The organism is Sphingobium bisphenolivorans (assembly GCF_000412635.1).
GTDB lineage: Bacteria > Pseudomonadota > Alphaproteobacteria > Sphingomonadales > Sphingomonadaceae > Sphingobium > Sphingobium bisphenolivorans.
Window position 1 is genome coordinate 1 of sequence record NZ_ASTG01000028.1, and the last position, 52,522, is coordinate 52,522.

The window sequence follows — 52,522 nt, forward strand, 5'->3', positions numbered from 1 at the left end:
CGCAGCTTCGGGCCGACTGGGCCTGCTTGGCATGCTTGGCCGTCTCGGCCGCAACGTGTGCCTGGGCGACCGGATTCGTATTCGTGCGAACCTGCGCGTTCGCGGTCGAACCGATTGAGAGCAAGCTCATGGCCACAATCGAGAGAAACTTCGTCATACTCGACTCCTTGGAAGAATGTTGAATATTGCCGCTCGATTCTCGAGGGGAAGATCTGGTCTTCGTCGTCAGGACTATGGTCCTTGGTCCAAGCTCGATATACGTAGTGTGCGCAGCCATTAGGCTCGTCGGCGCGGATCTCTCTACACCTGAATCGGAGCTCGGCGAATTCCACAATGAGGTCAGGGGTTCGCGACCTCATATACCAGAAACACGTCCTCGACGTCGGCCGCGCAAACCAAACGGTCGCCCTGACATTAGAAAAAGGCCGTCAATGTGCGACCGGCGAAATTTTGGAGCAGATGTGAGGGCTCCGTCTTCCTGGTGCGTATACCCAGGAGATGTGTACGAGCATGGCAATCACGCGCAGGGACCGGGCTGAGGTTTGGAGGACGGTGACTTGAGAAAGCAATCGATCGCGGCGCTCACTGCAATGTTCATCGCGAACGCAGCGACCGCTGCGGCGCCCATTCTGGTGCACCGTGACCCCGGATGCGGATGCTGCCAGAAATGGACTGAGCAGGTCCGCGCGCAGTTCCGGCGCCCTGTAACCATCGTGGATGATCGCTCACGCGCAGCCTTCCAGCGCGCGCGGGGCGTCCCGCAACAGCTGTCCTCCTGCCACACCGCGGTGATCGATGGTCTGGTCTTCGAGGGCCATGTGCCGATCGCCGACATGAAGCGGCTCCTGGCGCAGCGTCCCCGCGGCGTAAGTGGCCTTGCGGTTTCAGGGATGCCGATCGGCTCGCCCGGCATGGAAGTGACTGGTCAGCGGGCGCAGCCTTATGTCGTGGTTGCGTTCGGACCTTCGGGCCAACGCGTATTCGCTCGCCATTAACGCTAATCTTCATTTGGTTCCCTAAGGGGCTTTTGCTAGAAACAATCTTCGTGAAACGCTTTTTCGCCTCGCTGCTCCTTGTCGGAGCACTGTTGGGTCTCTTCGGAGGCCAGATGGCGGCTGCGCGAAGCGTTCCGATGGCGATGAGCGCGCCCAAGGCGATGGCGATGGATTCGGACTGCATGGCCATGATGGCCAAGCAGCAGCCCGCGCCCGAGAAAAAGCCGTGCAAGGGCCTTACACTCGACTGCATTGCCGCCATGGGGTGCGTTGTTCCATTGGCCGCCGCTGATCTTGCGGGCGATATTGCCACGCCGCGTATTCATGGCGCCCTCGGCTTCTGGCCGACCAACGCCGTCCTGGCCGGGAAGTCCTTCGGTCCTGATCCGGATCCTCCCACGAACCTTGGCTGATTGAACCATTGCTTACGCGCGCTTTCCCGCGCGGCGCCGTGACCTCTTTCAATTCAGACAAGGATATTCGTGATGAACAAGAAGATGATTCTGGCTGCTATGGCGGCCGCCCTGAGCGTCGCCGCCCCTGCTTGGGCGGATGCCTCGCATAGCTCGACCCAAGGCCATTATGAATGGCGATCGGTGCCGCAATACGGCCCGCGTGCGACCGGCCCGGTCCGGCAGCGCGTCTGGGTCGCGGATCATGCCCAGATGGCGAACTGCGACTGCGACATGATGAAGATGAGCGCGGATGAATGCATGGGCATGATGCATCACGGCCGCGACAAGCCTACAGCCGGCTAAGCTCGGGTCCCGGCCGTCAGATCAGAAAAGCAGAGCCAGGCGCGCGGCGCCGGCGCGGGACATCAAGCCCCCGCGTCGGCGCCGTGTTGGCAGCCTTGTGATCCGCGCCGGGAACCCCCGAACGGGAGATGTTCATGCGCACCCTTTTCCTCGCCGTGCCGCTATTGGCGCTACCGACTCCAGCCCTCGCCGGGCCGCTCCGCTTCGAGGAGGCGCTTGCGCGAGCGGAGGCGCAAGCTCCGTCGCTCCGTGCCAAGGGGTTGGAGGTCGATGCGCGCCGCTCCGCACTGCCGGCGGCAGGGCAGCTCCCCGATCCCAAGCTCGGGCTCGGTATCGACAATTTCCCCGTATCGGGCCCGCCAGCTGGGAGCTTCGTCGAAGACAGCATGACGATGGCGCGAGTGGGTATCTCTCAGGATGTTCCCAACGCCGCCAAGCGCCATGCTCGGACGAGCCGGGCGCGAACCGATGTCGAAGCTGCCGAGGCGACACTTTTGTCCGAACGCCGCCGCGTCGAGGTCGCAACCGCGCTGGCATGGATCGATCTCGCCTATGCGGAACGGCGTCTTGCCGCTCTCGACGGCATACTTTCCAAGCTCGCCCCCCTTCCCTCCGCGGCAAAGAGCGGCGTCGCCTCCGGCACCGCGCGCCCCGCACAGACGCTGCAGGTGCGGCAAGCACTCGCGGTGCTGGAAGACCGCCGGAGCGAGCTCGCCGCCGCAGTGGCGCGCCAACGCGCGATCCTCTCGCGCTGGACCGGCGAGCCCGCGCCTGAGGTGGTCGGTAATATCCCTGCGCTTACTATCGACGCCGCAGCCCTGCGCGCCGCCATAACCACCCACCCCGATCTCGGCGCCGCCGGTGCCCGGGTCGCCCAGGCCGAGGCGGACGTCGGGATCGCCCGGGCCGACAAGCGCCCCGACTGGGGCTTCGACGTCGCCTATCAGCGCCGGGCGGATCGCTATGGTGACATGGTTTCGGCCGGCGTCACTGTCAGCCTGCCGCTTTTTGCCAAACGGCGGCAGGACCCGATGATCGCCGCCAGCGCGGCGACCGCCGCTGCGGCGCTTGCCGAGCAGGAAGACATGCGCCGGTCCCTTCTCGCCGATCTCGAAGCCGGCCTTGCCGACCATGCCATGCACCATGAGCAGTGGATGCGCGCCCGCGACACGCTGCTGCCGCTCGCGCGTAGCCGCGCGAACCTCGAGACCGCGAGCTATGCCGCCGGACGCGCCGGGCTGCTCGACGTGATCGAGGCCCAGACCATGCTCGCCGACAGCGAGCTGCAATTGCTCGACAGGGAGGCCGAATTCGCGCGCGATGCCGTGCGGCTCGTCCTCACCTTTGGGGGGAACAGCGAATGAAATTCGACATGACCTCGCGCGCGCAGCTTGGCACGGCGGCCGCGGCGCTCGCACTGGCGGCGGGAGCCCTCGGCTATGGCCTGGCGACTTGGCGCCATGAAGATCCACCGGCCGCAACGGCGCAGGGCGGGCGCAAGATCCTCTACTGGTACGACCCGATGGTCCCGAGCCAGCATTTCGACAAGCCGGGCAAGTCGCCGTTCATGGATATGGAGCTTGTACCCAAATATGCCGACGAGGCAGCGAGTGGCGAGACCGGCGTGGCGATCGATCCGGCGCGCACCCAATCGCTTGGCCTGCGCATCGCGGAAGCGCGGACCGGGACACTGGGATCGAGCCTCACGGCGACCGGTACGATCGAGTTCAACGAGCGCGACGTCGCCATCGTCCAGGCGCGAACCGGTGGCTTCGTCCAACGGGTCTACGCGCGCGCGCCCGGCGATGTGATCGGGGCAGGCGCACCGCTCGCCGATATCCTGGTGCCGGAATGGGCGGGCGCGCAGGCGGAATATCTGGCCGTGCGAAGGATCGGCGATGCAGGCCTCGCTCACGCGGCCCGTCAGCGCCTCCTGCTGCTCGGCATGCCTGCGGGTACGGTCGCAGCAGTCGAGCGGAGCGGGCGACCGCATAATGTGGTGACGATCTCGGCGCCAACCGGCGGCACCATCAAGACGCTCGGCGTCCGGGCCGGGATGACGGTCGCGAGCGGCCAGACACTCGCAGAGGTGAACGGGCTGGGTACGGTGTGGCTGAATGCCGCAGTGCCGGAGGCGATGGCCGGGAGGCTCCGGCCGGGGCAGAGCGCGACCGCGACCCTCGCCGCCTATCCCGGCGAACGCTTCATGGGCCGGATTGCCGCGATTCTCCCAAGCGTCGCCGCCGAAAGCCGGACGCTCACCGTGCGGATCGAACTTCCCAATCGAGCCGGGCGCCTGCGCCCCGGCATGTTCGCCTCGGTCGATCTCGGCCGCGCTGCCCGCTCGGCGCTGCTCGTGCCCTCGGAAGCCATCATCCGCACCGGCAAGCGCGCGCTCGTCATGCTGGCGCTGCCGCAAGGGCGCTACCGCCCTGCCGAGGTGCAGACCGGTGCAGAAGCAGGAGGCCAGACCGAAATCCTTGCCGGCCTTGCCGAGGGGGAGAAGATTGTCGCTTCCGGCCAGTTCCTGATCGATTCCGAGGCCAACCTCTCCGGCATCGAAGCGCGCCCGATCAGTGGGCCAGCCGCCACGCCGCGAGCAGAAGCACCTTCGACCGGCGCCTATCGTACGAACGGGCGGATCGAGAGCATCGCGGGCGACCGGATTACCCTCAGTCACGCTCCTGTCCCCGCCCTCAAATGGCCGGCGATGACGATGACGTTCAAGCTGGGGAGCCCGGCGCACGCGCGGGGGTTCAAAAAGGGCGACCGCGTCGTCTTCGGCTTCGACCAAGCGGCGGAAGGCCCCATCGTTCGCACGCTCAGCCGCGAGGCGGCGCGATGATCGGCCGTCTCATCGACTGGTCGGCGAACAACCGCCTGTTCGTAGTGCTCGGCGCCCTGGCGCTCGTCCTCGGCGGACTCCTTGCCTTGCGCAGCACGCCGATCGACGCCCTGCCCGACCTCTCGGACACGCAGGTCATCATCCGCACGAGCTATCCGGGCCAAGCCCCCCAGATCGTCGAAAATCAGATCACCTACCCGCTCGCGACGACGATGCTGTCGGTGCCCGGGGCGAAGACCGTGCGCGGCTATTCCTTCTTCGGCGACAGCTTCGTCTATGTCATTTTCGCCGATGGGACCGACCTTTATTGGGCGCGCTCGCGCGTCCTTGAATATCTCAACCAGGTCCAGGGCCGCTTGCCTGACACCGCGCGCAGCGCGATCGGCCCCGACGCCACCGGGGTGGGGTGGGTCTATCAATATGCGCTGGTCGATCGGACCGGCGGACACGACCTCGCGCAGCTGCGGTCGCTCCAGGACTGGTTCCTCCGCTACGAGCTCAAGAGCCTGCCGGGGGTGGCCGAAGTCGCCAGCATCGGCGGCATGGTCAAGCAATATCAGGTCGTGCTCGATCCGGTGAAGCTTGCCGGTTACGGCATCACCCACGCGCAGGCCGTCGCGGCGATCGGGCAGGCCAACCAGGAAACCGGAGGCTCGGTCCTCGAGCTGGGCGAGGCCGAATATATGGTGCGCGCTTCGGGCTATCTGCAGTCGCTCGACGACTTCCGCGCCATACCGCTGCGCACTGCGGCCGGCGGCGTGCCGGTAACGCTCGGCGACGTCGCGACCATCCAGCTTGGCCCCGAAATGCGCCGCGGTATCGCCGAGCTCGACGGCGACGGCGAAGTGGCGGGCGGAGTCGTCATCCTGCGTTCGGGATCAGACGCACGTGCCACTATCCAGGCGGTGCAGGACAAGCTCGAGCTCTTAAAGAAGAGCCTGCCGCACGGCGTCGCGATCGTGCCCACCTATGACCGCTCCCACCTCATCGATGCCGCCATTGAGAACCTCACGCACAAACTTGCCGAAGAGTTCGTGGTTGTGGCGATCGTCTGCGCGCTGTTCCTCTGGCACGTGCGCTCGGCACTTGTCGCCATCGTCACGCTGCCGCTTGGCGTCCTCGCCGCCTTCATCGTGATGCATTTCCAGGGCGTCAACGCCAACATCATGTCCTTGGGCGGGATCGCGATCGCGATCGGCGCCATGGTCGACGCCGCGATCGTGATGATCGAGAACGCCCACAAGCGGATCGAGCAATGGGAGCATGACCATCCCGGTGAAGAGCTGGCCGGGGCGGCGCGCTGGACCGTGATCACCGACGCGGCGCGCGAGGTGGGTCCCGCGCTCTTCTTCTCGCTCCTCATCATCACCCTGTCCTTCGTGCCCGTCTTCACTTTGGAAGCACAGGAAGGGCGTCTCTTCGCGCCGCTCGCGTTCACCAAGACCTACACCATGGCGGCCGCGGCGATCCTGTCCGTGACGCTGGTTCCGGTGCTGATGGGCTGGCTCATCCGGGGCAAGATTCCTTCCGAGCAGGCCAATCCGGTCAACCGCGCGCTGACGCGGGCCTATCGTCCCGCCATCGACTGGGTGTTGAAGAAACCCAAGGCGACCCTCGTCCTCGCGGGGCTGGTCTTCCTGACGACCGCTTGGCCGCTGTCCCGGCTCGGCGGCGAATTCCTGCCGGCGATGAACGAGGGCGATCTTCTCTACATGCCCTCGGCCCTGCCGGGGCTCTCTGCCGCCAAGGCCTCGGAGCTGCTCCAGCAGACCGATCGCATGATCAAGTCGATGCCTGAAGTCCAGAGCGTGTTCGGGAAAGCGGGGCGCGCGGAGAGCGCGACCGACCCCGCCCCGCTCGAAATGTTCGAGACGACGATCCGCTTCAAGCCGCGCGAGCAATGGCGGCCCGGCATGACCCCGGAGAAGCTGGTCGAAGAGCTCGACCGCACCGTGAAAGTACCCGGCCTCGCCAACATCTGGGTGCCGCCCATCCGCAACCGGATCGACATGCTGGCGACCGGCATCAAGAGCCCGATCGGGGTCAAGGTCTCTGGGTCGGATCTTGCCGCCATCGACCATATCGCGCGCGAGGTGGAACGGGTCGCGAAGGGAGTGCCCGGAGTAAGCTCCGCACTCGCCGAGCGGCTGACCGGCGGGCGTTATGTCGATGTGCAGATCGATCGGATCGCCGCCGCGCGATATGGCCTCAACATCTCCGATGTCCAGGCGATCGTCGCGGGCGCGATCGGCGGCGAGAATGTCGGCCAAACCGTCGAGGGGCTGGCGCGCTATCCCATCAATGTCCGCTACCCGCGCGAGTTGCGCGACAGTCCGGACGCACTGCGCGCTCTTCCGGTGCTCACGCCATCGGGCCAGCAAATCACGCTGGGCAGCGTCGCGCAGATCGCGATCAGCGACGGACCGCCGATGCTGAAGACCGAGAACGGACGGCCATCGACCTGGGTCTATGTCGACGTCCGGGGACGCGATCTCGCCTCCGTGGTCGATGATCTGCAGAATGCGGTGGCCCGCGAGGTCAAGCTCTCGTCGGGTGTCAGCCTCGCCTATTCGGGCCAATTCGAATATCTCGCGCGCGCGATCGACCGGCTGAAGATCGTCGTGCCGGCGACGCTCGCGATCATCTTCCTGCTGCTGTACCTCATCTTCCGGCGGCTCGACGAGGCAGTGCTCATCATGGGCACGCTCCCCTTCGCGCTCACCGGCGGTTTCTGGATCCTCTACCTGCTCGGCTATCACCAGTCGGTCGCGACTGGCGTCGGGTTCATTGCGCTTGCCGGCGTGGCCGCCGAGTTCGGCGTCGTGATGCTGATCTATCTCAGGGATGCCCTTGAGGCGCGGGGCGAGAGGCCGTCGCACGAAGATATTGCAGAAGCGGTGCGCGAAGGCGCGCTGCTCAGGGTCCGGCCCAAGGCGATGACCGTCGCCGTCATTATCGCGGGGCTTTTGCCGATCCTTGTTGGTTCTGGCGCCGGCTCGGAAGTCATGAGTCGGATCGCCGCGCCCATGGTCGGCGGCATGCTGACCGCGCCGCTTCTCTCCATGTTCGTCATCCCCGCCGCCTATCTGCTTCTGAGGCGGCGGTCTTCTCAACCCTCTATCCCAATGAAGCACCACGAAAGGAACCTGCAATGAAAGTTCACGCTCTGTCCGTCCTGGCCCTGACCGCTACCCTTGCTGCCTGTGGCTCGAAGACCGAGACCAATGAGGCGGCAGCGACGAATACGGCGGCACCGGCGGCTACCGAAACCAACGCGATGGCTGGCGACATGGGCAATATGGCGATGTCCCCCACAGCCAAGATGGCCAAGGGCACCGGCAAAGTGACGGCCGTCGACAAGGCCGCCGGAACGATCACGCTCGACCATGGCCCGATCGCCGAGGCCAACTGGCCGGCGATGACGATGGCGTTCAAGGCCGCGCCGGCGCTCATCGACAGCGTGAAAGCGGGCGATGAGGTGAATTTCGAACTGAAGCTCGACGGCAATGCCGGCGAGGTGACCGCGATCGCAAAGCAGTAATCGGTTCCAGACCTGCTCCGGGCGGGTCGCCGGAATGCCGGCGGCCCGCCATGGCCAACGATTGTCAGGTGCAGCAGGAGGCGTCCGGCCCGGCGAGTTGAATCGGTGGGCACGGCACGGTCCCGTAGGAGCAGAATACGCAGCAATCGCCGGACTTCGGCCGCAAGACTGCTCCGCAACCGGTGCAATCATAGAAAAACTGGCAGGCGTTCGTCGGCATCGTCTCCGTCTTCGTCGTGCCGCACAGCGGACAGGTGAGGACCGATTGAGGAACGAAAACACCCTCAGACATAGGAATAGCCAAGCCAGAGGAGCGTCACGCCCAGCAGCAAGCCGATGAGAAGGACCGCGCGCACGGCAGGCGGTGTGCAGACGCCCCCGGGTCCGCAGGTCATCGCCATGCGCTGCTGCCGCCAGAGCATGATCGCGCCGCCGATCAGGAAGAGCGCGCTCAAGCACAGCAGGAGCGTCCGATACGGGCTGGCCGCCAAGGCAATGCCGCCGAGCCATCCGGCGCCCAGGCCGGCGGTGGTGAGCAATATCGGCAGCGCACAGCAGGACGCCACGCCGAAGGCCGCCGCGATTCCACCGACCGTGAGAAGAGCAGCACCCTCCGCTCCCAAAGAACGGCGCAGCTCAGGCGGTTCGGACATGATGGGCGACTCCTTGTGATCAACGGAATCGCATCCTACCGTCTGTAGCCACTACAGACTCAACCCCCAATTTCGAGCAGCAAATGGCGACATCGGAGACTATCGCAATCGGGGAACTGTCGCGGCGCACGCGCTGCAATATCGAGACGATCCGCTATTATGAGCGGATCGGGCTCCTGCCCGAGGCGGCGCGGCGGGGCCGGTATCGGAGCTTCGGCCCTGCGGACGTGGCGCGGTTGCATTTCGTTCGGCGCGCGCGGGAGCTGGGCTTCACGCTCGACGAGATTCGCGCGCTGCTCGGCATTGCCACCGCCGATGATGTCTCATGCGACGATGCCCGCGAAATCGCGACCTTGCATCTGACGCAGATTCGCGCGCGGATCGCGGATTTGAAGCGCATGGAGCGGGTCCTTGCCGACACCGTGCGGGCCTGCAATTCCGGCGACCATTTCGGGTGCCCGCTGATCACTACATTATCTGCGGCTCGCTAAATTCCGCCTGGGCGACGCCTTCTGTACGCCGAACTCCATACTCTTCGGGTCCGGCCCCCGCGTGGAGGTCATGAGCGGCATCGCTGCGACCATGATCGACAGCCTGAAAGTCGGCGATCAGGTGAATTTCGAGCTGAAGCTCGACGGCAATGCCGGCGAGGTCACCAGCATCAGCAACAAATAATTCGATGAGGCGTCGGGAGGCACTGTGGAAGCGCCTCCCGAAGAGTTCCGACAGTTGGGACAGGCAAATGTTTCGTCAGATCCATGATCGATGGCGAGGGCAAGTTAGCCCCTCGCCATCACTTCACGGCCTCAGCAGACATCGCTCCCGTCGACCCAAACGCGGACCGGTCCCTGCAACGGCGCGCGCGGACCATATTGCGGCCGCATCCGCCACACATAGCGACCGGTCTTGCCGGTATAGGCCGGATCGCATTCCGGTCCGCCTTTGCCAGTCCACTGGTCGCGTTGGTCGCCAACCTTCTTGCAGACCCTCGCACTCAACGGTGCACGCGGACCAGGAGCTTGGGGTTGCCACTCGCATTTGACGGTGGCCGGTTTCTCGACATCAGCCTGCGCCAATGCCGGAACCGGGGTGGCGACGAGCACTGTGAATGCGGCCGCGGCGGCGGTGAATATCAAGGTCTTCATGATTTCTCTCCTCGGACTGAAGGTGCCGTGGGCAAACTGGCTCCGAGGGGCTGGGCAGCCTATGGCCGTCCAGCGCTTGGGAGGGTTCGCCTGGCGAGTTGTCAGGCCAAGGTGTCGGGTGGATGCTGTTCCGGCGGGGCCGACCGTCCGTGTAGCGCCGGATAACATGGAAAGACAACAAGCACATCCGCGCTCACTATTTCAGCCGCGAGGGGTCCCCGGCTCTCGAGCGCATATAAGGGGAGACACCCCATACCTGCCAGGCAAGCGAGCGTCATCCCCTGGCAGAGGAGTGGTTTCTCGCCATCGTCCTGCGTCATCCCGACACAGTCCATGGGCATCGTTGCTGCCGCGTTCTCGCTTATGGCGGTTGCCACAGCGGGACTTGCGGCAACTGTGGCTATCTGTCCAAACAGGCCGAGAAGGACGCCTAAGATCAGCGCAAATTTGTGCGCTTGTCTCATGTCCGCATTCTCTGCCTGATGCCGAATTGAGTCAAGTTTCCCAAGACCATAATTGGGCCGCAGCTCAGCCAACGACGTAAGCGCACATCATGCCGAGCCACGATCATGCGCGACGCAGCTACCCCTTACCAGTTCCAGCTTTTTTGCCCTTGCCGGATGCCCCGTCATGGAACCTCGAGCTTCATTGCGCGCGCCGTCGGATCACGCTCATGAACGACCAAGCATGCCGGGGTGTTGGACGCGCTGCCGCGCCCGTTGATACCACTTGACCCTCTAGCTACTACAGGGTGCAAGTTGCGAACAATTCTTATCAGAGACTCGCAAATGTATCCTCGATCGCCTGCCGCCATTTTCGCCGCTCTTGCCCTCAACTGGCGCCGGGCAGCGCATCTTTTTGCATTCGCACTGGCCCTGGTGATGGTCTCGCTCCCAGGACGAGCATTGGCGAGCGATGCGGACGTTCAGACCAGCTGGCGGCTGCTCGATTATATCGGGGTGGATTACGCCGGGGCTGTCGCTGACGGGAAAGTGATAAGCTCGGCCGAATATGGGGAAATGACCGAGTTCGCGGCACAGGTCGAGACACGGCTCAAGGCCCTGCCAGCAAAGCCGGCGAAGGCAGACCTTCTCCGCCGATCGGCCACGCTGCGAAGCGCGATCGCCGCGAAATCAGCACCCGCGGTCGTCGCCGAGCAATCGCATCTTCTCGCCTCGGCACTCCTGGCGGCCTATCCGGTGCCGCTAGCACCGGGCACTCCCCCCGATCTAAACCGGGCCGCTAAGCTGTACGCCGAAAATTGCGCGAGCTGTCATGGCGTGAACGGCGACGGGCGCGGGCGGGATGCGGCCAAGCTCGATCCGCCACCCATCGCCTTCACCGACAAGGAACGTGCCGACCAGCGCAGCCTCTTCGGTCTCTACCAAGTCATCAGCCAGGGTCTGGACGGCACCGCCATGCAGAGCTTCGAGGCGCTACCGGAAGCAGACCGCTGGGCCCTGGCATTCTATGCCGGCCATTTCGCCTATCCTGACGCTGCCGCCAGCGAAGGCGAGCGTCTTTGGCGGGAGCGCGCCGACATACGTTCAAAATATCCCAATCTTGCGGCTCTGGTCGGGACGACACCGGCCGCCTTGGCCCGCGACCTCGGCCCCAAAAACGCTGCGATGCTCACGGCCTTTCTGCGCCGACATCCGGATGCCGTCACCGCTCGTCCCGACGGCTCGCTTGCGCTTACGCGCGAACGCCTCGCCGAAAGCTTGACCGCCTATCGGGCCGGCGATCGCAAAGCCGCGGCCGAATTGGCTCTTTCGGCCTATCTCGACGGCTTCGAGCCGGTTGAGCCGGTGCTGTCCGCACGCGACGCTGCGCTCATGGCGCGGATCGAGACAGGGATGGCGCAGCTTCGCGCGGCCATCGGGCAAGGGCGCCCTACGGCCGAGGTGGAAGCGGCGAACCGTTCCCTCGCCAATCTTTTTGCGGAGGCCGAGGCCGTACTGGCGCCGGAACGAGCAAGTGGAGCATCCAGCTTCCTGGGGGCGTTCGGCGTATTGTTGCGCGAGGGGCTCGAAGCGCTTCTGATCGTCGTTGCGATGATCGCCTTTCTGAAGAAAACTGATCGACCGGACGTCCTCGGCTATGTTCACGGCGGATGGGTGGTCGCCCTCGCAGCCGGTGTCGCGACCTGGTTCGCGGCAACCTACTTCATTACCGTGAGCGGCGCATCGCGGGAACTGACCGAGGGCTTCGGTTCCCTCTTCGCTGCGATAATCCTGCTCAGCGTCGGCATCTGGATGCATGGCAAGAGCAATGCCGAAGCATGGCAACGCTATGTGAAGGCGAAGGTCAGCGCCGCCCTCTCCCGCCGCTCGGGTTGGTTCTTGTTCCTGCTATCGTTCGTCGTCGTCTACCGGGAGGTCTTCGAAACGATCCTGTTCTACGCGGCTCTCTGGGCCGAAGGGAATGGCGCAGCGATGCTCGCAGGCGCAGGCGCCGCAGCGGGTCTGCTCGCCCTCGTCGCGTGGATGATGTTGCGTTACAGCGCTCGCCTGCCGATCACCCAGTTCTTCTCCTGGAGCTCGGTCCTGATCGCGATCCTTGCCGTCGTACTCGCCGGCAAGGGCATCGCCGGTTTGCAGGAGGCCGGTATCCTCGGCGTGAGGCCGCTGGTGGACGTGCCACGTATCGAGATACTGGGTCTCTTTCCGACCAGGGAGAGCGTGCTCGCGCAGGTCACCGCCATCGTAGTGCTTGCCGCCGGCTTCTGGTTCAGCGGCCGCAGTTCGGCGGCGGCCGGATCGCGAGCATCACCCGCCAAATAGCCGAGCGGCGATCAACACCGCAGCGACCGAATAGCAGGTGACCGTAGCCAGCGCGGTCGTCGCCATCCCGAAGGCGCGGGCGCCAGCGCCCCTGGAATAACAGCGATAGAAACTCACGCGGCCGATGACGAAAAGCACAGGCGAGGCAATCAACAGTCCCAGCCATCGGCCCTGCGCGATCGAACCAAGGAGCAAATGGGCGCCGACCCCCAGAAAGGACTGCTCGAGCGTATTTTGCAGGAAGGCGACCTTGATCGCTAGCGCCGGGCTGGGCGTGCTTTTGGCCGCACCGCCAATGTCGGCCTCCGAACGATAGCGTCCGCTCGAAACAAGCCGCACCGCCACCAGCACGAGCAGGAAATGGATGCTGCTGGCTTGGATTGCGAAGGCGAGACGCTCGGCAAGCGCTTCCGGAAAGGACACAACCTCTGGAAGAAGCAGCACACTCCCGGCCGAAACCGCCCCGCAAAGCAGGAGCGCCAGCGCCGATCGTTTCCGGATTTGCCGCTGTTCTCCTGCCAGATCCATCACCCTCGCCTCGATCTCAGTCAGGCCGGCTCGCCACGATAAGGCCGATCGTGCCGGTGACGGTGTCGAAGCGTGCGACGTCGCGCACCTTGCGAAAGCCCGCAGCTTTGACCAATTCGGGCAGGATCCCATCCGCATTGGGCTGGGTATCGGCGACACCGTCGAGCCGCTGAATAGTCAGGCGGAACAGCACCCGCATCAACCCTTTTTGCCGGCCATAATCGGCAATAACGATCCGTCCGCCGGGTCGCACTGCCGCAAACATTGCGCTCAGGCCGGCCCGCTTCTCCGTCATCGGGACTTGGTGGAACATCAGGCTCGACACGATCGCATCGGCGCTTCTGACGCCGAGATCGCGGGCGAAGCCCTGCTCCCACTCAACGTTCAGGCCCGCAACATCCGCCTTTGCGCGCGCAATGGTCAGCGCCTCTTCATCGGGATCGATACCGATCACGCGCACAGCGGGCTGGGAAGCCTTGAGCTTGACAGCGAAACTGCCAGTACCGCAGCCGACGTCGAGAATTGTTTCGCCCGGCCGGGCTGCCAATTCCTCAAGCATAGCCCGGCGCCAGAGCGTCTCGCGCGTCCAGAGCCGGATCGCGCGGTCGTAATCGGCAGTTCTGCCCTTTCCAAGCGGCGGGGTGTAAGCACGCGCGTTCACTGCACGACCCGCCTGCCATGCTCCGTCATCTCCTTACGGGCATCGCGGATGATGTCATAGGCGGAGTGCAAGAAGAGCAGTGCGATAACTCCCGCGACGAGCAGATCGGGCCATGCCTGCCCGGTCCACGCCACTAACGCCGCCGCCGCGATGACCGCAACATTGGCCAGTGCATCATTGCGCGAGAACAGCCAGATTGCCCGCGAGGTGGCATCGCCCTGATCGCGGAAACGGGCGAGGATCAGCGCGGCAGACACGTTGACGATGAGCGCAATAATGCCAAGCCCGCCCATCAGATCGGCTTCGGGCGGCACGGCGTTGAATATGCGCCAAAGCGCCGACGCGATCACGCCGAGCCCAAGTGTGGCGAGGAACAGGCCCTGAATAAGTGCGGTCCGACTCCTGGCCACGGCAGACCAACCAAGCGCGACAAGGCCCACCAGGGTGATCGATCCGTCGCCGATGAAGTCCAGCGAATCCGCCTTGAGAGCTTGAGAGCCTGCGACAAAGCCGCCCACAAGCTCGCAGATTCCAAATCCCAGATTGAGGATTACAACAATCCACAAGGCACGCTTGTAGCCGGGATCTGTTCCGGCGCGGGCGGTGTCCGTTTCACATCCACAGTCGCTCATCGATTGTCTCCGCAGCGAGTCGCAGCGGAATTCTGCACCCTCTAGTCGCTACAGGGTCAATGCCCGTTCTGGGCCGAAGGACCGAGCGCTTCGATAATCCGGCAATCGGAAATCGCACCCTGGCTGCATTGGCCGATCAATTCGTCGAGCTCCCGGCGTAGCGCACGAAGATCGGCGATCTTTTGGTCGATCTGCGCAAGGTGGGCCCGGGCAACCGTGTCGACTGCGCTACACGACCGACTACGATCGTCGGACAAAGTGAGCAGCTCGCGCACCTGGTCCAGCGTGAATCCGAGGTCGCGGGCCCTTCGAATGAAGGAAAGCCGTGCGAGGTGCGCCGCTCCATAGTCGCGGTAATTTCCAGAGGTACGGCCCGGCTCCGGAAGAAGCCCGATTTTTTCATAGAAGCGGATAGTCTCGACCTTCGTCGCGGTAGTTCGGGCCAGTTCACCAATCTGCATCAGAAATCCTCTTGACCCTGTAGTTGCTATAGGGTGCATATAGAGGGCCGTCCTAAGAATGCGAGAGCCCGACCGATGGCATGTTCCAGCTGCGCAGCTGACAAAGGCGGCCCCACAAACAGCCCCGCCTGGCGGCGCGCGCTGTGGATCGCGCTCGCCGTCAATGCTCTGATGTTCGCAGCAGAACTGGCCGCCGGCATATTGGGGGGCTCCAAGGCGTTGCAGGCAGATGCGCTCGACTTCCTCGGCGATGCCGCGAACTATGCGATCAGCCTTGGCGTGGCCGGGCTCGCGCTTGGCTGGCGAGCCCGTGCCGCGCTGGTCAAAGGCGCGACGATCTTCGGCTTTGGATTGTACGTGTTGCTGAGCGCGCTTTGGGCCGTCTCACAGGGCACCGTGCCTCATGCCGAGGTGATGGGTATCGTCGGTTTCGTTGCTCTTCTGGCCAACGGCGGCGTCGCCCTCATGCTGTATCGCTTCCGCAGCGGAGATGCGAACATGCGCTCGGTCTGGATTTGTTCGCGCAATGATGCCATCGGCAATGTCGCCGTACTGTTCGCGGCGCTAGGCGTTTTTGGTACGGGATCGGCATTTCCCGATATCATCGTCGCAGGGATCATGGCGACCTTGGGATTATGGGGGGGTGCGCAAATCATCCGTCAGGCGAGCCTGGAACTGCGAAGCTCGAAGCCATCAATCGGAAATTCGATGCCAACCGCCGAGCAGTCGATCTGATCTTACGCGCCGCATTCAGTTTCCTTCAGTCGCGGCACTGCGACGACCCCGACCACGCCGCCAATAAACTTGGCGTCGCGCTTGGTCTAAGAAAGAACCCTGGGCGGTAGCCGGCTGAGGATAGATCTTCCCTCAGCCATATGTTGCTTGGCTGTTGAAGCCGGTCCGCGGATCGGCCGACAGTGTCGCGCCGCTCCCATCACTATCAGGAAATTGCTGTATCCGGTCAACAACCTCCATCTAGCCTACGAGATCGCGTCTGCGCGGTCGCGGTAGGCAAGCAGCCGGAGGGCATTGAACACGACGAGCAATGTCGAACCCTCGTGCATCGCGACCGCGGGACCAATGCCAAGTCCGAAGATAGTCGCGGGGACGAGGAAGGCGACCACGCCAAGGCTCACAAAGACGTTTTGACGGATGACCCAGCGTGTGCGCCGGCTGAGCCCGACAGCGAAAGGCAAATGAGAAAGATCATCCGCCATAAGGGCAACGTCAGCCGTTTCCAATGCGACGTCCGACCCGGCAGCACCCATGGCGATACCGACCGTCGCCGTCGCCATGGCAGGTGCGTCGTTGACACCGTCGCCCACCATGGCGACCTTGGTTTCGGCACGGAGTTTCTTGATCGCGTCTACCTTGTCTTCAGGCATAAGATCACCCCATGCCTCATCAATTCCGACTTTTCTGGCGATCGCATCGGCTGCGCGCTGGTGATCACCGGAAATCATAATCATTCGCTTGATGCCGATCGCGCGCAGCTCATCGAGCGCTGTCCGTGCCGCTTCGCGCGGCGTGTCGAGCAGGCCGATCGCGCCGATGTCCTTGTCGTCGCGGCGCACGACCATGCTCGTTTGCCCGCCTTCGCGGAGCCTCTCGATCGCGGCCGTCATTTCGGCCGACAGCGGCGCGATGCCGTCGGCGCCGAACATCTCCGCCTTGCCGATCAGGACTTCCTCCTGGCCGACGAGAGCCGAAACGCCGCGACCTGTCAGGCTCTTGAGGTTGTCGGCCTGCGGTATCGGCTTATCGCCAATATGCTCGCGGCCGTCGCGCGCGATCGCCTGCGCGAGAGGATGATCGCTCAGGCTCTCGACAGCTACGGCGACCGCCATGAGGTCTTCCTTGGTCACCCCTGGGGCGGTGATGATCTCTTGTATCCGGGGCTCGCCCTTGGTGAGCGTGCCGGTCTTATCAAACGCGATCGCGTCCAGCGAGCCGAGCAGTTCGAGCGGTGCGCCCCCCTTGATGAGGACACCGCCACGCGCAGCGCGTGCGACCCCCGATAGAACGGCGCTGGGTGTCGCGATGGCGAGCGCGCAGGGGCTCGCCGCTACCAGCACCGCCATGGCGCGGTAGAAGCTGTCGCGGAAAGGTTCGTCCACCACTACCCAAGCGAACAGCAACACAAAGGCGAGCACCAGCACCGCCGGCACGAAGAAGCGCTCGAAACGGTCAGTGAAGCGTTGTGTCGGCGATTTCTGAGTTTCGGCTTCGCTGACCAGCTTCACCACCTTGGCAAGTGTGCTTTCGTTGGACAGGCGGGTGACTTCGATTTCAACAAGCCCGCTGCCATTGATAGTGCCGACGAAAACGCGGCTTGCCGCGTCCACGCTATCGGGATTTTGGCGGGCGGCCGCATCGTCTTGTACGGGGCGTTTATCGACCGGCATGCTCTCGCCGGTGACGGGGGCCTGGTTGATCGCGGTTATGCCCTTAACGATGAAGCCGTCGGCGGCGACCCGCTCATCGGGCTTCACGATGACAATATCGCCAAGCTTCAGGTTCTCGACTGGAACCTCGCTCGTGGCGCCGTCGGGACGCCGCACCATCGCGGTGCGCGGCGCCAGCTCCGCCAGCGCTTCGATCGCGCGCTTGGCGCGGCCCATGGCATAATGTTCGAGCGCATGGCCAAGGCTGAACAGGAACAGCAGCAGCGCCCCTTCCGCCCATGCCCCCAGCGCCGCCGCACCGGCGGCGGCCACCAGCATCAGCGTGTCGATCTCGAATCGTTTCAGGCGAAGGCTTTCGATCGCCTCGCGCAGCGTGTAGAAACCGCCAAACGCGTAGGCGGCAACGTAGAGCACGAACGGCAGCCAGTCTGGTGCGCCGGCGACCAGCTTTTCGAGTGCAAAGCCGATGCCCAGCGCCGCGCCGCAGGCGAGCGCGAAGATCAGTTCAGTATTCGGCCCGAGCAGACCGCCATGACCGTGATCATGGTCATGCTTTTTCCCCGGAGGATGGTCATGATCCTTTGCATAATCGCGCTCTGGCGCGGTCGACACGAGCTTGGCAGCCTTCTCGTAGGTCGGTCGAGCGCCAGCGTCGCGCAGCGCCTTCAAAATCGACTCTTGCGATGTTGCCGACCGATCGAACTCCACCCGCACCAGACCCGACACATTGGCCTCTGCCTCAAGGACGCCGGGGAGGCCGCGCAGCCGATCGCCCAGCGTGCGAGCGCGGCGTTGATGGGTCATGCCGTCGACCTGCCAGATCGCATGTCCGAAGCGATCACCAATTTCTGCGCCCGAAGCGTGCGCTAGCTCACGGATGCGCGAGAGCGACACCACTTCGGGATCAAAGTGGATGCAGAGCATTGCGGGAGCGTCCGCTTCGGGCGCTACCACATGGGCCTGTTCGACACCGGGACGTCCTTCCAACGAGCCGACGAGCCTTTTGACACAGGCGTCGGCTGCGTTCGTAACGTCGGGGAGGAGGACAGGAATATCGAGCCGAAGTTTTTCGATCATGATGTTCTCCTTCGCGGAGCGCGATTTTGTGGTGAAGCGAAGAGGCCCGCCATTTTTGTGCGGCCACCGATAACTTTGGCGCTCATCGGGTTTCTTCCTTGGCCTGACGCGCTTCCTTTCGCGTGTCGCGCAGGATCTCGATGCCGCCCTTCACGGCGATAATCGCGGTGAGGAAGCCAACCAGCAGATCGGGCCAGTTGGAACCCAGCCACCAAACGAGTAGTCCGGCGACCAGAATCCCGCCGTTCGAGATGAAATCGTTGAAGCTGAATGTGGTCGCCGCGCGCAGATTGACGTCGGGCTTGCGCAGCCGTTGCAGCAGCCGGAGGCAGATATAGTTCACGACTGCCGCGACCGCCGACATCGCCATCATGGTGCCGCCGATCGGCTCGCTTCCCTGAAGGTATCGCCGCCCCACATCGAGCAGGATGCCGCCGGCGAAGATCAGGAGCATGACGCCCGACACACCTGCGGCGCGGGTCTTCCATTTCGTGCCCCGGCTGAGCGCGATCAGGCTCAGCGCATAGACGGCGGCGTCCGACAGGTTGTCGAGGCCATTGGCGAGCAGCGCGCTGGAATCGCCGCTGACGCCGGCGATTAGAAAGGCAAGCGCGATCGCCGCGTTGAGGACCAGCACAATCCAGAGCGTGCGGCGCTCCGCGTCCGTGATCGAGGAAGCAAAGTCAGTCATTGGGTCGTCTTTCGCGCGAGCTGCGTCTTGCGAAACAGGCGGCGATGGCGATTCACGCTGAGGCCGTTGCCGCGCACCTCCTTGGTGAGATAGCGGATTAATGCCGCATCTTGAGCCTGCATGGTTTTGCGCAGGCCGCGCCGCGCCAAATAGCCAAGCGGGCTAAGCACCCCTTCCACAGCGATCGTATGGCGCACCTGTGTCTGCGCGCCGGCTCCGGCGAATGCATATTCCTCGCGAAGGGCAAATATCCCACCAAAGCCGGTCTGCCAGGCGAGCCGGTGAGCCCGTTCGTAGGCAATGATCTTAGCTTCGGCTGTCAGCGGCAGCTCTCCCTTGAGCAGGGAGAAAGTAAGGCTGACGTCGGCATCCGGCGCGGCGATTCCTCGAAAGCGATAACTTGGATGCCACAGCGCGAACGTGGGTAGGTCCACGATATGGGTCCAAGCCCGGATCGGGGTGATGGTCAGCGCGAAAGAGGTTGTTTCCTTCATGCCCGGATAGACCTTCCGCTGGTGTCCAGTGCGGCGGACGGCAAAGCCGCCCGCCGCTGAACACCGTGCATCCCCATTGTGGGGATGCGACGGCCGCCGAGGCTCACAGCGGAGCCTCGGCGAGATCAGGCGTCGGTGCATCGGGCCGCTTGTCGGGCGCTGGAATGTCCATCTCCCTGCGCCCATACCGGGCGTAAAGCGTCGGCAGTAGGAACAGGGTCAGCAGGGTCGCCGAGATGAGGCCCCCGATGACAACCGTCGCCAGTGGCTTTTGCACTTCCGCGCCCGCACCCGATGCGATCGCCATGGGTACGAAGCCGAGCGACGCGACCAGTGCCGTCATGACCACGGGGCGTAACCGCATCATCGCGCCTTCATAGGCTGCTTCCGATCGGTCCATACCTCGGGCCATCAGTTCCTGGATCGACGTTACCATGACGAGCCCGTTCAGGACGGCGATGCCGGACAACGCGATGAACCCGACCGCCGCCGAGATCGAGAAGGGCATGCCTCGCAGGAACAGGGCGAGCACGCCCCCCACCAGCGCCAGCGGCACGCCGGTGAACACGATCGCGGCGTCGCGCACGCTGCCGAGTGCCCCGTAAAGCAAGAGCATGATCAGCACGAAACAGCCCGGCACCACCAGCATCAGCCGCTCGGTCGCTGATTGCAGGTTCTCGAACTGGCCGCCCCAATCGAGATACTGCCCGGCAGGCAGACGCACCTCGCTCGCAATTGCGGCCTGCGCATCGGCAACCACGCCAGCTACGTCACGGCCACGCACGTTCGCCTGCACCACGACACGCCGCTTGCCGTTCTCGCGGCTGATCTGGTTGGGACCATCGGTGACGCCGATGTCGGCCACGCTTTGAAGCGGCACGAACCCGCCGTTCGGCAGCGGTACCGGGACCTGACCGAGCGTTTGCAGATTGGCGCGTGCCACATCCGACAGGCGGATGGTGACGGCGAACCGCCGATCGCCCTCGAAGATCATACCAGCATCTCGGCCACCGATCGCAGCCGAGATCGTGTCCTGCACAGTCTGCGCGGTGATACCGAGCCTCGACATGATGTCGCGGCGCGGCTGAATGTCGAGCATGGGCAGGCCCTCGGTCTGCTCCACCCGAACGTCAACGGCGCCTTCCGTCTTGCGCAACACGGCCGCAATGGCATTGGCTGTCGAATTCATGGCGTCGGTGTCGTCGCCGAACACCTTCACCGCGAGGTCGCCGCGCACGCCGGCGATTAGCTCGTTGAAGCGCATCTGAATGGGCTGGGTGATCTCGAACGCACCGCCCGGTAGACTTTCAAGCGTCTTCTCGACCTTCGCCACCAAGTCAGTCTTGCTGAGCCCCGAGTCCGGCCATTCGTCGCGTGGCTTCATGATGATGAAGGTGTCCGAAATGTTAGGGGGCATGGGGTCGGCGGCGAGTTCCGCCGTGCCCGTTTTTGAGAAAACGAACCGCACTTCGGGCAGCTTGCCGATCTCGCGCTCGATCCGCGACTGCATCGCCTGACTCTGATCGATTGACGTCCCCGGCACGCGGAGCACTTGGGCGGTCAAATCGCCCTCGTCGAGCTGGGGCAGAAACTCCTGGCCTAGGAACGAGAAGGTGAGGATGGCGGCAAGAAACGCGCCGACACCGACGCCCATGGTGAGCGTCGGCCGCTTCATCGCGCGGTCAAGTCCCGGCTCATATTTGCGCTTGAGCCACGTCATGATCCGGCCTTCCTTTTCCTCGACGGGCTTCGACAGCCAGATGGCGAGCATGGCCGGCACGAAGGTCAGTGAGAGGATGAAGGCGAAGACGAGTGCGATGATGACTGTCATCGCCATCGGCGTGAAGGTCTTGCCCTCAACACCTGTGAGCGTGAGCAGCGGCACATAGACGAGGATGATGATTGCCTGCCCGAACACGGAAGGGCGGATCATCTCGCGCGCGGCCTGAGCAACGACGGACAGCCGTTCCTCGAGCGCAAGCGTGCGGCCATAGTGATGTTGTCGTTCGGCGATCCGCCGCAGCGCGTTTTCAACGATGATGACCGCGCCATCGACAATAAGACCGAAGTCCAACGCGCCAAGGCTCATCAGATTGGCAGAGACACCGCCTTGCAACATGCCGAAGCTGGTCATGGCCATAGTGATCGGAATGACTAGCGCCGCGATCAGCGCCGCCCGGAAATTGCCGAGCAGGACGAACAGCACGACGATGACGAGCAGCGCGCCTTCGGATAGATTCTTCGCCACCGTCTTGATCGTTGAATTGACCAGCGCAGTGCGATCGAGCACCGGTTGTATGACCACATCAGTCGGCAGCGAGGCGTTGATTTCGCCGATCCGTTCCGCGACCGCAGAGGCGACCGTGCGGCTGTTCTCGCCGATCCGCATGATGGCGGTCCCGACCACGACCTCCTTGCCGTTCTCAGACGCGGAGCCGTAGCGGATCGCTTGGCCGAGACGCACTTGCGCCACCTGGTCGAGCCGGATCGGCGTGCCTTCGCGGGTCGCGATGACGGTCCCGGCCAGCTCGCTGACATTGCGGATGCGCGCATCGGAGCGGACGGCCAGGCCCTCCCCACCACGATCGACCACGCCGGCACCGACGCCGACATTATTCTCTTCAAGTGCGCGGGCGAGGTCGGTCAGGTTCAGCCCCAAGGCGGCAAGCCGCTGGACATCGGGAATGACCTGAAACTGCTTCACATAGCCGCCGATCGAGTCGACGCCGGCAAGGCCCGGTGTGTTCTTGAGCAGCGGCGCGACGATCCAATCCTGCGTGGTGCGCAGATAGGTCGCCTGATCGGCCTCGCTGACGAGACGGTCGCCCTCCGGCGTGATGTAGCTGCCATCGGGTTGCATGCCGGGCTCGCCCGGCTTGTGCTTGTCCTCCTTCCGATGCATGAAATGGACCGTCCACATATAGACTTCGCCCAGGCCTGTCGCGATCGGCCCCATGGTTGGAACCGCACCTTCGGGTAGGCTTTCCTCGGCGACGCGCAGCCGCTCGGACACTTGCTGGCGGGCGAAGTAGATGTCGGTCGAATCCGTGAATACGGCCGTGACCTGGGCAAAGCCGTTGCGGCTAAGCGAGCGGGTATATTCAAGACCGGGAACACCGGCGAGCGCGGTTTCGATCGGAAAGGCGATTTGCTTCTCGACCAGCTCGGGTGAAAGGGCCGGCGCGCTGATGTTTACCTGCACCTGATTGTTGGTGATGTCGGGAACAGCGTCGATCGGCAGGCGAGAAAGCGCCCAGCCTCCGATGGCCGCGGCGATGAGCGTCATGAGCAGGACGAACCAGCGACGCTCGACGGAAAATGTGACGATGCGATCGATCATGATCAATGCCCATGCTCCGCTTCGCCCTTCCCGAGCTCAGCCTTGAGGGTGAAGCTGTTGGGGCCGGCGAGCTGTTCGTCGCCCTTGAGCCCCGACGTCACGACCACATTGTCGCCGCTTGGGTTTCCGAGCGTGATGGGGGTGGCCCTAAAGCCATGATCGGTGCGCACGAACACGGTGGACCGGCCTTCGACCGTCTGCACCGCGCTTTGCGGCACAAGCAGCGCCGCCGGGCCGCCGCCGGGAAGCTGGATCGACGCCGTGACCGGCTCGCCCACACGCCATTGGCCCGCGCGGTTGTCGATGACCGCGATCACGCTGGCGAGCCGCGTGGTTTCGTCCAAGATGGGCGAGACGAAATCGACCCGTGCCACCGATCGGCGATCGCCCGAGACGATTTCGATCTGCGAACCAGGTCGCACCTTGCCGGCGTCTGTCGGCGACAGGGCCAGCGTGACCGCGACACGCCCAAGATTGGCGACACGGAACAGTTCCGCATCGGCCGCGACTGTCTGACCCAGCGTCACGCTGCGCGCGACGACCTGCCCCGAGAGGGGCGCGCTGATCGCGATGCGATTGAGCGCGCCTCCGCCGCCGCCCGCCGCCGACACCTGCTGCTGCGCGAGACGTAGCGCGATACGCGCTTCGGTGGCTGCCGTGCGTGCCGCGATCAGATCCTGTTCGGGCGACACGCACTCGTTGAACAGGCGCTGCTCACGACGAAGGTTGCTTTCGGCCAGCGCCAGCCTCGCGCGCGCCGCCTCGATCTCGGCGTTGAGTGATGCCGCCTCGCGGCTTTCGATGATAGCGAGCGTCTGCCCGCGTCCGACTGACTGGCCCAGGTTGCGGGTGAGCGAGACGACACGACCGCCGATGGCGGCGGAAACGACCTGCATCCCTTGTGGGTCGCCTTCGATCGTTGCCGGGAGGGTCAACGCGCCGCCGCCGCTGCGGATGACGCGCACTGTCTCAATGCCAGCCTTGCGAATCTGATCGGCGCTAAGGTCGATTTCGCCTTCTTCATCGGCATGACCTTCTTCTGCGGCCGAGGCAGCATTCTGCGCATCATCAGCCGTCTTCTCGCCGCCAGAGCATCCGGCCATCAGCAATGCGGCCAACGTAAGCGGCAACGCCGCTATGGTACGGGTTTTCATTATCATTCCCCCTGTGTGGTCGGCGCGCGGGCGGTAAGCCGCTCAAGCTGCGCCTGGGCGATGTGGTAGGAGAGCAGCGCGTCGATAGCCGCCGCCCGCGTCGCGGCGAGCGTCCGTTCGGCATCGAGCAAATCGAGCTGGCCGAACTTCCCCTCCCGATAGCCGATGCGGGCTATGCGGGCGGCTTCTTCGGCCGCCGCGAGTGCGGGACCGCTGGCCGCTGCCGCGCTGGTGGCTGCGTTGGCGGCATCGGCTTGAGCGCGCGCGATGGCCTGATCGACATCGAGCGCTGTGAGACGCCGCTGCGCATCGGCACGCTGCCGTTCAGCAGTTGCTTGGTTCAAGGCCGCGCGCCCGTTGTTGAACAACGGGATCGGGATCGACATGCTGAAGATAGCCGCTGTGTCGTTGGTCTGCTCTAACCGGCGAGCGCCGGCCCCAAGAGTCAGATCCGGCACGCGCTGCGAGCGGGCGAGCCGCACACCCGCATCGGCGATGGTGAAATCGGCATTGGCTGCCGCCATCACGAGCGTGCCCGCGCTCTCTATCGGCCGTAACGGGCCATAGGTCGCCGGGATTCGGGAGAACCAGTCTGCATCGAGTGGTCCCGAAATTGGCTGGCCGATAATGCGTGACAGGGTGAACCGTGCGACTGCGACGGCCCGTTCCTCACGCAACAGCGCAGCGTCGGCGTTGACCCTCGCCACGTTCGCTCTCTCGGCTTCAAGTGGCGAAGCACGACCCGCTTGCACACGCACACGGGCGGCTCTTAGTGCTTCATCAGCAATCCGGGCCTGATCCTCGGCTGTGACAAGTCGGCGCTCCGCCGAGGCGGCCTCCGCATAGGCGCGCACGACACTGAGCCGGAGATCGGCTTGCGCGATCGCCGCCTGTATCGTCGCCCGGTTCGTCCGGGCGTCGGCGACGGCGATCCGCGCCGATCGCTTGCCGCCCAGTTCGATCGGCAACGTAAGCGATGTCGTCGCTTCAAGGCTCTGTGTTCCGCGATACTGGCCGGAGCCGGCGACATTTTCAGCCTCGACCGTGACGCTCGGATTGGGACGTAGGCCCGCAACTTGGCGTCCGGCTTCCGCCGCGCGGATGTCCGCCGAGGCTGCCTCAAGCGCTGGCGATACGGCGCCCGCGAGTTCGAGAGCACGGTCAACAGTAAAAGCCGACCCCGTCAGTGCGGGCGACCTGCTTTGTTGCTGCGCCGGCCTGGCCTCAGCCAGCGGCCCGGTTTGAGCTTGCGCGATGCTCGCGCAAGCGGTCGCGGCTAGCAAAGCCGCGAGTGATCGGTGCATGATCGAAAGACTCCTGACAATTCCGAAGAAGCCCCCAGAGGGAGCAGGTTAGAATTGTCAGGCTTTCGGAGGGCGGTGCGCGGGAGCTGTCAGAGTGGAAACCAGATTCGTCGCGTTCCCAAGCACAGGCGACGCGGTCCGCAGATGTACTACGGGTACGAAGCCGTCCTTCACAGGCTCGCCAATCTGGTGGCCATGGCAACCGCCGTGATGGTGCGGCGTCGCCTTGCCGTCGTCAGATGGGACCTCATCCCGATCGCCATCGGCATGACCGAGACCTGCCGCGACATTCGAATCGAGGCAACCGATGGGTTCGGCAGCATGCGCAATCGCGCCCACCATCAACGATAGTGAGACGAGGCACATGAGTATGAGGGCTAGGAAGCGTCCCATCGAACGGGCTATAGCATAATGATCAAGTCAGAAAAGGCTTCCTTTCGTGAGCTCGGCTTTGGTGTACCGTTATATCATGCATTTTGTGTGTTCGATGAAGTGACCGTGGCTAAATCCTGACCGTCGACTTGGCGCATGATCAGAACGGTTTCACGGGCATAACATTCCGACAGAATAGGCTGACTGCAGGCATCAAAACTATTGCTCAGCGCATCTGAAAACCTAAACTCACCTCAGAATGGAAGTAGCGCTGATCTGACACTTGCAGTTAGCCTAGCTTCGCCATCAGCCGCCCGGCCGCACCCTGCTCAGCGGCAAGGTTGCGATTATAGGCGAGCGGCATGCGCGGACTTTTCCAGCGCAACGCGTCCATGATGCCAGTGAGGCCCTCGCCGCTGGCGAACAGGTCCTGGTTGAGTCCCACCCGCGTCGAGTGGGCGCTGATCCCCTTGAGCAGCCGCACCAGATCATCAGCGGTCAAGTCGCCGAGCGCCCCGCGATCGAACGCCCGCTGGATGATCCGTCGCCAGATCGGGCCGATCGATCCCGGGTGTAGTGCGGCCTCGCCGACATCGTACTCCACCCGCGCCGCCATCGCGCGTTTGGGCAGCGTCTTGCGCAGGTCCCAGGCCTCACGCCCCGAGATGCTGGCGATCGGCCGGCCCGGATCCGCCAGCCTCGCTTTATAGCGCCGCACCTGCACGCGCCGAAACAGCGGGCCCGCGGCGATCCCCGAGGCCGCGCGCCACGCCGCAATAGCCCGTACCGAGCGAGGCGATATAAATGCGGTCGCCCCCTCCCCCTCCTGATCCGCCTTGCTGCGCGGGATTTCGAGCAGCCGTGCCTCCGGATCGAGAGCGTCCACGATATGCTCCACCGCAACCGCCACTAGTTCGGAGGCGCGCAGGCCCGTGTCATAAGCCGCCGACAGCAACGCGCGATCGCGCAGCCCCGGCAGATCGTCGCCGCAGGCCTCCAGCAGCGCGCGAATGTTGAGCCCGCGAGCCTGGTCCCGCTCGACATCCTTGACTGGCCCCTTGAATCGCAGCGGCCTCGCCTGCTTTTGCGCCGTGCCAGTTCTCCGACGGATCGCCGCCAGACGCAGCTTCACCAATGGCGCCTGGGTCGGATCCTTAAGTTCGAGCAGTTGATGGACCTTGGCGATCGACGCTTTGTAGCGACCGAGCGAGGCGGGTTTGGCACCCTCCCCCGCGCGCGCATCGAGATAGTCGGCGACCATCTCAGGCGTCGCCGGGAGTGCAATTCGCTGTGTGCGGCGACACCACGCATCGAACGCCTCAATATCGGATCTCAGCGCGCGGACGCTGTGGGGCGACGATGCGGCCTGATAGGCGGCGATCAGCGCCTCGTTCACGACGATCGGCTCGACAGCCCTCATCTGCACGATCGCCCATGGAAGGTCGCCGAACGGCGCAATGGGCGTCAGCGCAGTCTCAGCGGCCGCTACAACGGATTCTCGCTCTTCTCGGGCGGTATCGGTGCCCATGACGTGCCACGCTCCTCAGGCGGGCTTGTACGCCACCTAATAAAGAGAGGTCAATTCCGGATATGTGATAACTGCAATTATCACATGTTCATTTACGGACCCTCCGAGCAGTTGTGCAGTGTTTTGGCATTCACTACACATTCGGCATGGAGCGCTTCCATCCCCTCGCCGCCGACACCGACGCTCCGCCCGAGGCGCTTGGCCAGGCGCAGGCGGAATGCGCGCTCGCGCTCGGCCGCCTCGACGGGCTCCTCACCGGCCTCACCGATACCGAAAAGCGGCTGTTCTGCGTAGGGCTGCTGCGCGAGGTGCTCCTCTCGGCCTTGGCGCAGGCGGGATTTGCTGACGCCGAACACCGGTTCAACGCCTGGTTCGCCGGGCTCGATCGCGCCCCCCAAGAGACGCCCCTCACCGCCTGCTCCGCCTATGCCGTGGTCCGCGCCCTGCTGGGCGAACTCAGCCATCATCCGTGGGAACCGCTTGCCGACGCCGCGCAGACCATCGCTCTGGCCGCTCGCTTCGGGGCCGACCGCCCGATGCAAGCCGAAGATGCGCTGGCGGAGGAGGCGATCGGCAGAGCGCTCACGCTGGTGAAACAGGCCGGCGCGGATGACGAGATTCCCCTGCCCTTCGCGGGTCTGGCGCGCCTCCACGCGCTGCTGCACGCCGATCCGCTGTTCGCGCCGCTGGAGCGCGCGGTGCAAATCCGTTCGCTTGGGAACCGCGCGGTGGCGATCGATCAGGCCGCCCCGCGCACGCCGCTCTGGGCGGTCGATGCCTCGCTGGGGCGGCTGCTGGCCGCGTGCGGCGCGTGGCAGCTTGCCCTCCCCTGCCCCGGCGCGGTGACCGCCGAAACGCTTCAGCCGCAGCTCTGGCCTGGCGAACGCGCCATTGTCTCAGCGCGAACTCTCCACGCCAGCGCTACCCGGCTTGCAGAGCTGGTCGCGAAAGCGCGACGGCGCGCGGCGCTGATGCGCGAGCAGCTGGGGCACCTGCGCTCGAGCGCGCGGGCACCGCAGGTGTGGATCCTGCTCGCTGGTTTTGCGCCGCTCGGGCTCGATCAGATGACCTCGGCGTTCGGGATCAGCCGGCGCGGCACCTATGCGATCGGCGACGCGCTAGTCACAGCGGGCCTCGCGCGGCGCGCGAGCATCAAGGGCAAGGTTCTGCTGGTCGCCGAAGCGCCGCGAAGGGATCGGTTGTCGGCACCCCTGGACCACGCTCTCGCGCTCCCCCATCCGGCGCTCACCGAGTTCGACGCGGCGATGGGCGAGATCGACCGGCTGCTCGCCGGCAGTTCTGGCCATCCCTGACGCGGCCTCGCGCGCATTAGGCGTGTATGAAAACTGATCTCCTCTTGACGTTATGTACAGATATCATACATAGACAGAGAAAGAAGGAGATGGCCAATGGCCACAGCTGCCCATTCCGGCGTCCCCGCCAAAGCGCCTAGCCGCAAGGACCTGAGCGGTCCGGCGCTGCGCACCTTTTTCCGCATTGCCGACGCCTGGGGCCTTAAGGAAGCCGAGCAGATGAAGCTTCTCGGGCTCGACAGCCGCTCGACCTTCCAGACCTGGAAGCGCGGCGCCGTCGCGGCGATTCCCAAGGATGCGCTGGAGCGCATCTCCTATGTCATGGGGATCTACAAGGGGCTGAAGATGCTCCTGCCCCGTACCGCCAACGAATGGGTACGCAAACCCAATGAGGCGCCGCTGTTCGCCGGACGCCCGGCGATCGAGCGGATGGCCTCGGGCAATGTCGCCGATCTCTACGTGGTGCGCCAATATATCGACGCGCAGCGCGGCTGATGGATGCTATTGCGACGACGCAAGTGCGGTGGCAACCGTGCTATCGGATCGTCGCAAGCCGGTTCCCGCCCATATCGCTGTTTGAAGACGTCGCGGATCCGGCCGATTTAGAAGCGGTCTATGCGATCGAGGCGATGACCAACGACCGGCTTCGCGACGAGGTCGGGGACCTCGCGCTCGTCCCATCGGAGGACCGCGTATCGGGACCCGGGACATCGGCAATCATGGCAGCGTTCACCCACCTCAATCCAGATGGCAGCCGATTCTGTGACGGCAGTTTCGGGTTGTTCTATGCTTCCAACACCATCGAGACTGCGGTTGCCGAGACGAGCCATCACCGAACCCGCTTCATGGCGTACACCCACGAACCGGCGCAGGAACTCGACATGCGCGTCTACGCGGTCGACTTGGACGCCATGCTCCACGATATTCGCGGCCTGCGCGATGAACGCCCTGCCCTCTACGCCCCGGACAGTTATGCCGCCGGCCAGGCGCTTGGCCGACACCTGCGTGAGCAAGGTTCGGATGGCATCGTATACCAAAGCGTGCGCGACACCGACGGCGAGTGCGCCGCGGTGTTCCGCCCTCGCCTACTCGCAAACTGCCGACAGGAGCGGCACCTGTGCTACGTTTGGGATGGCCGGGCGATTGTCACCGTCTACGAGAAGAAGACATTCACCTAAAGGTCCTGCGGACAAGCTAGCCTTTCGGCATCGAGTGACGCCTGTCAGGAATAGACCCCGGCAGCCATACGATCGAGATCTTCCATGACGATATCGATATCGCCATTCGCAACCAATTCCGCAGCCGTTTTCCCAACTCCAGAAAGGGGTTGATGCTTGAACCAGATAACCGCCTTGCCTTCTTCGCCTGCGAGCTCTGCCGCTCGCGTTATAACTCGGGCTATTTCCTCCAGTTTAATCTGCACGGTCGGGGCGGAGGGATACAGAGTCATGGCCTTACGATCCAGGCGAGCAACGCGAGCCAAATGCGCCATGGAGAAGCGCAGGCGCTCCGCCAGACGACGGGGCGCGATGATCTCATTCTCGCGAATGCCATCCTGGAAGGCTGCAGTCATTGGGCAGTCCATATTCAACATGTGAAGACAAAACTCTCACATCTCAGAACCGCTGAAGATTGTCCTAGCTCCAATGCTGATCGAGCAGGGCTTTCAACGCGGCCTCCGCTTCAGCCCGCGTACCACCGGCATGCGGAAGCAGGGTGAGCTTGAGACCCTTACGATCCACCGCCTCCACTTTCAGCAATGGTTTCCCCCCTTCGGACACGATCGTTTCTGGCTTTCCTGACTTCTTGGGGGATCCTGACCTCTTGGGGGGATCGGCGGCCAGAGCGAGAGCGCGTATGATATCGGGAACCGGCATCGGTGCTGCGCGGTCGGACTGCACCTGAGCGAGACGCCCCGCCTCGGCGAACACACGCTGCCGCCGGTCCTCCGGTTTCAAGAGAGGCTTGATCGCGGTGACATGCTTGATCCTGAGATCCTGTGGGATGGCAAAGGCCGCCATCAGTTCTGCCGGCAGTCGGGCAAGGTCGAGATAGCGGCTGAGCCAGCTTTCCGTGACGTTGATCCGCTCGGCCATGACCTTCTGGCGCCCTTCATAATAGGCGTCGAGCGCGCGCAAATAATCGCGCGCGCGCTCCAGATCGGTAAGGTCGTCGCGCGCCCGGTTTTCCAGGTCCGCAAGCCGGAAAGCCTCTTCGTCGGTAAGGCTGCGGATATCGACGAGAAAGCGGAAATCCGGATAGTTGTGGGCGCGCAGCCAACTGATCGTCCAATGCCGGCGCGCGCCGCAAATCACCTCGAAATCGAAGGCAGGGTCGTCCTTCACACGGCGGACGATGGCGGGCATTTCCTGTTTGCCCTGCGCCTTGATGCTCTCGATGAGATCGGCGCACCGCTCCTCGTTAAGCAGCGCATATTCGCGGTTATGGCCGACCCACATCCGGCAGCGTGCAGGATCAACGAGTTCATGGGTGCGTGAGACGACACTGCCCGTCGCCAATTCGGCGAGCCGGCTTTCTCGACCCGCCAGGACGCTCGCACCGATGCCGGGGCGCCGGGCCGCTGGAGCTTGCGCCCCCGGGTCGATTCCGGCGACCAGATCAGCCGCGAAGTTGGCGTTTTTCTTGCTCATCATCCACCCCTTCTACCCGGAATTGCACCGGTGCAATTTTGCTCGCATCAGGCGAGGCCCTCCTTGCGCAAGCGCGCCAGATGGCTGGGCCACATCGACCGGATGTCGACCTCGATTTCACTGTTCACGCCGTCGAGATAGGCGAGGCAGCGGTTGCGCACCGCCGAACTGGTGACAGGTCCGTCAAGCTCATAGACCGTCATCAGCCGCGCCGTCGCATTGTCGATTTCCGCCGAATCCTTGAGCGGTGTGCGCACGATCGCGTGGCCGAAAAGGGTCCGCATCAGGTTGAGCAGTTCCTTCTGCATCGACTTGTTCTCGTCGACCTTGGAGGCCACGAAGCGCAGAAACTGCAGCGACGGGGCCAAGCCGCGATCGGCCAGCGTCTCGATGGTCTCGTCGAGCATTGCGAGGAAGGCCGCAGTCGATGAAAAGTCCATCACTGTCGGCGGCACCGGCACGACCAGCGCATTGGCCGCACGCAGCACCGAAAGCGAGATCGCGCCAAGCGCCGGCGGCGGATCGAGAACGACGACATCGAACCGATCGGCAATGCTCGCAATGCCTTGCGCCATGCGGTCGATCAGGTTCCCCTGCCCCCGCGCCATGCGCGCCGCGATTTCATATTCCGACTGGAAGAGCCGCAGATTGGCCGGGACAAGCTCCAGACCGTCGAAGTGGGTCTTGCGCAAGGCATAGTCGAGCGACTCCATGTCGTCGTGCCGCAGGAACGGATAGAGCGTGTCCTCCTCGGTCAGGTCGAGGTCGGGAACATAGCCGAAGAGCGTCGTTGCCGACGCCTGGCTGTCGCAATCTATGAGAGCCACCCGATAGCCCTTGATCGCGAGATATTGAGCCAAGTGCACCGATAGGGTCGATTTCCCGACCCCGCCCTTGAAGTTCTGCACCGCGATGACGCAACAGGGGTCGGTGGCAGCCCGCCAGGGCCGGGTGCCGAACAATCCCCGCATGTCGTTGAGCTGCGCCAGGGTATAACCGACGCGCCGATTATTTTCGGTTCGCGGAGGCGGCGGCAAGCGGCCGTCCTTCTCGGCCTCGCGAATGGCCGCCGCGGTCCGGCCGACCAGTTCGGCCGCTTTACCGATCGGGAAGGTGGGCTCGCGCCGTTCGTCCGCCCGGGCGCTACGCGCAGAGTCGCGGAGCCGCTCGAGAACAGAGCTGGTCCGTTGTGCAAGCGTTGAGACGGACAGCAGATCCTGCGTGGCCTCAATATCGAGTGATGCAGCCAAGATAGGCCCCCTTGCGAAACTGTAGGGGGCATAGCTCAATTTGCACTTTTAGGTCAATGAAAGGCTTATTTTCGCAAGTGAGTAGGCCCGGTCGGCCCAATTGCCTCGAATTGCGTCGCCAGCCTTTCGTGCGCACGCCTACAACCTGACCTCTTGGGGGCTAGCCACCCTGAAATTGCACCGGTGCAATTTCGGCTCAAGGGCGCCCGCGCCGCGCCAGGAAGCTCTCGCAAAAGCCGGTCCAGGACGCGATCAGCTTGGCGCCCTTCAGCTTCGCCAGCCTCTCACCCATCTGCGCGCGATAGGCGTCGGCAATCAGGTCGATGTCCCAACCACCGCCGGCCGAACGGCCAATGGCCGCGAGCGTGTCCGACCCAAATCGGATCGTGCCGTTTGGGAAGGTAACCTCCCCTGCCCCAGTCTTATCCTTTGACACCAAGGCCGCCACCGCCGCCTGCGTGACGGCTTCGACGGCCACAGTCTCGACCTCGTCCTCGCGCCTCGCCTTCCTCCCCGCAGAGTGTCGGGCAATTTCATCCACGGTCGCTATCTGCTCAGGCGCATCCTTTGGCTCAAAACGAAATTCGATCTCGGTGACGGTTCGACCCTGACGGATTTCCCGCCACTCCACACGGAAATGAGCGAGCTGGTCGATTTCGGCCTTCGCCTTTTCGAGAACCTTGCGGCGCAGCTGCGCAAAGTCCTTGTAAACGTCTGGCGCGATGCCGAGCAGCGCACGCAGTGCCGTCATGTCGCCCTTCCATAGCGACTGGCGTCGATGCAACCGCAATGCCCCGATCTCGTACAGCTTTAGCGCATAGGTCGACCGAAAGCCGAGCACCGCCTGCCGGTTCAGGACCGCATAGGTCTCCGATTCCTGAATCAGTTTCCGAGCGTCGGGCGTGAACTCCCACTCGATCCACCCTGCCTCAGCGCCCTCCTCGTCCTCCACTTCTTCGCGCGATGATGAGATCAGAGAAAAGCGCAGCGTCGCCTTCTTGCCGCGCCAGGACTTATCATCGACCGCAAAAAGCGTGCGATGCAGTTCCTCGAGCATATCCGAGATGCGCTCATTGCCCTTGTGGCCGCGGCGAATATCCGCCTTTCGCATCTTGTGCGGGCGGTCCTCCCAGGCATCACCGCCCGCAGTCAAAATCATCAGCGCAAGCAAACGCGAAGCGGTCAGGCTCAGCGACTGGCCTTTGACGAACTTGACCTCAACGATGCTGCCGGGCTTGGCGAACTCGTCGCCGCCCTTGGCCTGCAGGGCGGCAGCCACCCGCATCGCCCGCCCCGGAGAAGCATCATCACCGGCGGGGGAGGGCGTTACAGCGTGGTCTAGGGCTTTTTCGTCATCCATGCCATGAAGTCTGCACCGATTCGTCCGGCGTGGAAGAAAATCTGCCTGACCTGTCCTCTTGCGTCAAGTCAGGGCAGGATAGACGGCGGTTTCGGCCCCCAAGAGGTCAGGATGGAACTTCACCCCGAAACGACAAAACACAAGGAAGTACGCCGAGTCGCGTTTCAAAGCGATCTGACCCTCGCAAACGGCCGCGGAGAGGGCGAAGAACGTCCCTGACGAGCGATATGACGAGCGAATCGCGCCCAACAGAGCCTGGCCCCCATGCGGTCAGGAAAGCCCCAACCGGTCAGGTTGCATCCCCCGATCGGTCAGGAATGAGCCCCCACAAGGGCAGGCAAAATCCCCCGTCCGGTCAGGATAGGCTTGCTCAAGCCCGCAGAAACGCTGGGCTTTCGGCTTCCCGAATCTGAATCCTTTTGAATCGGAAAAGCTTCCGCTGCGAGCAGCGGCGTTTTGATATTTTTATTTTGAGAAAGAGATTGGCGCTGCGCTTGAAGCAAACCTTCAATCCCCCTGCCTGGAGGGATACGCGAAGTTGGCCGTCCACGATAGGCTTCCTCGCCAAAGGACGTCACGAATGGAGGGTGCATGATCAACTTCGCCAAGTTCGAGATCATCGGCCGGATCGGCGAAATCGATGCGCGACCGAAAGTCACCCTGCTGTCGGTCTGCGCGAATTACCGCCGCAAGGGTGACGATGACGAATGGCAGGAAGACAGTCACTGGAACCGCGTGAGCGTCTTCAGCGAGGGCCAGCGCAAGCATATCGCCGACCGAGCCCAAGTCGGGGATCTGGTGCGGATTGCCGGGCGGCTCAAGGACAGCTCCTATGAACGCGACGGCGTGACCCATTACACAACCGATCGCATCGTCGAGGAATTCGGTATCCTCGCAGCCAAGGGCATGCCTGGCTGAATTGGCGGAGAGGGGAGGGCGCAACCGGCAGCGGCGCTCCACCACTTTGCAAGGATTAGTTGATGCCCCTAGCTGCTTCCCATCGCGCCAAAGCCATTGTCGAAGCCCTCGGCGGAACGTGGCGCGGGACGTGCGGCGAATGCCGTTGCCCGGCTCATGACGATCATGGCCCCAGCCTGTCAGTGCGCCTGGGCGAACGGGCGATCTTGTTCCACTGCTTTGCTGGCTGCGATACGCGCGACGTTCTGACTGCCCTGCGCCGGCGGAAACTTCACGATGCGGTGCCGCTCACCATGCCGCGCCCGAAGGCGATGGCCGACCATCGCGCTCTCGCGCTTCGGCTATGGAAGGCAAGCCAGCCCATAGCCGGCTCGCCAGCGGCCGATTACCTTGCCGCACGCGGTCTTGCTCCTCCCTATCCGCGTTGTCTGCGCTACAATCCGCGCACCATCGTCGGGGCCGGTGAGCGTCGCCGGTACTTTCCGGCGATGATCGCCGCGGTCGAGAATGATCTGGGAGTTGTCGCCGTCCAGCGGACCTGCCTCGATCTCGCCGACATCCTGCACAAACCCTTGCCAAAACCGAAGATTGCCCTTGGCCTTCTCGGCGACGCGGCCATTCGTCTGGCGCCGGCCGACGAGGAGCTTGGCCTTGCCGAAGGCATCGAGGACGCCCTTTCAGCAATGGCCTGGTTCGGAACGCCGACCTGGGCACTGGGCGGGGTCGAACGCCTTGGGCTTGTCGCCATCCCCGAACGGGTCAAGCGTATCATCGTCTATGGCGATCGCGGTGCCGCCGCTGCCGCCATGCTCAAAAAAGCTCGGCCGCATCTCACAGCCCATGGACGCGAACTGGTGCTCCGCCTCCCGGAACGGCACGCGGACTGGAATGATGCTTGGCGTGTCCGCCGGGCCACCGAGGCGGCCTGAGAGGGGAGGGGGCCTTCAGGCTGATGACCTGGCGCTGATGCCAGGTGTCAGACCCGGAGATACCCCATGGCCACACAACCCCTCGCGCTCACGCTGCCGCTCGATGATCCCGCCCGGACCGCTGCTCAAGGCATAGCCGACCGGCTGTCCGAAGGCCGTTCGGTTGCACGTAACGACCTCCTTGCCGGGATGACCTCCGCCTTCGGTGGCTCGAGCGCGGATGGCTCATGGTCATTGCGCGACGCCTATGATGTGCTCGAACTCGCGCAGATACTCCATCTGAAGAACACAACACTCCCGGCAGATGCGAATGTGCGGCTCGCCCAGCTGATCGCCATGACGGCGGCGCTTCCGACGCACAGCGTGCGTAGCGAAACGCAGGTCGCGTTCCAGCAATTCTCGACACCGGCACCGATCGGCTTCCTTGCCGCCAGGGCAGCCGCGATCACGGCAAGCGATATCGTACTCGAGCCCTCGGCCGGGACCGGGCTCTTGGCCGTACACGGTCATTTTGCCGGCGCTCGCCTTCTCCTCAATGAGATCGATGCCTGGCGCGCGCGTTTGCTGCGTCATGCCCTTCCCGAGGGCACATTGAGCACGCATGACGGCGAATTGATCGACGACATGCTCGATCCGCAACTGGTGCCGAGCGTCGTGCTCATCAACCCGCCCTTCTCGCGGAGCCAGGGACGGGGGCGCGACCGCCACGCTGCGCTTCGCCACCTGCGCTCCGCGCTCTTGCGCCTCGCACCAGGCGGGCGCTGCGCCGTCATTCTTCCCGATCGCATCGAGACAGGGGACGCGGATTGGCTGCACGCCACCGCGGGCGCACATCTCCGGCTGCATCTCGACCTGCCGCCCAATGCCTATACCAAGCACGGCACCGGGCAAGCGGTTCAGCTCATTCTCCTCGAAAAGGGCGGGGCAGGGGATTGCGTCTCACGCCAGACCTGTACGACGTTCGGCGCTGCGCTCGCGGCCGTCGATGCGATGGCGACCCCGTGCGCCCCCACGCCGCAACCGATCTCCCGCCCCAGCGGATTGTTCCGGGGCCTTACGCGGCGGACCCGCCCCGTAAGCTCGCGTGTGGCGGTAACCCTGCCCACGATCCGCGCGGTCGCCTATCACCGTCTCGACGCGCCGGCGCCCGCGGGCGAACCGCAAGGGATTTACCTGCCCTATCGGCCGAGCCGTCTGCTGATTGCCGATGCCCGTGAGCACCCAAGCGCGCTGGTCGAATCGCAGGCAATGGGATCGATTGCCGCACCCTCGGTCGCTTATGAACCCGTGCTGCCGGCCAGGATCTTGGACGACGGCCTGCTCTCGGACGCGCAGCTCGAAACGCTGATCTACGCTGGCGCGGCGTTCGAGCGTGACCTTCCGGGCCGGTTCGTATCTAGCGAGGAGGGGCTTTCGCTGTTGCCGGCAGAGGCCGGCAATGCCTATCGGACGGGCTTTTTCCTTGGCGATGGCACGGGCGCCGGCAAGGGGCGGCAGGTGGCGGGCGTCATCCTCGACCAGTGGTTGCGCGGCAACCGCCGCCACCTCTGGATATCCAAGAGCGAGACGCTGATCGAAGACGCGCGGCGCGACTGGTCGGCGCTTGGCGGCTTGCCGCTCGACATCCAGCATCTCAACCAGTGGAAGCTCGGCACCCCGATCGCGCTGGGCGATGGGATCCTCTTCCTGACCTATGCCACCCTGCGCTCCAACCGCGGTGACAGGGGCACGCGGCTGCGCCAGCTGATCGAATGGATGGGTGAGGATTTCAGCGGCGTCATCGTCTTCGACGAGGCGCATGAGATGGCCGGGGTGGCCGGTGGCGAGGGCCGGTTCGGCGCCACGAAAGGATCCGAACAGGGCATCGCCGGCGTCCGCCTCCAAAATCTCGCTCCGCGCGCCCGGATTCTCTACGCTTCGGCGACGGGCGCCTCGGACGTCAGCAACCTCGCTTATGCGACACGCCTCGGATTGTGGGGACCGCAGACGGCCTTCGCCGACCGGCGGGCCTTCGTGGAATCGCTTCGCCGCGGCGGCATCGCAGCGATGGAGTTGATCGCCCGCGACCTCAAGGCGCAGGGCCTCTATGCCGCGCGGGCGCTCAGCTTCGCCGGCGTCGAATATGACATCCTCGAGCATCGGCTCAGCGAAGAACAGATCGCCGTATACAATGCCTATGCCGATGCCTGGGCGATCATTCACAACAATCTGCAGGCCGCGCTCGCCGCCACGCGCGTCACCGACGGTTTCAGCGGTGCCACCTACAATAGCGGCGCGAAGGCCGCGGCGTTGTCGATCTTCGAATCGACCAAGCAACGCTTCTTCGGCCAGATCCTGCTGTCGATGAAGCTGCCGTCGCTGATCCCGGCGATCGCCGCCGATCTCGCGCGGGGCGACTGCGCCGTGGTCCAGCTCGTGTCGACGTCGGAAGCGATGCTCGATCGTGCCCTTGCCGACCTGTCCCCTGAGGAGCGCGCCTGGCTCGACATCGAGCTGTCCCCGCGCGAATTCCTGGTCGACTATCTGACGGCGGCCTTTCCGGTGCGCCAGATGCGCACCTATACCGACGATAGCGGCACGGTGCGCTCGGAACCGATGATCGACGAGGCTGGGCAGCCCGTGCTGTGCCGGGAAGCGATGGCCATGCGCGACCAGCTCCTCGAGCAACTCTGTGCGCTGCCGGTGGTCGGCTCGGCGCTCGATCATATCATCGGGCATTTCGGGACGGAGGCAGTGGCCGAGGTGACGGGTCGCAGCCGGCGGATCATCGTCGATGCCGAGGGCCGTCAGCGGATCGAACGGCGCAGCGCGCGCACGAACCTCGCGGAGACCGACAGCTTCATGCGCGGCGAAAAGCGTATCCTGATCTTTTCCGACGCCGGCGGCACGGGACGGAGCTATCATGCCAGCCTCGACGCGCTCAATCAGAGGCGCCGCATTCACTATCTCCTCGAGCCCGGTTGGCGTGCTGACGCGGCGATCCAGGGGCTGGGCCGCACGCACCGCACCCACCAAGCCAGCCCACCCCTGTTTCGGCCCGTTTCCACCGATTGCCGCGGCGAACGGCGGTTCATCTCGACCATCGCCCGGCGCCTCGACAGCTTGGGCGCCCTGACCCGCGGCCAACGCCAGACCGGCGGGCAGGGACTTTTCGACCCCCGCGACAATCTGGAGTCCGACTTCGCGCGGGAATCGCTCGACCAGTGGTTTCGCCTACTGTTCCAGGGAAAGCTCCAATCGGTGCGCTTTGATCAATTCCAGTCGCTCACCGGTTTGAACCTGGCCGGGGAGGGTGGGGGGCTCACTGAGACCTTGCCCACGATCCAGCGGTGGTTGAACCGCATCCTGGCACTGCGCATCGACCTGCAGAACGCGATCTTCGACGAATATCTGGGCTTGATCGAAGCACGGGTGGAAAAGGCCCGCGAGGCTGGCACCCTCGATCTTGGCGTCGAAACGATCGCGGCCGACCGAATTTCGATCCTCGACCGCACGGTGATCCGGCGCGATCCCGTGAGCGGCGCCGAAACCGAGATCCTGCGTATCGAAACCGAGGAACGATATCGGCCGCTGACTCTGGAACGAGCGCATTGGCTTCTGGCCGACCCGGAAGCGCGCGGGTTGATCAACCCGCGTTCCGGCAAGGCCGCCATTTGCCGGCCGACCTTCTCGCTGACGGACGAAGAGGGGCGGACCGTGCGCCGCTACGAGCTGGTGCGTCCAACGCGCACCGAACGGCACCGGCAGGACCTCTTCGCCGAAACCCATTGGACCGACGTGGACCGCGCGAGCTTCGACGAAGCCTGGCAGGCCGAATGCGACGCGATGGCCGCGCAGACGCGTACGCAGATCATCTATCTGGTCACGGGCCTGCTGCTCCCGGTCTGGGGAAAGCTGCCCGACGATCATGTCCAGGTCTGGCGGTTGACGAGCGATGACGGCCAGTCGCTTCTCGGGCGTCTTATTCCGGCGCCGCTGGTGGAGCGGATCGCCAGCGCATTCGGCATCGCCGCCCATGTCGCGATCGATCTAGGCGCGCGGGTCGAGCACGTTCGCACCTCGGGCGAGATCATGCCGATCGGGTCGCTCCGGCTGAAGCGGGCCTTGGTCGCCGGCGACCAACGCCTCGAATTGCTCGACTGGAAGTCCGACGCCCTTCCTCATCTCAAGGCGGCGGGCTGCTTCACCGAGATCATCCAACACCGCACGCGGCTCTTCGTCCCACCGAGCCGCGCCGTCGAGATCCTTGGCGAGATAGCAGGCTGAGCAGCGGCAGCGTCAAGCGATCGAAGAGAGGGGAGGGGGCCTTCGGCCGGGTGGGCCTGAGTGGCTCAAGCCGGCCGACGACGTCGGCGCAACCCTCGAAGGAGACAACCGATGATCCAGTCCGTGAAGGTCAAGAACCTCTCGCTCTCCAAGGATAATGTCCGCAAATCCAATCGCGATGCCGACCTCGACAGTCTGGCCGAGAATATCGCTGCGCATGGCCTGTTGCAGAATCTCGTGGTCACGCCGCTAAAAAAAGCGGGGCACTTCACCGTCAAGGCGGGCGGCCGCCGCTTGCGGGCGCTCCAACGCCTGATTGAGACGAACCGGCTTGCCGCGGACCATGAGGTTCAGGTGCTGGTGCTCGAGGATGATGCCGGATCGGCCGAAGCGAGCCTTGCCGAGAATTTCCATCGCGTCGCGATGAACCCGGCGGATGAATGCTCGGCCTTCAAGCACTTCCTCGACCGGGGGGCGAGCGCCGAGGATGTGGCGAAACGCTTCGGGGTCACGACCCGCTTCGTCGAGCAGCGGGTCCGGCTTGCCGAACTGGCTCCGGTAGTCTTCGCGGCGCTGGCGGCGGGCGAGATCACGCTGGGGGTCGCCCAGGCTTATGCCGTCACGCCCGACGTCGATCGCCAGGCGCGCGTGTTCGAGAGCATGAGCCGGTCCTATTATGGTGACAATCCCGACAATGTCCGCCGTGCGCTCCTCAACGGGACGGTGAAGGCGACCGATGCGAAGGCGCGGTTCGTTGGCCGCGATGCCTATGTCGGTGCGGGCGGCCGGATCGAGCGCGACCTGTTCGGCGATGATGCGGACGAGAGCTGGATCGACGTGGAGATCATCGAGCAGCTTGCCGCCCAGAAGCTCGAAGCAGCGGCACAAATACTCGCTGCCGAGCAGAAGCTGGCATTCGTGACACCGGTCCTCGCGACCCATGTGCCCTATGACATGGAGTGCCAGCTCTACGAATATCATCCGGCGCTGCGCGAATTGAGCGAGGACGAGCAGGATCGCGTCGACAGTCTTTCCGATGAGGGCGATGCGCTCATCCGTGAACTGGAAACCGAACTTGAGGACGGCACACCAGAGGCCGAGGCGGCTTCGGTGCGGCTCGCCGACATCGAGCGGGAACTCGATGCGATCGAGGCGGCGCGCACGATGGTCGACGATGCGATCAAGGACCAGCTGGGCACCTTCATCTATCTGGCGCCCGATGGCAGTCCGCGGGTGCACAGCCGCATGTTCAGCGAGCGCGCCATTCGTCAGGCGGGCGCGGACGCAGAACCCGAAGCACCGTCCGGCAAGGTCGCGGCCTCCCGGCTCAGCGCGACGCTGGTTGACGAACTCGCGACCCAGCGGCGGCAGATCCTGGCGTCCCATGTCGCCTCGGACGCGGGGTTCGCGCTCGACCTCGCGATATTCCTGATCGCGCACCGGACCGTGTTCGCCAGCGGCTATGTCCGGGACCACTCGACGCTGCAAGCGGCCGCCGCGAGCTTCCCGATCGTCGGCTTCCGCGACGAAGGCAGCGCGGCCAGCAACGTCCTGGCCGAACAGCGCCAGGGGCTCGATGTGAGCTGGGCAGGCGGGAACACGCTGTCGTCGCGTTTCGATGCCTTCCGGCAACTGGATGAACAGGCGCGCGCCGATTGGCTTGCCCATGTCGTGGCGCAGACGCTCGAACCGACGCTCAACGTCGACGATGGCGGGCGCCGCAACGGCTTCCACGATCATCTCGGACGTCTGCTCGACATTGATGTCGCGCAATGGTGGCGGCCCGATGCCCAGAACTTTTTCGGACGCGTGAAGAAGGACGTCATGCTCGAAGCGCTTGAAGAGATCGGCGGGCCAGTACTGCGCGGCCGCTACAAGGACGCCAAGAAGGGTGACCTTGCCAATGCCTGCGCGGCGCTCTGTTCCGGGCAGGGCATCGTCGAGGCCGAAGTCCGGGAAAAGGCGCTCTGCTGGCTGCCCGATGAGATGCGGTTTGGCGCGGTGGAGAAGCCCGAAAGCTTCCGTAGCTATTCCGCCTTCCTCAGCGACGAAGACGACAGCGACGGCGGGGCAGGGGAGATCGCCCCCGATGGCGATGCTGATGACCTCGACGAGGCGGCCTGAGACCAACGCGTAATGGCCGGCGGCGCTCTTGCGTCGCCCGCAGTCCTTCATCGGCGGCGCTGGCCGCCGCTCTTTCGTGGAGTATCCACCATGACTCGATCATCGGGCCGGCCCTCGCCGGCCGAGACCATCACGTGCGCCATCATCGACCGGCTCGAGGCCGGTGTGCGACCCTGGGTGCGGCCCTGGCGTTCGTGTGCGGCGCAGGGGCGTCCGCTGCGGGCCAATGGCGAGCCGTATCGCGGCATGAACACCTTTTGGCTGTGGCTGGCTGCCGAGCAATGCGGCTATCGGTCACGGCATTGGATGACCTACCGCCAGGCGCAGACCCTTGGCGGGCAGGTCCGTACCGGTGAGCAGGCGCAATTTGCAATCTTCTACAAGGCCTATTCGAAGAAGGTCGATTCCAGCGAACGTCCCGGCGAGCTGGTCGATGAGCATCGCCGGGTGATGCGGTCCTATGCGGTCTTCAATGCAGACCAGATCGACGCGCTGCCGTCCGATTTCTATCCAGAACCGCTATCGCTCGTCCCACCGGGCGACCGGCTCGGTGCGCGGGCACAACGCTTCGTCGATCGCCTGCCGGCGCGGCTGCGGACTGGAGGCGATCGCGCCTATTATAACCTGCGCGCAGACCTCATCACGATGCCGCCCGTCGAACAGTTCGACACGCGTGCTGCATGGGCGGCCACGCTCGCGCATGAGGCTGGTCATTGGACGGGTCATCCAGACCGGCTTGCCCGATCCTTCGGCAAGCGCTTCGGCGATCAGGCCTATGCGTTCGAGGAGTTGGTGGCTGAACTGTCGGCAGCGCTGGTTGGCGCCGATGTGGGTCTCCCAACCACCCATCTCGACGATCATGCGGCCTATATCGGTTCCTGGCTTTCGATCCTGCGCAGGGATAATCGTGCTCTGCTCACGGCGGCGGCGCGGGCAGAGGAGGCCGCAGGCTACTTGCTGCGCGCAACGGGTCTTGCCCGCGAGGATGTGGATGAGCAGGCCGCCGCTTGAGCCGGTCGATAGTATTGCCTGTTCATGTGATCATCGCGATGACGGATCCAATGACCACAGTCCGCGTCTTTCCGGGAGGGGTCGGCAAACGCCAGATGTCTGCTCCCGACCAAACTCAGTCATCCACTCGAACCGGCGCGAACGCCTGAGTCGGAGCGGAGCCGCCATTCGGCGAAAGCATGCCCATGCGCGGAAATAAGCGATGGCGCGGTGGGCGATAGGGAGAGGCAGCGTTCTGTTTTGGGATGAGCGAGTCAGAACTGCGTTTTGGAGAAACGGTGCAATCTGTCTCAATCGCGTTGGGTGGTCCCGCTGATCGACCACACGGCGAGCACATCGCCCGTCTTTGGATTTTCGACGCGCAACTCAGCAAAGTCGCCGACGATCATACATTGTGGTCTTTGCTGCCATCCCGTTCGCTGAAGACATTGTACCGGCCCGCCCGCCTCGACCGACTGCATGCGTCCGATGATCCTCAGCGCAAAGCCGCGCGCCGGATCAAAATCACCCGGCTCCATCCGCTTGACGATCTCGAGCCTGCGCGCACTTTTATCCGCGTCGCCTTCAATGAAGCGCGCGATCGCAACCTCGCCTTGAGACTGGCTGGGTACGGCGACGTGCGCCGCACCGCCCGGCGCGGACGCCGGACAATGTGTTGCCTTCGACCAGGGCCTGGCGATCCAGAAGCCTTCGAGCGCGGCCTTGTCTGCCTCGGTCTCTGCCGACAACCATGCGCTGCGTGCCCATCGCGTGGGATTAATCCACACGCGTAGCGTGGTCTTTGCTGCGTCATATTGCCATCCGAACGGCGCCGTCCGGTCGCTATCGACGAGCCCCTCGCAGCCGAACGGGAGCACCAGATCGAAGCGCCGGCCCGCCGCTGATCGTACTGCCTCCGGCAGAGGACGTGAAGCACTGGCAGCATCTACTGCGTCGGCGACTAGGTCGATCAAGCCTGCGCGTTCCAGAGTCGGTGGCGGCGCTATGGCTGCTGGCGGCGGCGGCGGTGCGGGCTGGGGCGTCGTAGCGGTCGACGTTGGAGCGGGGGGCTTAGGCGCCGTTGTGCGGCCGATCAAAAAGCCACCGCCGCCCACGAGCAGCAGCGCGATGAGCCCGCCGGCCAACGCCAATCGACTGGAATGAGGGGTCGGCTCCTGCATAGGACCCTCCTAGCAAAGCATCCGCTGCTCTCCCACCCCGAAGACCTGTTGGCGCGTCTTCCGTTGACAGACGGCGACCTTGGACCGAGGCAGAGACGCAATGACGCTCGATCAACTTCTTACTCTCCTGGTTCTGGCCACGGTCGTTGCCGCGCTCATCTGGGACAAGGTGCGTGCGGACGTAGTAGCGCTGAGCGGCGCGGCCTTTTTGCTGATTACCGGGGTGGTGAGGCCGGTCGAGGTGCAGAGCGCTTTCGCCAGCCCAGCAATCATGGCGCTCGCCTCGCTCTTTGTCATCGCTTACGCGCTGGAGCTTAGCGGCCTGCTCGACCGGGCGATCGCTTTAGGGGTGAGCCTGTGCAAGCGCATGGGGTCTAAGGGGATCTGGCTGCTCCTGAGCATGATTGGCTGCGCCTCATGCTTTCTTAACTCGACGCCCATTGTTGTGCTGGGCGCTCCTGTTATCCGCGATATCGCCCAGTCGCTGGGTCAGTCGCCCAAGCGCTATCTGATGCCGCTTTCCTATATCACCGTGCTGACCGGTTGCTGCACGTTGATTGGTACCTCCACCAACCTGCTTGTCGACGACATGGCGCGCGTCGCGGGACAGCCGCGCTTCGGCTTCTTCGAGATCACCCCTGTGGGACTGCCCGTTGCGATCGTCGGCGGTCTCTATCTTCTCCTGGTGAGCGGGCGCATGCTTGCCCGGCCCGAAGAGGAAACGCCGATACGCCCCAAGGCGATCGACCCGCATGCGATCCACAGCGCGCAGATCGGAGACGCCACTCTATTCGCAGAGCCGCGCGCCTTGCAACCACGCAAGGCCGCACTGGCGGCCGGTATATTCGTAGCCGTGATCACGCTTGCGGCCTTCAACATTGCACCGATCGCCGCAACGGCGCTTACAGGCGCTGTCGCGCTCATCCTGCTTCGCGTGATCAGCCCGGATGAAGCCTATGCTGGTCTCAAACCGGAAATCCTTATCCTGATCGCCGGGATGGTCGTGCTGGGCATAGCCATGGACCAGAGCGGATTGGCATCGCAGGCCTCGCGACTGCTTATCGCCAGCGTTGAGGGGCTGAGCCCGCTCGTTGCACTCATCGTGCTCTACGGCGTCACCATGGTGCTGACCGAACTGCTCTCCAACGCCACGGTCGCGGTGTTGGTGACGCCTGTTGCTGTTGCGCTGGCCGACAGTCTGGGGGTCAGTCCACGTCCGTTTCTTATTGCCGTCATGATGGCGGCCAGCGCGGCGTTCGCGACACCCTTTGGTTATCAGACCAATGTCATCGTCTACCAGATGGCGGGCTACCGCTATATGGACTTCGTCCGCGTCGGGCTACCGCTCAATCTGATCACGTTTGCAGTGGCGATCCTAGCGATCCAGGCGGCCTTTCCTTTTTAATGCCGCTCTCTTGAGCCGCTTAGGCTTCGAAAGGCCAAGCAGCTCAACTTGTGCGCTCACGCCATGGATGCAATAGCGTCCCTGGGTGTTCGCCCCCGATAAGGGACGGGCAGGACTTCGTGCTGGTCGGGCCGCCAGCACGATAGCTGTGCCTGGAGCCCCGTCTCATGAAGACTTTCCGTGTCTTACACCCCAGCGCCATTCGCGCCTTTCTCAACAGCCAGTCTTCTGCGGGCCTGGTGTTGATGGCGGCCGCTGCGCTGGCACTCATCATCGCGAACTCGCCCTTGCGCTCCGGATATGAGGCGGTCCTTCATTCAAACCTCGGTCCGCTTTCGCTGGCGCACTGGATCAACGATGGCCTGATGGCCCTCTTCTTCCTGCTCGTCGGGCTGGAAATTAAGCGTGAGATGCTGGACGGCCAGCTATCCACCTGGCCGAGGCGCGTCCTGCCGGGCATCGCTGCCGCCGGCGGCATGGCCGTGCCCGCGCTCGTCTACCTTGCTTTCAACCAGGGGCCAACTGCGGCAGGCTGGGCGATCCCTGCCGCTACCGACATCGCTTTCGCGCTCGGCGTGATCGCGCTCCTGGGCAATCGCGTCCCCGCATCGCTCAGGATATTCCTCGCGGCGCTGGCGATCATCGATGACCTGGGTGCTGTCCTTATCATCGCGCTTTTCTATACCGCTGACCTGTCTCTGCCTGACCTTGCCGGTGCCGGCATATTCACCGGCATGCTTTACGGCCTGAATCGCCTCCGTGTGCATCGCCTCCTACCCTATCTGATCCTGGGCGGAGCCCTGTGGTTCTTCGTCTATCGCTCGGGCATCCATGCCACGCTCGCCGGGGTTATTCTCGCGTTCACCATCCTTATGGACCGCACACCCGCGCGGCCTGATGGCGACGCGCGCAGTCCACTTCATCGTCTCGAACATGGGCTTCATTTGCCGGTTGGCTACCTGGTCGTGCCGATCTTCGGCCTCGCCAATGCCGGTGTGCCGGTGCTAGCACTCCCGGCGGGCGCCTTTGCCGCACCGGTGACGCTTGGGGCAGCGCTGGGTCTGCTGCTTGGCAAGGTCGCTGGCGTGCTCGGGGTTTCGATACTCGCGATCCGGCTTGGCATCGCGCATATGCCAGCCCATGCGACCCGTTTGCATATGCTCGGCGTCGCTCTCTTATGCGGGATTGGCTTTACGATGAGCATTTTCATCACGCTCCTGGCCTTTCCGGGCGCGCCGATGCTTCAGGCGGAGGCGAAGCTTGGCGTTCTCATTGGATCACTTGTCTCCGGACTCCTGGGGTATGGCGTGCTGGCCCTCGCCATCCGCCGGCAAAAATCCGACGCGGTCTGAGCAGCCCCACCGCATCGCACGCCGCCCGCAGAGGGCATGGGATCGATCTGAAGCCGAGAGGCACCACCAGCGATCACTGGATCGATGAACTCATCGGGTGGTGCAATCTCGCGGCTTGGTGCGGTATTTGAAGGGCCGATGGGCTTGGATCGCTAAGTTGGAAATGACGGGTTTCGGCAAAACCTGTCATCCAAGGACGCGCTTGGGAACGGCAGAAACGTCCCAAGCTCTGCCTGTTCGGGAGGCGTCGATCATGATGCGACGAGATCCAGCATCCGAGATTTGACACGATCGCTGGAAAATCGCTGCTCCTTGATTCCATGAAGCCTCAGCCCCTCGCCAGAGGATGCGCATGCTTGGGCCATCGCGCTGGCTGCCGCAATCCGGGGCCAATCCGGCCGTGTTGGCGCTTGCGCGCCTGCCCGCTCCACCCGGCATTGTCCCGGGTTTCCCTTGGGCTTTGCCCGGCGGTGCTGCCGCCGCTTCCTTCGATGGCCCGGAGGCTGCGCATCCGGCGGATGGGCCGCCGGCCCCAAGTGGAACGAAAGGCAAAGCTCATGACCAGCACTCTCTCGGCGATACTCTCCGCCCTCGAACTCGGTCATCTTGATCACACTGGCGACCTGCGCACCCTGGAGGCGCCGCCACCCGCCGAAGCCATGGAACAAACCGTCAGCGCGGTCTGGAGCGATCTTTTCGCTCTTTTTCCCTTTAGTGCGCTCGAGCGCGACATCGAGGATCTGGGCTGGGGCCTGGTCAATCTCTTCCACCGCGCCGCCGCCAAGAAGCACCAGATGATCGACCGGCTGACGGACGAGATTCGGCTTCTGCTCGCCGAGCAGGATGGCTCGGAAGTCGCGACCGCCGACCTTGAGGACAAGATCGATCTCGCCCGCAAGATCGAGCAGTCCGCCGAGGCCTATGAGACCATGCGCGACACGGCGGCCCGCCATTATCTCCACGAGACGGGCCGTTCCTGGGTGCCGGCGTCGGGCAACCGCATTTCGCTCGGCACGACCGCGGCGATCGTCGATGGCCGGTCCTATCTCCAGGCGCGGCGAGAAAAGGTGCGCGATGCCAATATGGTCCATGGCACGCCCGTGATCTTCGCCGGCGGGCGGCTGCGTTTCGCCAGCGACGACAACGCCAAGCAGTTTGCGGATAACCTGCTGCGAACGCTCAATGCCGTCCGCGAGCGGGTGGGCGACATGTATCTCGTCCATGGCGGTGACATGAAAGGCATTGAGCGCCTGGCCGCGTCTTGGGCCGAGCAGAACGGTATCCAGCAGCTGCGGTTCGGGCTCGATCGCAAGCTCGGCGATCGCGCCGGGTTCCGCCGCAATGAGCAGATGCTAGCGGTCAAGCCGCGCTACGTCATCGCCTTTCAAGGCAATGGTGTCACCGAAAGGCTGGTGATCGAGGCCAAGGCGCGCGGCATCCACGTCGTTGATCGTCGCGGACCGCTTGGCACACCGCCAGCGTCGCGACCCTGCGGCTGATCCGCCGCGCCGGCCGCTTCGGCGGCCGGCTTTCCCCGTTTCGAAATGCTGCGAATGCCGGAGGGGAGGATGGCAGGGCGGGTGCGTCCTGTTTCCCGGAGGTTTGCATCATGTTCATGCCCGATCATCCCACGGCGCGCGCACTCCTTGCCTTTCGCGCGGCGCATGGCCACCGCTGGAAAGCGAAGCTGCTATTCTTGTGGTCGACCGGCCGCGACGTCGAAGAGGCCAATGGCGCCTGCCTGCGCCAGTTGCGCAACCAAGGCGGCCCGGCATGGCTCGGCCAGCTGTCGCCACGCCGCTGGCGCGCGATCGAGAGATTGGCGGAGCCCGGCGATCGGCAGACCGCCTTGATCTTCCTTGATCGCGCGCGCGAGTTTCACGAAGGGGCATGCTTTGGAGCCACCGTTGCTCTTGCTCCCGCGCTGCACCTGCTGGCGATATCCTGCGAGCTGGGGCTCAAAGCCTATCTTATGAGCTGGGTCTGGTCGCACGAGGAGGTCGCGCGCGATATTCGTCACGACCTCATCGCCGCCTTCGACGAAGCGCGGCGGCTTGGCCTCCCGTCCCCTGGCCGTATTCTCGTCGATTTGCTTACAAGCCTCGGTCCCGCCTATGCCGGGCATCGTATCGACGCGCTGGTGGCGGATGGTTATGTTTGCGATTTCGCGGCCGTGCTGCGCGCGATGGGCTCGCTCCTCGATGCCGTGGCGGCCGGACTGAGCCTGCCGATGCCGACGCCGTAACTGCGCCTTCTTGCCCGTCCCCTAGCATGAGCATGCCATGGTTTGGGTTCCGCCGGACGGCGGCGCGGGACATGGTCCGTTTCGCCGCGCGGCTTGGGCGGCGGGCGGGACAAAGTCGAGCTTGAGGTTCGCCAAGGCATTGGACCGGCGTGGCCCTATAGGTCGGGGATGCCTGTGGTCACCATGGAGGGGTTCCTGGCATGGCCAAGCGACGAGCCGTCCTTCTCCTCATCTGACCCCTAAGTCGGCCGTCCGGTCCATCCAACCCGCGATCCTTCGGGCCGAGTTGCCGTGTGCCACGGCTGCCCGCACCACCCCTTGTCTCGGGGTTTCCCGGCGCTGCGCCTGCCGGTGGATGATCCGTCCTGTCCGCCTTGGCCGGGGATCAGTCGAAGGGACGGTCCCTTGGACCCAGTTCGAAGGAACTCCAGCCATGCAGAATCTCGTCATCCTCGCCGGCAATGTCGGCGCCACGCCCGAAGCCCGCACCACCCAGGGCGGCACCCGTATCACGCATTTCAGCCTCGCCACCTCGCGCCCGAAGCGCGACAGCAACGGCAAGATCGTCCGCGACGACAACAACCGCCGGCTCGAGGATACCGAATGGCACCGGATCACCTGCTTCAATGGGGTCGGCAAGACGGTCGAGCAGTATGTCGACAAAGGCATGAAGGTCATGGTCCGTGGCCGCATTCACTACACCCGCTGGACCGACAACGAGAATATCGAGCGCTACGGCGTCGAGATCATCGCCGATGAGGTGACCTTCCTCACCCGCGCCAAGGCGAACGACAATGCGGGCGGCGGCCACGAGCCCGAGGATGATGAAATCCCATTCTGAAATCGGTCCCTTCAGGCCCGGCGGCCTCGCCGCCGGGCCTATTTCCCTGCTCGGGCGGGAAAGGAGGCAAGCGGATCAGCGGGATCGGCATCGCCCTTGGGCATAGCGATCCCAGCGCAGCACGGTGCCGGTGCGGATCATGGCGCAGCTCAGGTCGCCGATAGAGGGCGCGGCGCACCAGGCACCGGTCCTGTTGCCGCGTGCGTTGCCGGTTGAGAGGCAGCGCATGGTGGGGCCATCGACCAGAATGTGACCCGTGCTGGTGCGCCCCTGAGCGCCGCCGAGCAGATTAACAAGAGCGTCACGGGCGGCGAGGGCGCTCGCCTCGGGGCAGGGCTGACCTGGCCGGCAACTCCCGTCCATCTCTCGGGCCGCAACTCCGGCGAGACGGACATGCATGCCTTCACGGCACCAGATCGGCCCATCTCCATCCCAGACGCGCGTCGGTGTGCAGGTGAAGACCTGGCCATCGGGAATGACGGTGGCAGCAAGCAGGAGTGCGAACAGCATCGCGGCGATGCTAGCCCAGCGGCGCGTGCTTGTCATGGGTGTGCCATCCGTCAGATCGGGGGGCGGGGGGCTGCCGGGGCAAAAATCGGCGGAATCACGGGATCCTGGCCGACGGGCCCACCCGCTCTCAATCAGGCGCAATCCTTGGTCCGACCAGCGGCCTATTGCGATCAACCCGCAAGGGGTCCGGTCGCTGCGCTACGGCTTTTTGGGCTGCGCCAAAAAAGTGATCGCGGCCGCCGGCCGGACACATCGGGCGCCAGTCGAGCGGGACGGACCCGCCGGCGCGCAAAGGAACCCCGACATGTTCACCGACATTGCAACCGCTCGTCGTCACGCCTTCAGTCTCTCGCGCAGCCTCATGGTGGTCACCTTCGTCATCGCGATCGGGCAGCAATATGGGGTCATCACCGCGGAGGATGCGGACGGCAGCGTTGCCCTGGTGGCCGAATATGATCCATTCGCCTGATGGCTCCTCCGGGAGCCTAAGGCCCCCGGTTCTGCCATGGAGGGCGCGTCATTGATTCAACGAAAATAAAGACAGCAGCGCTAGGCATTTGGCATGGACGAAGGTGCGCCAATCGAAATTGCCCAAGATGATCCGTTGTGGAACCAGGCGATCCAAGATGTGAACGCGTGGCGAGGCGCGTGTTTGCAGCATTTCTCGGCGGCTGAAGCGGCCGTCACCGAAACGCTGCTCCTTCTCAAGGCCATTCCGGGTCGAGGGGAGACAGTACGGCTGCGGCATTTGATCGGTCAGCGGTTCGATGACCTCAGCAAACTTATCGAGGCAGAAGGCGCTTTCGCTCAAGAAGGCAAGGCGGCCGCCAAGGCCCTTTCGAATCTCCGCACACTCGAGGGCCTACGGTCGTTTCTTGCCCATGGTCAGGCGAAGATCGCGCTTGAGCGAACCGGCAAATGGATCGTGATCTTGCGCCATGTCTCGATCCGCGGACAGCAGGCTGAACGCCTTATGCTGCTTTGCGAGCAAGCCGAAGCGGAAGAAAGGCTCGCCGATCTGAAGCGCAAAAGCCAGAAGCTGTGCTCTGTTCTCGGCAATTTCCGGCGAATCGTGAAGAGCTGAACGGGCGGCTCCGGCGATGCCGGACCGGGCTCTAGGCTTCGCCCTGAGCCTTGGATTTCCAAGTCTCAGCCCATTCGGGTGACGATCCCTGCCGTGAGCGGTGGTGGCATCATTTGCCTGCTGCTTCGGCATTCCCACCGATCTCGAACTTCGGCTTGAGATGGGCGTAATCGAGAGGGTGAGTCTCCTGCAGTCCGAGAGCGCCAATCACACGGGTGCGACACCGGACAGGTGTCCACGCCATTGGGTCCTTTTCCGTTGTCGGCTTCCTGGTCGGCGCGCGGGGCCGAGCAAGCCCGCATAGGCGGGCTTCTCCACTGCGTTGCGACCCTCCGGGTGCACGACCCCGCTATGACGCCGCCCTTTGGGGCGCCTGTCGGAAGGCCCCGATGGGCGGGGCTGATCCAGACCGGAGTCACAGCCATGTCGCAGCCTTCTCAACAATCGGCAGACCGAGCCGAGCGGATCGACCGCATCGCCGCACTGAATGACAGCCTGCGGAGATCTATTTGCAGCCCTGGCCGAAACCAGATCGTCATGACCGCGGGCGTTGCCGCGCTGGTCGGGGATGTGTCCCTCTTCCGCGGATTTCGCAGACGCGCTGAGATCCTGCGCACGGTGCGAAACTATGACAGCTTCAATTCCGACAACGATCCATTGGGCGAGCATGATTTTGGTCGCTTCGAATATGACAGCGCCATTCTCTACTGGAAGATCGATTTGTATGATCCGGGCC

The 52,522-nt window shown here is 64.2% G+C and carries 49 protein-coding genes; 28 read left to right on the forward strand and 21 right to left on the reverse strand.

The features are described 5' to 3' along the window. Positions 1–557: 557 nt before the first annotated feature. The 7 genes from L858_RS0117145 to L858_RS0117180 all read left to right on the forward strand — a co-directional run bounded on the left by L858_RS0117145 (position 558) and on the right by L858_RS0117180 (position 8,139). Positions 558–995 (forward strand): DUF411 domain-containing protein, encoded by a 438-nt coding sequence (locus L858_RS0117145; protein WP_028056249.1) that lies wholly within the window; start codon positions 558–560, stop codon positions 993–995. Between the two features lie 137 nt (positions 996–1,132). Beyond that, on the forward strand, positions 1,133–1,408 hold the full coding sequence (locus L858_RS0117150; protein WP_238320179.1) for a hypothetical protein: 276 nt from the start codon (positions 1,133–1,135) through the stop codon (positions 1,406–1,408). 72 nt (positions 1,409–1,480) lie between these two features. Continuing rightward, complete coding sequence (locus L858_RS0117155; protein WP_022684328.1) at positions 1,481–1,753, forward strand: hypothetical protein; 273 nt, start codon at positions 1,481–1,483, stop codon at positions 1,751–1,753. A gap of 134 nt (positions 1,754–1,887) precedes the next feature. Then, a complete protein-coding gene (locus L858_RS0117165) occupies positions 1,888–3,117 on the forward strand; it encodes a TolC family protein (RefSeq protein ID WP_028056251.1) in 1,230 nt (409 codons plus the stop codon). Further along, complete coding sequence (locus L858_RS0117170) at positions 3,114–4,598, forward strand: efflux RND transporter periplasmic adaptor subunit (RefSeq protein WP_022684331.1); 1,485 nt, start codon at positions 3,114–3,116, stop codon at positions 4,596–4,598. The genes L858_RS0117165 and L858_RS0117170 overlap by 4 nt, the downstream gene beginning before the upstream one ends. Further along, positions 4,595–7,753 (forward strand): efflux RND transporter permease subunit, encoded by a 3,159-nt coding sequence (locus L858_RS0117175; protein WP_022684332.1) that lies wholly within the window; start codon positions 4,595–4,597, stop codon positions 7,751–7,753. The genes L858_RS0117170 and L858_RS0117175 overlap by 4 nt, the downstream gene beginning before the upstream one ends. Beyond that, positions 7,750–8,139, forward strand: a complete 390-nt coding sequence (locus L858_RS0117180) for a copper-binding protein (protein WP_022684333.1) — start codon at positions 7,750–7,752, stop codon at positions 8,137–8,139. The genes L858_RS0117175 and L858_RS0117180 overlap by 4 nt, the downstream gene beginning before the upstream one ends. 64 nt (positions 8,140–8,203) lie before the next feature. Here the strand turns inward: L858_RS0117180 and L858_RS22455 are convergent, their stop codons facing one another. Further along, positions 8,204–8,431, reverse strand: a complete 228-nt coding sequence (locus tag L858_RS22455) for a GDCCVxC domain-containing (seleno)protein (RefSeq protein ID WP_081643388.1) — start codon at positions 8,429–8,431, stop codon at positions 8,204–8,206. Then, the gene (locus tag L858_RS0117185; protein ID WP_022684334.1) at positions 8,424–8,792 is read right to left on the reverse strand and encodes a mercuric transporter MerT family protein; all 369 of its coding nucleotides are present in this window, start codon (positions 8,790–8,792) and stop codon (positions 8,424–8,426) included. Before L858_RS0117185 ends, L858_RS22455 begins: the two co-directional genes overlap by 8 nt. 83 nt (positions 8,793–8,875) lie before the next feature. Between L858_RS0117185 and L858_RS0117190 the strand changes: the two genes are divergently transcribed. Both L858_RS0117190 and L858_RS22345 read left to right on the forward strand, forming a co-directional pair. Continuing rightward, on the forward strand, positions 8,876–9,283 hold the full coding sequence (locus L858_RS0117190) for a MerR family transcriptional regulator (protein ID WP_022684335.1): 408 nt from the start codon (positions 8,876–8,878) through the stop codon (positions 9,281–9,283). A 70-nt stretch (positions 9,284–9,353) separates the two neighbouring features. Beyond that, positions 9,354–9,467, forward strand: a complete 114-nt coding sequence (locus tag L858_RS22345; protein WP_022684336.1) for a copper-binding protein — start codon at positions 9,354–9,356, stop codon at positions 9,465–9,467. 131 nt (positions 9,468–9,598) lie between these two features. Here the strand turns inward: L858_RS22345 and L858_RS0117200 are convergent, their stop codons facing one another. Next, entirely contained in the window at positions 9,599–9,937 is a 339-nt protein-coding gene (locus tag L858_RS0117200) for a hypothetical protein (protein ID WP_022684337.1), read from the reverse strand. A gap of 881 nt (positions 9,938–10,818) precedes the next feature. Between L858_RS0117200 and L858_RS0117210 the strand changes: the two genes are divergently transcribed. Then, positions 10,819–12,720, forward strand: coding sequence for a cytochrome c/FTR1 family iron permease (locus L858_RS0117210; protein WP_051132676.1), 1,902 nt, complete (start codon positions 10,819–10,821; stop codon positions 12,718–12,720). On the opposite strand, the gene L858_RS0117215 is transcribed toward L858_RS0117210, so the two are convergent. From L858_RS0117215 to L858_RS0117230, 4 genes are read right to left on the reverse strand one after another with little or no spacing between them, the layout of a single operon-like run. Further along, complete coding sequence (locus L858_RS0117215; protein WP_022684340.1) at positions 12,706–13,248, reverse strand: MAPEG family protein; 543 nt, start codon at positions 13,246–13,248, stop codon at positions 12,706–12,708. The two genes, L858_RS0117210 and L858_RS0117215, sit on opposite strands and share 15 nt — an antisense overlap. Before the next feature lie 16 nt (positions 13,249–13,264). After that, entirely contained in the window at positions 13,265–13,909 is a 645-nt protein-coding gene (locus L858_RS0117220) for a class I SAM-dependent methyltransferase (RefSeq protein WP_022684341.1), read from the reverse strand. After that, positions 13,906–14,541 carry a cation diffusion facilitator family transporter gene (locus tag L858_RS0117225; RefSeq protein ID WP_022684342.1) on the reverse strand — a complete coding sequence of 212 codons (636 nt, stop codon included), beginning with the start codon at positions 14,539–14,541 and terminating at the stop codon, positions 13,906–13,908. Before L858_RS0117225 ends, L858_RS0117220 begins: the two co-directional genes overlap by 4 nt. Positions 14,542–14,597: 56 nt before the next feature. Continuing rightward, positions 14,598–15,002: a MerR family transcriptional regulator gene (locus tag L858_RS0117230; RefSeq protein WP_022684343.1), complete on the reverse strand. Its 405-nt coding sequence runs from the start codon at positions 15,000–15,002 to the stop codon at positions 14,598–14,600. Positions 15,003–15,077: 75 nt separating this feature from the next. Between L858_RS0117230 and L858_RS20530 the strand changes: the two genes are divergently transcribed. After that, entirely contained in the window at positions 15,078–15,737 is a 660-nt protein-coding gene (locus L858_RS20530; RefSeq protein WP_022684344.1) for a cation efflux transmembrane domain-containing protein, read from the forward strand. Between the two features lie 245 nt (positions 15,738–15,982). Here L858_RS20530 and L858_RS0117240 read toward each other — a convergent pair whose 3' ends face one another. The 6 genes from L858_RS0117240 to L858_RS0117265 form a co-directional block, all read right to left on the reverse strand. After that, positions 15,983–18,484, reverse strand: a complete 2,502-nt coding sequence (locus L858_RS0117240; protein WP_022684345.1) for a heavy metal translocating P-type ATPase — start codon at positions 18,482–18,484, stop codon at positions 15,983–15,985. An 82-nt stretch (positions 18,485–18,566) separates the two neighbouring features. Continuing rightward, on the reverse strand, positions 18,567–19,175 hold the full coding sequence (locus L858_RS0117245; protein ID WP_022684346.1) for a cation diffusion facilitator family transporter: 609 nt from the start codon (positions 19,173–19,175) through the stop codon (positions 18,567–18,569). Further along, on the reverse strand, positions 19,172–19,669 hold the full coding sequence (locus L858_RS0117250; protein ID WP_022684347.1) for an SRPBCC family protein: 498 nt from the start codon (positions 19,667–19,669) through the stop codon (positions 19,172–19,174). The genes L858_RS0117245 and L858_RS0117250 overlap by 4 nt, the downstream gene beginning before the upstream one ends. A gap of 103 nt (positions 19,670–19,772) precedes the next feature. Next, positions 19,773–23,009, reverse strand: a complete 3,237-nt coding sequence (locus tag L858_RS0117255; RefSeq protein ID WP_037504907.1) for an efflux RND transporter permease subunit — start codon at positions 23,007–23,009, stop codon at positions 19,773–19,775. 2 nt (positions 23,010–23,011) lie between these two features. After that, the gene (locus L858_RS0117260) at positions 23,012–24,163 is read right to left on the reverse strand and encodes an efflux RND transporter periplasmic adaptor subunit (RefSeq protein ID WP_022684349.1); all 1,152 of its coding nucleotides are present in this window, start codon (positions 24,161–24,163) and stop codon (positions 23,012–23,014) included. Positions 24,164–24,165: 2 nt separating this feature from the next. Continuing rightward, positions 24,166–25,467 carry a TolC family protein gene (locus tag L858_RS0117265; RefSeq protein ID WP_022684350.1) on the reverse strand — a complete coding sequence of 434 codons (1,302 nt, stop codon included), beginning with the start codon at positions 25,465–25,467 and terminating at the stop codon, positions 24,166–24,168. Between the two features lie 144 nt (positions 25,468–25,611). On the opposite strand from L858_RS0117265, the gene L858_RS0117270 reads away from it, so the two are divergent. Continuing rightward, on the forward strand, positions 25,612–25,818 hold the full coding sequence (locus L858_RS0117270; RefSeq protein WP_022684351.1) for a hypothetical protein: 207 nt from the start codon (positions 25,612–25,614) through the stop codon (positions 25,816–25,818). A 310-nt stretch (positions 25,819–26,128) separates the two neighbouring features. Here the strand turns inward: L858_RS0117270 and L858_RS0117275 are convergent, their stop codons facing one another. Further along, positions 26,129–27,367 (reverse strand): site-specific integrase, encoded by a 1,239-nt coding sequence (locus L858_RS0117275; RefSeq protein ID WP_022684352.1) that lies wholly within the window; start codon positions 27,365–27,367, stop codon positions 26,129–26,131. Positions 27,368–27,513: 146 nt separating this feature from the next. Between L858_RS0117275 and L858_RS0117280 the strand changes: the two genes are divergently transcribed. From L858_RS0117280 to L858_RS0117290, 3 genes are all read left to right on the forward strand, one after another. After that, complete coding sequence (locus L858_RS0117280) at positions 27,514–28,680, forward strand: hypothetical protein (protein WP_022684353.1); 1,167 nt, start codon at positions 27,514–27,516, stop codon at positions 28,678–28,680. A 96-nt stretch (positions 28,681–28,776) separates the two neighbouring features. Then, positions 28,777–29,175, forward strand: coding sequence for an antitoxin Xre-like helix-turn-helix domain-containing protein (locus L858_RS0117285; RefSeq protein WP_015449223.1), 399 nt, complete (start codon positions 28,777–28,779; stop codon positions 29,173–29,175). Further along, the gene (locus tag L858_RS0117290) at positions 29,175–29,858 is read left to right on the forward strand and encodes an RES family NAD+ phosphorylase (RefSeq protein ID WP_015449222.1); all 684 of its coding nucleotides are present in this window, start codon (positions 29,175–29,177) and stop codon (positions 29,856–29,858) included. Before L858_RS0117285 ends, L858_RS0117290 begins: the two co-directional genes overlap by 1 nt. A gap of 44 nt (positions 29,859–29,902) precedes the next feature. Here L858_RS0117290 and L858_RS0117295 read toward each other — a convergent pair whose 3' ends face one another. The 5 genes from L858_RS0117295 to L858_RS21780 all read right to left on the reverse strand — a co-directional run bounded on the left by L858_RS0117295 (position 29,903) and on the right by L858_RS21780 (position 34,549). After that, positions 29,903–30,253: a hypothetical protein gene (locus L858_RS0117295; protein ID WP_022684354.1), complete on the reverse strand. Its 351-nt coding sequence runs from the start codon at positions 30,251–30,253 to the stop codon at positions 29,903–29,905. A 64-nt stretch (positions 30,254–30,317) separates the two neighbouring features. Continuing rightward, positions 30,318–31,331 (reverse strand): ParB/RepB/Spo0J family partition protein, encoded by a 1,014-nt coding sequence (locus tag L858_RS0117300; protein ID WP_028056255.1) that lies wholly within the window; start codon positions 31,329–31,331, stop codon positions 30,318–30,320. A gap of 47 nt (positions 31,332–31,378) precedes the next feature. Then, positions 31,379–32,581 (reverse strand): AAA family ATPase, encoded by a 1,203-nt coding sequence (locus L858_RS0117305; protein WP_022684355.1) that lies wholly within the window; start codon positions 32,579–32,581, stop codon positions 31,379–31,381. Positions 32,582–32,777: 196 nt separating this feature from the next. Continuing rightward, entirely contained in the window at positions 32,778–33,866 is a 1,089-nt protein-coding gene (locus L858_RS0117310) for a replication initiation protein (protein WP_017183650.1), read from the reverse strand. A gap of 386 nt (positions 33,867–34,252) precedes the next feature. After that, positions 34,253–34,549 (reverse strand): hypothetical protein, encoded by a 297-nt coding sequence (locus tag L858_RS21780; RefSeq protein WP_128830639.1) that lies wholly within the window; start codon positions 34,547–34,549, stop codon positions 34,253–34,255. On the opposite strand from L858_RS21780, the gene L858_RS0117315 reads away from it, so the two are divergent. The 5 genes from L858_RS0117315 (at position 34,533) to L858_RS0117335 (ending at position 43,189) form a co-directional block, all read left to right on the forward strand. Continuing rightward, positions 34,533–34,859 carry a single-stranded DNA-binding protein gene (locus tag L858_RS0117315; RefSeq protein ID WP_017183648.1) on the forward strand — a complete coding sequence of 109 codons (327 nt, stop codon included), beginning with the start codon at positions 34,533–34,535 and terminating at the stop codon, positions 34,857–34,859. The two genes, L858_RS21780 and L858_RS0117315, sit on opposite strands and share 17 nt — an antisense overlap. A gap of 62 nt (positions 34,860–34,921) precedes the next feature. Next, on the forward strand, positions 34,922–35,788 hold the full coding sequence (locus tag L858_RS0117320; RefSeq protein ID WP_022684358.1) for a DUF7146 domain-containing protein: 867 nt from the start codon (positions 34,922–34,924) through the stop codon (positions 35,786–35,788). 66 nt (positions 35,789–35,854) lie between these two features. Further along, positions 35,855–40,054, forward strand: coding sequence for a strawberry notch-like NTP hydrolase domain-containing protein (locus tag L858_RS0117325; RefSeq protein ID WP_022684359.1), 4,200 nt, complete (start codon positions 35,855–35,857; stop codon positions 40,052–40,054). 111 nt (positions 40,055–40,165) lie between these two features. After that, complete coding sequence (locus tag L858_RS0117330) at positions 40,166–42,178, forward strand: ParB/RepB/Spo0J family partition protein (RefSeq protein ID WP_022684360.1); 2,013 nt, start codon at positions 40,166–40,168, stop codon at positions 42,176–42,178. A 90-nt stretch (positions 42,179–42,268) separates the two neighbouring features. After that, positions 42,269–43,189 (forward strand): ArdC family protein, encoded by a 921-nt coding sequence (locus L858_RS0117335; protein WP_028056256.1) that lies wholly within the window; start codon positions 42,269–42,271, stop codon positions 43,187–43,189. Positions 43,190–43,479: 290 nt separating this feature from the next. On the opposite strand, the gene L858_RS0117340 is transcribed toward L858_RS0117335, so the two are convergent. Further along, a complete protein-coding gene (locus tag L858_RS0117340) occupies positions 43,480–44,349 on the reverse strand; it encodes a hypothetical protein (RefSeq protein WP_025546698.1) in 870 nt (289 codons plus the stop codon). 100 nt (positions 44,350–44,449) lie between these two features. Here L858_RS0117340 and L858_RS0117345 point away from each other — a divergent pair, with 100 nt between their 5' ends. The 5 genes from L858_RS0117345 to L858_RS0117365 all read left to right on the forward strand — a co-directional run bounded on the left by L858_RS0117345 (position 44,450) and on the right by L858_RS0117365 (position 50,192). Next, positions 44,450–45,754: an SLC13 family permease gene (locus L858_RS0117345; RefSeq protein WP_017183728.1), complete on the forward strand. Its 1,305-nt coding sequence runs from the start codon at positions 44,450–44,452 to the stop codon at positions 45,752–45,754. 167 nt (positions 45,755–45,921) lie between these two features. Next, entirely contained in the window at positions 45,922–47,106 is a 1,185-nt protein-coding gene (nhaA, locus tag L858_RS0117350; protein WP_022684363.1) for a Na+/H+ antiporter NhaA, read from the forward strand. A 557-nt stretch (positions 47,107–47,663) separates the two neighbouring features. Beyond that, complete coding sequence (locus tag L858_RS0117355) at positions 47,664–48,605, forward strand: DUF2493 domain-containing protein (RefSeq protein ID WP_017182157.1); 942 nt, start codon at positions 47,664–47,666, stop codon at positions 48,603–48,605. 110 nt (positions 48,606–48,715) lie between these two features. Further along, positions 48,716–49,351 (forward strand): hypothetical protein, encoded by a 636-nt coding sequence (locus tag L858_RS0117360; protein WP_022684364.1) that lies wholly within the window; start codon positions 48,716–48,718, stop codon positions 49,349–49,351. Between the two features lie 433 nt (positions 49,352–49,784). Beyond that, the gene (locus L858_RS0117365; protein WP_022684365.1) at positions 49,785–50,192 is read left to right on the forward strand and encodes a single-stranded DNA-binding protein; all 408 of its coding nucleotides are present in this window, start codon (positions 49,785–49,787) and stop codon (positions 50,190–50,192) included. A gap of 75 nt (positions 50,193–50,267) precedes the next feature. Here the strand turns inward: L858_RS0117365 and L858_RS0117370 are convergent, their stop codons facing one another. After that, on the reverse strand, positions 50,268–50,702 hold the full coding sequence (locus L858_RS0117370) for a thermonuclease family protein (protein WP_028056257.1): 435 nt from the start codon (positions 50,700–50,702) through the stop codon (positions 50,268–50,270). A gap of 304 nt (positions 50,703–51,006) precedes the next feature. Here L858_RS0117370 and L858_RS20535 point away from each other — a divergent pair, with 304 nt between their 5' ends. The 3 genes from L858_RS20535 to L858_RS22070 all read left to right on the forward strand — a co-directional run. Then, positions 51,007–51,171, forward strand: a complete 165-nt coding sequence (locus tag L858_RS20535) for a hypothetical protein (RefSeq protein WP_007682673.1) — start codon at positions 51,007–51,009, stop codon at positions 51,169–51,171. 93 nt (positions 51,172–51,264) lie between these two features. Beyond that, positions 51,265–51,786: a hypothetical protein gene (locus L858_RS0117380; protein ID WP_022684368.1), complete on the forward strand. Its 522-nt coding sequence runs from the start codon at positions 51,265–51,267 to the stop codon at positions 51,784–51,786. A gap of 423 nt (positions 51,787–52,209) precedes the next feature. After that, positions 52,210–52,522, forward strand: a 313-nt coding sequence (locus L858_RS22070) for a DUF3768 domain-containing protein (RefSeq protein ID WP_037504923.1), incomplete at its 3' end; no start/stop codon positions are given.

Coding starts and splice junctions, on each gene's coding strand:
- L858_RS0117275 (WP_022684352.1), bottom strand. CDS start 27,367: ATGGGCACCGATACCGCCCGAGAAGAGCGAGAATCCGTTGTAGCGGCC.
- L858_RS0117320 (WP_022684358.1), top strand. CDS start 34,922: ATGCCCCTAGCTGCTTCCCATCGCGCCAAAGCCATTGTCGAAGCCCTC.
- L858_RS0117360 (WP_022684364.1), top strand. CDS start 48,716: ATGTTCATGCCCGATCATCCCACGGCGCGCGCACTCCTTGCCTTTCGC.
- nhaA (WP_022684363.1), top strand. CDS start 45,922: ATGAAGACTTTCCGTGTCTTACACCCCAGCGCCATTCGCGCCTTTCTC.
- L858_RS0117270 (WP_022684351.1), top strand. CDS start 25,612: ATGTACTACGGGTACGAAGCCGTCCTTCACAGGCTCGCCAATCTGGTG.
- L858_RS0117265 (WP_022684350.1), bottom strand. CDS start 25,467: ATGCACCGATCACTCGCGGCTTTGCTAGCCGCGACCGCTTGCGCGAGC.
- L858_RS0117185 (WP_022684334.1), bottom strand. CDS start 8,792: ATGTCCGAACCGCCTGAGCTGCGCCGTTCTTTGGGAGCGGAGGGTGCT.
- L858_RS0117165 (WP_028056251.1), top strand. CDS start 1,888: ATGCGCACCCTTTTCCTCGCCGTGCCGCTATTGGCGCTACCGACTCCA.
- L858_RS0117285 (WP_015449223.1), top strand. CDS start 28,777: ATGGCCACAGCTGCCCATTCCGGCGTCCCCGCCAAAGCGCCTAGCCGC.
- L858_RS0117300 (WP_028056255.1), bottom strand. CDS start 31,331: ATGAGCAAGAAAAACGCCAACTTCGCGGCTGATCTGGTCGCCGGAATC.
- L858_RS0117240 (WP_022684345.1), bottom strand. CDS start 18,484: ATGATCGAAAAACTTCGGCTCGATATTCCTGTCCTCCTCCCCGACGTT.
- L858_RS20535 (WP_007682673.1), top strand. CDS start 51,007: ATGTTCACCGACATTGCAACCGCTCGTCGTCACGCCTTCAGTCTCTCG.
- L858_RS20530 (WP_022684344.1), top strand. CDS start 15,078: ATGGCATGTTCCAGCTGCGCAGCTGACAAAGGCGGCCCCACAAACAGC.
- L858_RS22345 (WP_022684336.1), top strand. CDS start 9,354: ATGAGCGGCATCGCTGCGACCATGATCGACAGCCTGAAAGTCGGCGAT.
- L858_RS0117280 (WP_022684353.1), top strand. CDS start 27,514: ATGGAGCGCTTCCATCCCCTCGCCGCCGACACCGACGCTCCGCCCGAG.
- L858_RS0117225 (WP_022684342.1), bottom strand. CDS start 14,541: ATGAGCGACTGTGGATGTGAAACGGACACCGCCCGCGCCGGAACAGAT.
- L858_RS0117295 (WP_022684354.1), bottom strand. CDS start 30,253: ATGACTGCAGCCTTCCAGGATGGCATTCGCGAGAATGAGATCATCGCG.
- L858_RS0117345 (WP_017183728.1), top strand. CDS start 44,450: ATGACGCTCGATCAACTTCTTACTCTCCTGGTTCTGGCCACGGTCGTT.
- L858_RS0117230 (WP_022684343.1), bottom strand. CDS start 15,002: ATGCAGATTGGTGAACTGGCCCGAACTACCGCGACGAAGGTCGAGACT.
- L858_RS0117315 (WP_017183648.1), top strand. CDS start 34,533: ATGATCAACTTCGCCAAGTTCGAGATCATCGGCCGGATCGGCGAAATC.
- L858_RS0117245 (WP_022684346.1), bottom strand. CDS start 19,175: ATGACTGACTTTGCTTCCTCGATCACGGACGCGGAGCGCCGCACGCTC.
- L858_RS0117210 (WP_051132676.1), top strand. CDS start 10,819: ATGGTCTCGCTCCCAGGACGAGCATTGGCGAGCGATGCGGACGTTCAG.
- L858_RS0117260 (WP_022684349.1), bottom strand. CDS start 24,163: ATGAAAACCCGTACCATAGCGGCGTTGCCGCTTACGTTGGCCGCATTG.
- L858_RS22455 (WP_081643388.1), bottom strand. CDS start 8,431: ATGTCTGAGGGTGTTTTCGTTCCTCAATCGGTCCTCACCTGTCCGCTG.
- L858_RS0117365 (WP_022684365.1), top strand. CDS start 49,785: ATGCAGAATCTCGTCATCCTCGCCGGCAATGTCGGCGCCACGCCCGAA.
- L858_RS0117325 (WP_022684359.1), top strand. CDS start 35,855: ATGGCCACACAACCCCTCGCGCTCACGCTGCCGCTCGATGATCCCGCC.
- L858_RS0117335 (WP_028056256.1), top strand. CDS start 42,269: ATGACTCGATCATCGGGCCGGCCCTCGCCGGCCGAGACCATCACGTGC.
- L858_RS0117180 (WP_022684333.1), top strand. CDS start 7,750: ATGAAAGTTCACGCTCTGTCCGTCCTGGCCCTGACCGCTACCCTTGCT.
- L858_RS0117355 (WP_017182157.1), top strand. CDS start 47,664: ATGACCAGCACTCTCTCGGCGATACTCTCCGCCCTCGAACTCGGTCAT.
- L858_RS0117380 (WP_022684368.1), top strand. CDS start 51,265: ATGGACGAAGGTGCGCCAATCGAAATTGCCCAAGATGATCCGTTGTGG.
- L858_RS0117155 (WP_022684328.1), top strand. CDS start 1,481: ATGAACAAGAAGATGATTCTGGCTGCTATGGCGGCCGCCCTGAGCGTC.
- L858_RS0117310 (WP_017183650.1), bottom strand. CDS start 33,866: ATGCGGGTGGCTGCCGCCCTGCAGGCCAAGGGCGGCGACGAGTTCGCC.
- L858_RS0117215 (WP_022684340.1), bottom strand. CDS start 13,248: ATGGATCTGGCAGGAGAACAGCGGCAAATCCGGAAACGATCGGCGCTG.
- L858_RS0117190 (WP_022684335.1), top strand. CDS start 8,876: ATGGCGACATCGGAGACTATCGCAATCGGGGAACTGTCGCGGCGCACG.
- L858_RS0117170 (WP_022684331.1), top strand. CDS start 3,114: ATGAAATTCGACATGACCTCGCGCGCGCAGCTTGGCACGGCGGCCGCG.
- L858_RS0117370 (WP_028056257.1), bottom strand. CDS start 50,702: ATGCTGTTCGCACTCCTGCTTGCTGCCACCGTCATTCCCGATGGCCAG.
- L858_RS0117150 (WP_238320179.1), top strand. CDS start 1,133: ATGGCGATGAGCGCGCCCAAGGCGATGGCGATGGATTCGGACTGCATG.
- L858_RS0117340 (WP_025546698.1), bottom strand. CDS start 44,349: ATGCAGGAGCCGACCCCTCATTCCAGTCGATTGGCGTTGGCCGGCGGG.
- L858_RS0117330 (WP_022684360.1), top strand. CDS start 40,166: ATGATCCAGTCCGTGAAGGTCAAGAACCTCTCGCTCTCCAAGGATAAT.
- L858_RS0117290 (WP_015449222.1), top strand. CDS start 29,175: ATGGATGCTATTGCGACGACGCAAGTGCGGTGGCAACCGTGCTATCGG.
- L858_RS0117175 (WP_022684332.1), top strand. CDS start 4,595: ATGATCGGCCGTCTCATCGACTGGTCGGCGAACAACCGCCTGTTCGTA.
- L858_RS0117200 (WP_022684337.1), bottom strand. CDS start 9,937: ATGAAGACCTTGATATTCACCGCCGCCGCGGCCGCATTCACAGTGCTC.
- L858_RS0117250 (WP_022684347.1), bottom strand. CDS start 19,669: ATGAAGGAAACAACCTCTTTCGCGCTGACCATCACCCCGATCCGGGCT.
- L858_RS0117255 (WP_037504907.1), bottom strand. CDS start 23,009: ATGATCGATCGCATCGTCACATTTTCCGTCGAGCGTCGCTGGTTCGTC.